The organism is Mangrovibrevibacter kandeliae, assembly GCF_024519155.1.
Classification (GTDB): domain Bacteria; phylum Pseudomonadota; class Alphaproteobacteria; order Rhizobiales; family Rhizobiaceae; genus Mangrovibrevibacter; species Mangrovibrevibacter kandeliae.
The window spans coordinates 1240992-1296845 of sequence record NZ_JANIFJ010000001.1 but is presented as its reverse complement, the minus strand read 5'-3'; the positions used below and the strand labels follow the sequence as shown (position 1 = coordinate 1296845).

The following is a 55854-nucleotide window of genomic DNA, read 5'->3' as shown; positions in this document are numbered from 1 at the left end:
GGATGGCGAAGCGCAGCTTCTCTTCCATCGCGATCGGCACGATCAGCGTCACGTCCATCGTCACGTTGTCGCCCGGCATCACCATCTCCGTGCCTTCCGGCAGCGTCACCACACCCGTCACGTCCGTCGTGCGGAAGTAGAACTGCGGACGGTAGTTGGTGAAGAACGGCGTGTGCCGGCCGCCCTCTTCCTTGGTCAGGATGTAGGCCTCGGCCTTGAACTTGGTGTGCGGCGTCACCGAACCCGGCTTGCACAGGATCTGGCCGCGCTCCACGCCCTCGCGGTCCACGCCGCGCAGGAGCGCGCCGATGTTGTCGCCCGCCTGGCCCTGGTCGAGCAGCTTGCGGAACATCTCGACGCCCGTCACCGTCGTCGACGTCGTCGGGCGGATGCCGACGATCTCGACCGTCTCGCCCACCTTCACGATGCCGCGCTCGACGCGACCCGTCACCACCGTGCCGCGGCCCGAGATCGAGAACACGTCCTCGATCGGCATCAGGAACGGCTGGTCGACCGGACGCTCCGGCGTCGGGATGTAGGCGTCGACCTCCTTCATCAGAGCCCGCACCGCGTCCTCGCCGATCTCCTTGTTGGAGTCCTCGAGCGCCGCCAGCGCCGAACCCTTCACGATCGGAATGTCGTCGCCCGGGAACTCGTAGCTCGACAAGAGCTCGCGAACCTCGAGCTCGACCAGCTCCAGAAGCTCCGCGTCGTCGACCTGGTCCACCTTGTTCAGGAACACCACGATCGCCGGAACGCCCACCTGGCGCGCCAGCAGGATGTGCTCGCGCGTCTGCGGCATCGGGCCGTCCGCCGCCGAGCACACCAGGATCGCGCCGTCCATCTGCGCCGCGCCCGTGATCATGTTCTTCACGTAGTCCGCATGCCCGGGGCAATCGACGTGCGCGTAGTGCCGCGCCTCCGTCTCGTACTCCACGTGCGCCGTCGAGATCGTGATGCCGCGCGCCTTCTCCTCCGGCGCCGCGTCGATCTGGTCATACGCCCGGAACTCGCCGAAGTACTTCGTGATCGCCGCCGTCAGCGACGTCTTCCCGTGGTCGACGTGCCCGATCGTGCCGATGTTCACATGCGGCTTCGTGCGCTCGAATTTACTCTTCGCCATTGACTGTCCCAATTCTGCGATGCCGACGGGCAGACCGATGCCAGCTCCGCCAAAGACGCGCCCGGATTAATGACCTTTATTCGGGAGTTCAAGTGCCGACGCGTGGAGCGGTCGAACGCGAAGCGAAACGCGATCGCGACCGTCCGGACGAGGCGCGGGGCCTTGGAGCGGGTAGCGGGAATCGAACCCGCATATTCAGCTTGGAAGGCTGCTGCTCTACCATTGAGCTATACCCGCCTTCCCATCGAGCTCGGACCGCAGTGGTGGAGGGAGTTGGATTTGAACCAACGTAGGCATAGCCAACGGATTTACAGTCCGTCCCCTTTAACCACTCGGGCATCCCTCCGGTCCTGCCGTCGGAGCTCGAGAGCACAAGGCGCAGTCGGCAGCACGGGCAATCGCAACTGCCCGTCCGCGACGGACGGCGTTATGCAGACCGCCGCCCGCTCTGTCAACACGGCTTTGCCCGCCGGACGTCCAGCGGCGCGGCCGGCGCCGGCGGGCCATCGCCGGACAGCCAGCTGCCACCGACGCGTTGTGCGCGCACGGCGCAGCCGCTAAGCAGGCGGCCATGAGCGACAACGATACCGGCGGCACCCCGAAAGACAGTCATTATGCACGCCTGCGGCGGGCGCACCGGGAGAAGACCCGCGGCGCACCGCCGGTGCGGCCGCGGCGGCCGAGCCATCCCGGGCGCCCGGCGCCGGCCGACCGCGTGCGGCTCTATGGCATCCATACGGTGCAGGCGGCGCTCGCCAATCCCGAGCGCAGGCTGCATCGCCTGCTGGCGACCCGCAACGCGGTCAACCGCCTCGAGCTGGCGGGCGAACCGCCCTGCCCGCTCGAGATCGTCGAGCCAAAGCTGCTCGACCAGGAGCTCGGCACCGACGCCGTCCACCAGGGCGTGATGCTGGAGGCCGACCCGCTGCCGGCCCGGCGTCTCGATTCGCTGGCCGAAGCGAATCTCCTGCTGGTGCTCGACCAGGTGACCGATCCCCACAATGTCGGCGCGATCCTGCGCTCGGCGGCGGCCTTCGACGTCGGCGCGCTGATCACCACGACACGTCACTCGCCCCAGGAATCGGGTGTCCTTGCGAAGTCTGCGTCTGGTGCGCTCGAGGTCGTGCCGCACATCGAGGTGGTCAACCTTGCCGACGCCCTCGGCGAGCTCGCGAGCCTCGGCTACCAGACGGTCGGCCTCGACTCGGAGGGGCCGCAGCCGCTCGAGGCGGCGCTCGCCGGCCGCAAGGTCGCGCTGATCCTCGGCTCGGAGGGCAAGGGCCTGCGGCAGAAGACGCGCGACACGGTGGCTTCTCTGGCCAGACTGGACGTTCCCGGCCGGATCAAGTCGCTGAACGTCTCGAATGCAGCCGCGGTCGCGCTTTACGCGGCGCGCTGGCACCTCGCCCGGTGACGCAAGGCACGCCGCTGTCTCGCGGCTGGTTCGACCGGCCCGCCGCTGCGGTCGCCCGCGATCTGGTCGGCGCGACGCTGCTCGTCGACGGCGTCGGGGGCACAATCGTCGAGACCGAAGCCTACGAAGAGGCGGACCCGGCCTCGCACAGCCACATGGGGCCGACGCGCCGCAATGGGTCGATGTTCGGACCGCCCGGCCACGCCTATGTCTACTTCTCCTATGGCGTCCACTGGTGCCTGAACGTCGTCTGCGAGCCGGCGGGCGTCGGCAGCGCCGTGCTCATCCGAGCCCTTGTGCCGGAGCACGGTGTCGCGGCGATGCAGGACCGTCGCGGCACGCGCGACGAGCGCAAGCTCTGCGCCGGGCCGGGCCGGCTGTGCCAGGCGCTGGGGCTGTCGAAGGCGCAGGATGGGCTCGCGCTCGACGCGCCGCCGTTCCGGCTGCTGCCCCGCAGCGAGCCGGTGACCGTCGTCTGCGCGCCGCGCATCGGCATCAGCCGCGGCGTCGACACGCCGTGGCGCTTCGCGGCGGCGGGGTCGCGCTTTCTCAGCCGGCCAATCGCCGCGGCGACCCCCTCATCGACACGGCGCTGAAGCTCTGCGTCGGGCACTGGAACCAAGCCCGGTCGCTGCGGTTCTTGCAGACCCCGACCAGAGGACGCCCATGCCGATCACCACGTTGAAGGACATGTACGTCGCGGAACTGCGACGTGCCCACCGGCTGGAACAGCTCCTGGCGGAGGCCCTGCCGCTGATGGAGCAGGCGGCATCCGAGCGCCGTCTCAAGCTGGCGTTCCGGAGCCACGCGGAAGAGACGGAGGAGCACGAGGAGCAGGTTGCAGCGATCCTCGACGACCTTCTCGACGAGGACGATGCAGGCGACGACGCCGCCAGCGACGACGATGCCACCTTGTCGGCGCTGGTCGCCGAATGGCGCGCGCTGACCGCGGGGATGCGGGCCGGCCCGTTGCGCGACGCGGTGCTGATCGCCGCGGCACAGCGAATCGAGCACTACGAGATCGCCATCTACGGAACCCTCGCCGCACACGCCACGACGTTCGAGAGGGAAGAGGAAGCCCAGATCCTGGAGGGAATCCTCGACGAAGAGCGCGACACCGATGATCTTCTCACCGATCTCGCCGAGGGCGTCGTCAACCCCGCCGCCATCGAGGCCGAACTGACCTGATCGCCGCTGCTCGGTCTGCCGGCGCCGGCCGTTCAGAAGGAGTAGTAGCGGTGATCGCGACGGCCGGCGTCGAGTTCACGCTGGCGCCGCTCGAGGTCGGCGAGCGAGACGGCCTGGTTCAGGTAGTTGCGCTCGAAGTCGACATGCTCGTTGCCGCCAAGCATGGCGCGAAGCGTTCTTGCGATCTTCATGGCGATAGTCCTTGGCTGCGTTTGATGCAACGCAACATAGCAGGCGGCGGGACGCTCACCCATGCGCCGAGGCGCATACAAGCCATTCGCTCAGTTCAAATCGGTTTAACCGGAGGTTAAGCGCCTCGGTCCGTTCGCACCTCGCCCGCGTCCGCCCCGCCCGGAGCAGGAGAGGCCACGGCGGAAACCGCATGGTCGCCAAGCTGCTTCTGGACGGCATCCAGAGCGGAAGCCAGCGTGTCGAACACCGTGTCGAGTTGCGCCTCGGAGATGATCAGAGGCGGACAGAAGGCGATGGCGTCGCCGATCGCGCGACCGATGACGCCGCGCGACTGCAGTTCGGCGAACACCGCGGCGCCGAGCGCGCCCGGCTTCTCCAGCGCGGTCTTCGACGTCTTGTCGGTGACGAGCTCGACCGCGCCCATCAGGCCGACGCCGCGGGCCTCGCCGACGAGCGGATGCTCGGCGAACCGGCGCAGGCGCGACTGCATCAGCGGCGCGAGGTCGCGCACACGCCCGACGAGGTCCCGCTCCTCGATGATCGCGAGGTTCTCCAGTGCGACGGCCGCACCGACGGGATGGCCTGCCGCCGTATAGCCGTGGCCGAACGTGCCGATCGCCCCGCTCTCCTCGGCGAGCGGCTGGTAGACCCGCTCGTTGATCAAGAGCGCCGACATCGGGATGTACGAGGAGGTCAGTTGCTTCGACAGCGTCATGATGTCCGGCCGAATGCCGAAGGTCTGGCTGCCGAACATGTTGCCGGTCCGCCCGAAGCCGGTGATCACCTCGTCGGCGACGAGGAGCACGTCGTGCCTGGCGAGGACCGCCTGGATCTTCTCCCAGTAGGTCGCGGGCGGCACGATCACGCCGCCGGCGCCCATCACCGGCTCGCCGATGAAGGCGGCGATGGTATCGGCGCCCTCACGCTCGATCAGCGCGTCCAGTTCGTCGGCGCAGCGCGTGGCGAAGTCTTCTTCGCTTTCGCCCGGCTGCCCTTCGCGCCAGTGATGCGGTGTCATGGTGTGCAGCACCCGCTCGATCGGCAGATCGAAGGAGCGATGGTTGTTGGGCAAACCGGTGAGGCTGGCGCTGGCCAGCGTCACGCCGTGATACCCCTTCACCCGGCTGATGATCTTCTTCTTCTGCGGCTGGCCGAGCGCATTGGCGCGGTACCACAGCATCTTGATGACGGTGTCGTTCGCCTCCGAGCCCGAATTGGTGAAGTAGGCCTTCGACATCGGCACCGGCGCCATGCCGACCAGCTTCTCGGCGAGCTCGATCACCGGCCCGTGCGACTTGTGGGTAAAGGTGTGGTAGTAGGGCAGCTTGCGCATCTGCCGAGCCGCCGCCTCGACGAGCCGCTCCTCGCCCCAGCCGAGCGCGACCGACCAGAGGCCGCTCATCGCCTCGATGTAGCGCTTGCCCTCGCCGTCCTCGACATAGACGCCCTCGCCGCGCTCGATCACCAGCGGGCCGTTCGCTTCGTGCAGCCGCGCATTGGTGTAGCTGTGGAGGTGATAGGCGACGTCGCGTGCCTCGGGCGAATTCGGCTGGCTGCTCATGGAATCATCCTCGACATCTCGGGCCGCCGGCGAAGCGGCGCGGCGACCGCAGGCTAGTTCATCGGGCGCGTGCGCGCGAGAGGCGCCCGAGGCCGGGGCGACTGTGCGCGATCGTCAGCAGTAGCGCTCGGGCCCGAGTGCCTGGGCATCGGAGTAGCGGTCGCCATGCGCGAAGCCCGGCGGCAGGATGGCGTCGATCGCGGCCAGATCCTCTGCGGTCAGCGCGATGTCGGCGGCCGACGCGTCGACGGCCAGATGCTCCGGCGAGCGCGTGCCGGGAATGCTGATGACATGCTCCCACTTCGCCAGCGTCCACGCGATGGCGAGCGCCGCCACGCTCCAGCCACGGCTGCGGGCGTAGTCGCGCAAACGCGCGACGAACGCTTCGTTGGCTGAATAGTTCGGTTCGACGAAGCGCGGATTGTTCTTGCGGAAGTCCTTGTCGGAGAAGGCTGAAGGATCAAGCGGCGTCTCGCCGAAGATGCCACGCCCGACCGGCGAGAACGCCACGAAGGCCGTGCCGAGACGGGCGCAGGCCTGAAGCATCCCGAGCTCCGGCAGGCGGGTCCACAGCGAGTACTCGCTCTGCACCGCCCGCACCGGATGCACCGCCGCGGCGCGCTCCAGCGAGGCCGGCGCGATCTCGGAGTAGCCGATGCCGCCGATCTTGCCCTCCTCGACGAAGCGCGACAGCGTGCCCGTCACCTCCTCGATCGGGATCGTCTGGTCGCGGCGGTGGATGTAGTATAGGTCGACGTGCTCGACGCCGAGGCGACGCAGAGAGCCTTCGAGACAGTCGCGCAGATACGCCTCGGAGTTGTCGAAGCTGCGCGTCGGCTGCGTCCGGATGCCACCCTTGGTGGCGATCGAGAAGCGGCCGGGATGGTCCTTGATGAAGGCGCCGATCACCTCCTCTGAGAGGCCGTTGCCGTAGATCAGCGCGGTGTCGAGATGCGTGACGCCGAGTTCGAGCGCGGCTGCAAGGGTGCGATGGCTCTCGGCGAGGTCGGTTCCTCCGTAGACGCCGGCAAAGCTCATGCAGCCGAGCCCGACCGCACCGACCTGAGGACCACCATGACCGAGTGTGCGCTGCTGCATCGCCTGTCTCCGAAGCTTGGAATTCTTCGGTCGGCTTAGCAGTGGCACGGACCGGTTTGCAAACGCGAAGCGGCCCGGTCCTGCCGGACCGGGCCGCCCTGTCGACGGATGCGGGACTGCGGAGTCAGATGCTCTGCTGCGGGTCGAGGGTCGTCGACCAGAGCTCGTTGTCGTCGGCATCCATCAGGCGCACGGTCATCTGCTCGCTCGCGCCGTCGACCTCGACGATGCCGAAGAACTGCAGCCCGGCAGAGGGCGGCAGGTTCTGCCCCTGCTCCTCGGTCGGCGCCTTGATGAAGCGGACCTCGGGGCCGAAGGTCATGTCGAGGCCGTTCGGGCCGAAGGTGCCGGCGTGGATCGGGCCGGAGACGAACTCCCAGAACGGCTCGAAGTCCTGGAACTGCGCCCGGTCCGGGCTGTAGTGGTGGGCCGCCGTGTAGTGCACGTCGGCGGTCAGCCAGACGGTGTTCTTCACGCCGGCCGACTTGATGAAGCGCAACAGGTCGGCGAATTCGAGTTCGCGGCCCTTGGCCGGGCCGTTGTCGCCGTTCGCCACGGCCTCGACACCCTTCGCATTGGCGAAGTCGTCCCAGACGATCAGCCCGAGCGGCATGTCGGCGGCGATCACCTTCCAGGTCGCGTTCGAGTTCACAAGCTCGCGCTTCAGCCAGGCGATCTGCTCCGGCCCCATCATCTGGGCGGCCGGCGACAGCGCGCTCGCCATGCCGTCATTGTTCGGGCCGCGATAGCTGCGCATGTCGAGGAAGAAGACGTCGACCAGCGGACCATAGGCGATCTTGCGGTAGACCCGGCCCGGCTCCTGCGGCGCGTAGCGGATCGAGGTCATCTCGTGATAGGCGCGCGCCGCGCGGGCGGCGAGGAGCTCGATGTCCTTGACGGTATAGCGGTCGTCGGCGCTGAGGTCCTTCGAGGAAGACCAATTGTTCAGGACCTCGTGGTCGTCCCACTGGTAGAAGACCGGGACGCTCGCATAGAGGTCGCGCACGTTCTTGTCGAGAAGGTTGTACTTCCACTGGCCGCGATACTCGTCGAGCGTCTCGGCGACCTTCGACTTCTCGGGGGTGACGATGTTCTTCCAGACCGTGCCGTCCTTGAGGTCGACGCTCTCCTTGAGCGGGCCGTCGGCATAGATCGTGTCGCCCGAGTGCAGGAAGAAGTCCGGCTGGTGCCTGGCCATGGTGCCGTAGGCCTTCATGCCGCCGCGGCTCTCGTCGATCCCCCAGCCCTGGCCGACGGTGTCGCCCGACCAGGTGAACTTGACCGAGCGGCGCGAGGCGGGCGCGGTCCGGAAGCGGCCGGTGATCGGCTCCGAGACGCCGTTGACGTCGGTGAGGTCGGTGGCGACGGCGCGCCAGAAGATGTCCTGGTCGGACGGCAGCCCCTCGAGCAGACGCTTCACCGCAAAGTCGGACTCCGGCATCGCCGTCAGCGGATGCAGCTTGCGGGCGTTCTTGAAGCTTTCGGTGGTCGCCCACTCGAAGTCGACGTGCGACGGCCGGTCGGCCCGCACCCAGGCCATGCCCGAAGAGGTGTCGACGTCGCCGGACTGGACGCCGTGCGTGAAGGACGGGCGCGACTGGGCGCGGCTGATCGACGGCATGGCGAGGCCACTGCCGGCCACCACGCCGGCGGCGCCGGCCGATGCGAGGAAGTGGCGGCGCGTGAACTTGAGGGTCTGACGCATGTGAGCTGTTCCCGGGTTTGGAGACGTTCCAGAACTCATCCCAGTCGTAGCGGCTCTCCTAGGCGTGCGAATTGCAGCCCGACGAAGTTCTTGCGACGCAGCAAACACCGTCCAGCGCTGGTGAATCGGGCCCAAGTCCCAGAACCGACGATGCCGAGACGTCCAGCGCGTGACACCCGCGCGCCGACCGATCCGCTCACGAGATGCGCACCTTCTGCATCTTCTGCCGCGCGCGTATGCATATCCGCGCAAATGCCTATGCCGTGTGTACGCGCATCTGGCGCGTGCTGATCGACGCAGCTTGCGGCTGCCGCTCGCATTCCGGCCCCATCCCGCCCCCTCTGCGGCAAACTGGCACGCTGCGTGCTTTGCACCAGCCAGCGGCGCCGGCGAGCGGGGCCGCAGAGGTAAGAGGAGAGCAGCATGAAACGGCGTGAATTCCTGCGGGGCTCGGCGCTCGCCGCCACCGGAGCGGTGGCGATGCCGGCCGTCGCACGGGCCCAGACCAGCTTCAGCTGGAAGATGACCAATGCCTACGGACCGGGATCGCCGTTCTACGTCGAGGGTCCGGGCAGTCCGACAGACTTCTGCAAGAAGGTCGCCGCGATGTCGGACGGCCGGCTGACGATCCAGCACTTCGCCGCCGGTGAACTGATTCCGGCTCTCGAAGGCTTCGACGCCGTGCAGGGCGGCGTCGTCGAGATGAACGCCGCGAACGCCTATTACTGGGCCGGCAAGATCCCGGCCGCGCAGTATTTCACGACCGTGCCCTTCGGCATGGACGTCGCGGGCACCAACGCCTGGATGTACAACGGCGGCGGCATCGAGCTGTGGCACGAGGTCTACGAGCCGCTCGGGCTCGTGGCCTTTCCGATGGGCAACACCGGTGTCCAGATGACCGGCTGGTTCCGCAAGGAGATCAAGTCGGTCGAGGACTTCAACGGCCTGAAGATGCGCATCCCCGGCCTTGCCGGAAAGGTCTACGCCAAGCTCGGTGTCAACGTGCAGCTGCTGCCCGGCGGCGAGATCTTCCCGGCGCTCGAGCGCGGCGTCATCGACGCGGCCGAGTTCGTCGGGCCGTACCAGGACCGCCGGCTCGGGCTGCAGAAGGCGGCGAAATACTACTACACGACCGGCTGGCACGAGCCGAACAACGTCACCGAGCTCCTCATCAACAAGGCCGCCTGGGACGGCCTGCCGGACGACCTGAAGGCGATCGTCAAGGCGGCGGCCATGGCCTGCAACGTCGAGAGCAACGCCTGGTGCGATGCGACCAACGCCGAGGCGATGAAGGACCTCGTCGACAATTTCGGCGTGATCGCCCAGCCGCTGCCGCAGGACGTCGTGGAGAAGCTGCGCGAGGTCACCAAGCAGACACTGGAGGAGCTTGCCGCAGCCGACCCGCAGACCAAGAAGGTCCACGAGGCCTACATGGCCTTCAAGGCGCAGTATGGCGCGTGGGCAGCGACGTCGAACGAGCCGCTCCTGCCGGTCCTCTACAAGTCGTGAGCCTGCTCTCTCGCATCGCGGACGGGGCTGATCGCCTCGTCCGCCGTATCTGCGAGGCGGTTGCCTGGCTCGGCCTCGCACTCGTCCTCCTGATCGCCTTCAACGTCTTCGCCCGCTACCTCTTCTCCTACGGCTCGGTGGCCCTGCAGGAGATGGAGTGGCACCTGATGGCGGTGCTTGCGCTGTTCGGCATGCCCTACGTCATCAACCGCGGCGAGGAGGTGCGGGTCGACGTCCTCTATGCCCATTTCCCGGCGCGCACGAAGCGGGTGGTGAACGCGGTCGGCGACCTCCTGCTCGCCGCCGTCGCGCTCTTCACGCTGTGGCTGTCGCTGAAGTTCGTGGCCCAGAGCTTCACGCTCGGCGAAGGTTCGGCCGATCCGGGCGGCCTGCCCGACCGCTGGATCCTCAAGGCGGCGATACCGACCGCCTTCGCCCTCCTCGCCATTCAGGCGGTCGCCCGCTTTATCCTCGACGTCGCCGGCCGGCCGCACCCCGTCGCACCCGCCCATCTCGAAAGCTGAGGCATGCCCGTCAACGAAATCCTCGCGCTGGCGATGATCGGCGCGTTCTTTCTCCTGTTGCTCGGCGGCCTGCCGGTGCCGATCTGCCTTGCCGTCTGCGGCTTCGTCTTCGGCTATGCCGGCTTCGGCAGCCTGCTCTTCGGCCTTCTGCCCGCGCGGGTCTTCGGCGTCGTCACCAACTACACCTTCCTGGCGCTGCCGCTGTTCATCTTCATGGGCATCATGCTCGAACGATCGAAGATGGCGGAGGATCTCCTCGACGTCATCGGCCTCGCGATGGGGGGCCTCAGGGGCGGCATGGCGCTCGCCATCATCCTGGTCGGCGTGCTGATGGGCGCAGCATCGGGGGTCGTCGGGGCGACCGTCGTCACCGTCGGTCTGATCTCGCTCAACCCTTTGATCCGGCGCGGCTACGACAAGGGCGTCGCGGCGGGCGTCATCTGCGCCTCGGGCACGCTCGGCCAGCTGATCCCGCCGAGCCTCGTGCTGATCCTCCTCGCCGACATCATGGGCCAGTCGGTCGGCACGCTGTTCGCGGCGGCGCTGATCCCGGGCCTGATGCTCTCCGGCCTCTTCGTCGTCTACATCATCGTCCTCGGCCTCGTGCTGCCGGACCGCATGCCGGCGATCCCGATCGAGGAGCGGCGGGCGCTCTCCGGCGGCGAGCTCGGCCGGCGGCTGCTGACCGTCGTGCTGCCGCCGCTCGCGCTGATCGTCCTGGTGCTCGGCTCGATCATCGGCGGCCTCGCTGCGCCGACGGAAGCCGCCGCCATGGGCGCCTTCGGCTCCATCCTGCTGGCCTTCTTCTCCGGGCGGCTCACCCCGCGCGTCATGAGCGAGGTGATCAAGGGCGCCTTCGTCACCAGCGCGATGGTGTTCTTCATCCTGATCTTCGCGCAGGTCTTCTCGCTCGCCTTCCGCGGCCTCGGCGGCGAGCGGCTGGTGCAGGACGCCTTCGCCTACGTGCCGGGCGGCATCGACGGCCAGCTCCTGTTCCTGATGGCGCTGCTCTTCGTGCTCGGCTTCTTCCTCGAATGGATCGAGATCTCCTACATCGCCCTGCCGCTGTTCCTGCCGGTGCTGCACCGGTCCGGGGTCGACCTCGCCTGGGTGTCGATCCTGGTGGCCGTCAACCTGCAGACCTCGTTCCTGACGCCGCCCTTCGGCTGGGCGCTGTTCTTCCTGAAGGGGGTGGCGCCGCCGGAGCTGAAGACCAGCGACATCTATCGCGGCGTCGTGCCCTTCATCGCAGTCCAGCTCTTCGGGCTGTTCCTGGTCTGGCTGTTTCCGGGTATGGCGCTGTGGTTGCCGAAAGCGATCGGGTGGTGAGCGATGCTGCATAGCGCGAAGGGTCTCAACGGCTGCGTGACGGCGCCGCATCTGGCGGCGGCGCTCGCCGGGCGTGACGTGCTCGCAGCCGGCGGCACGGCGATCGAGGCGATGGTCGCGGCGGCTGCGACGATCGCCGTCACCTATCCGCACATGAACGGCATCGGCGGCGACGGCTTCTGGCTGATCCACCGGCCGGGCGAGGCGCCGGTCGCGATCTCCGCCGCCGGCCGCGCCGCCGGTCTCGCGACACCCGCCTGGTACGCCGAGCGCGGCCACACCGAGACGATGCCGACCCGCGGCCCGCTCGCCGCACTCACCGTGCCGGCGACGATCTCCGGCTGGGCGAAGGCGCTCGACCTCGTGCCCGACGCCCGACGCCTCCCGCTGGCGACGCTGCTGCAGGCGGCGGTCGGCTATGCCCGCGACGGCATCGTCGTCACCGGCAACCAGGCCGACACGACCCGCGCCAAGCTCGACGGGCTGAAGGACGTGCCGGGCTTCGCCGAGGTCTTCCTGCCGCGCGGCGCACCACCGCAGGCCGGCGACGTGCTGCGCCAGCCGGCGCTCGCGCGGACGCTGGAGACGCTCGCGAGCGACGGCCTCGACGCCTTCTATCGCGGCGCCATCGCCGCGGCGCACGGCGCCTTTCTCGAAGCCGCCGGCTCGCCGTTGCGCAGCGCCGACTTCGAGCGCTTCGAGGCCGAGATCGTCGAGCCGCTGTCGGTCGAGCTGTCGGCCGGCACGCTCTACAACCTGCCGCCGCCGACGCAGGGCGTCTCCGCCCTGATGATCCTCGCGCTCTTCGACCGCCTGAAGGTCGCGAAGCCCGAGGGCTTCGATCACCTGCACGGGCTGATCGAGGCGACCAAGCAGGCGTTCATCCTGAGGAATGCCGGCCTCGGCGATCCCGACCGCATGGACCCGCCGGCAACGGCATGGCTGGCCCCGGACCGGCTGGACGCTCTTGCGGGCCGGATCGACCCGCGCACGGCCCTGCCCTGGCCGCATGTCGCGAAGCCCGGCGACACGATCTGGATGGGCGCGGCCGACCGCGAGGGCACCGTCGTGTCCTTCATCCAGAGCGTCTTCTGGGAGTTCGGCTCGGGGCTCACCTGCCCTCAGACCGGCGTGACCTTCCAGAACCGCGGCGCCGGCTTCTCGCTCCAGCCGGGGCCGAACGAGCTCGGGCCATACCGCCGGCCGTTCCACACGCTGAACCCGGCCCTCGCCCATCTCAAGGACGGCCGGGTGATGGCCTACGGCACGATGGGCGGCGAAGGCCAACCGCAGACGCAGGCCGCCGTGTTCAGCCGCTATGCCCTGTACGGCGAGGGTCTGCAGATGGCCGTCACGGCGCCGCGCTGGCTGCTCGGGCGCACCTGGGGCGAGGCGACGACGACGCTGAAGCTCGAGGATCGCTTTCCGCCGCCGCTGATCGAGGCGCTGCGCGCGGCCGGGCACGAGGTGGAGATCATCGCGCCCTTCTCGGACGCGGCCGGGCATGCGGGCGCGCTGGTGCGCCACCCCTCGGGCGTCCTCGAAGGCGCCAGCGACCCGCGCGCAGACGGCGGTGCGGTGGCATATTGAGCTGGCCAAATCGGCGGGTACTGGTGGGCGGTGAGAGGCTCGAACTCCCGACATCCTCGGTGTAAGCGAGGCGCTCTACCAACTGAGCTAACCGCCCCTCAGGGATCCCCGTCGCATAGAGCCTCGGCCTGAAAAGCGCAAGAAGCCGGGCGTGGAGAGCGCCCGCCCAGACAAGACACGAGCCCGTCGCCTCAGATCGGGCCGGGCTGCGGCGCATCGACCCCCTGTCGTTTGCGATCAACGACTTGGCTTGCCGCTCGGCCCGAAGCTCCTACCCTCCCTGCCAACGGCTTCGAGCCGGATTTGAGGAAGGGAGACCAGCGATGGCGAACGCCACCAAGCATCACCTCAGCCACGACAGCCGCGGCAAGGGCGACGGCAGCGGCGCGATGGCGGAACTGCCGGAAGGCCTGCTCGGCGAAAACCAGGTGCTGAGCAACCGCGACAAGGCCCTGCACAGCGACGAGCGCGGGCTGGATGGCAAGGCGGTGCAAAGCGAGCAGTATCACGACCACGCCGGCAACCGCCGCAACTTCGCGCCGGAGGCGGCGATGGAGGGCGACGACAATGTCAGCGGCCTGACCGCGCCAAAGACCAACGCGTCGGGCAAGGACAGCAGCCTGAAGAGCCAGCAGAGCTGATACGGCGCCGCCGCAGCGGCGGCGCCAGCGGCTCCCCGCGGGAGCACGCCAGAGGAAAGCGGCCGGCGTGTTGCGCGCCGGCTGTACCGCAGGCGATCTTACTTCGTGTTGACCGCGTCCTTCAGGCCCTTGCCGGGCGTGAACTTCGGCACGTTGCGGGCCGGAATGTCGACCTCGGCGCCGGTGGACGGGTTGCGCCCCTTGGACGCCGCGCGATGGCTGACGGCGAAGGTGCCGAAGCCGACGAGCCGGACGTCGTCACCCTTCGCCATGGCCTCGCTCAGCACCTCGAACACCGCATCGACGGCGCCATTGGCCTGCTGCTTGGAGAGGTCGGCCTTTTCGGCGACGGCGGAGATCAGCTCGTTCTTGTTCATTGACGTTCCCCTGAAAGACTCGGAAGTCGCGTGGACTGCGTTAACGATGGGCGACTCCGCATCATCATTCAAGCGTAGAAAGGCCCCGGTCCCCTGATTTGCAGGCCGTTCATGAAAAAAATGCCGCCCCGAAGGGCGGCATTCTACGCTTCTCTTTGCCGTTTCGCTCAGTGCGCCACGGCGGTGGCCCCATCCTCGACCGGGAGCGAGCCGGTCAGCGGCTCCTCGGCCTCCGACCATTCGATCGGCGTCGGCTCCTTCACGAGCGCGTGCCGGAGCACCTCGCCCATGCGCGAGACCGGCACGATCTCGAGGTTGTTCTTCACGTTGTCCGGGATGTCCGCCAGGTCCTTGGCGTTCTCCTCGGGGATCAGGACCTTCTTGATGCCGCCGCGCAACGCGGCGAGCAGCTTCTCCTTGAGGCCGCCGATCGGCAGCACCCGGCCGCGCAGCGTGATCTCGCCGGTCATCGCAACGTCCCGGCGCACCGGGATGCCGGCCATGACCGAGATGATCGCGGTGGCCATCGCGACGCCGGCAGACGGGCCGTCCTTCGGCGTCGCGCCTTCCGGCACGTGGACGTGGATGTCCCGCTTCTCGAACAGCGGCGGCTTGATGCCGTAGTCGATGGCGCGCGAGCGGACGTAGGACGCCGCAGCCGAGATCGACTCCTTCATCACGTCCTTCAGGTTGCCCGTGACGGTCATCTTGCCCTTGCCGGGCATCATCACGCCTTCGATCGTCAGCAGCTCGCCGCCGACCTCTGTCCAGGCGAGACCGGTGACCACGCCGACCTGATCGTCCGACTCCGCCTCGCCGTACCGGAACCGCGGCACCCCGAGGAGATCCGACAGGTTCGCCGCCGTGACCTCGACCGACTTCGTCTCGCCCTTCAGGATCTGCGTCACGGCCTTGCGGGCGAGCGTCATCAGCTCGCGCTCGAAGTTGCGCACGCCGGCCTCGCGGGTGTAGCGGCGCACGATCTCGCGCAGCGCATCCTCGCCGACCGAGAACTCCTCGGCCCGCAGGGCATGATCGCGGATCGCTTTCGGCAGGAGATGGCGCTTGGCGATCTCCACCTTCTCGTCCTCGGTGTAGCCCGCCAGCCGGATGATCTCCATGCGGTCCATCAGCGGCGCCGGGATGTTCAGCGTGTTGGCCGTGGTGACGAACATCACGCCCGACAGGTCGTACTCGACCTCGAGATAGTGGTCCATGAAGGTGGAGTTCTGCTCCGGATCGAGCACCTCGAGCAGAGCCGAGGACGGATCGCCGCGGAAGTCCATGCCCATCTTGTCGATCTCGTCGAGCAGGAAGAGCGGGTTGGCCTTCTTGGCCTTCTTCATCGACTGGATGACCTTGCCGGGCATCGAGCCGATATAGGTCCGGCGGTGACCGCGGATCTCGGCCTCGTCGCGCACGCCGCCGAGCGCCATGCGGACGTACTCACGCCCCGTGGCACGCGCGATCGACTTGGCGAGCGAGGTCTTGCCGACGCCCGGAGGGCCGACGAGGCAGAGGATCGGGCCCTTCAGCTTGGTCTGGCGGCTCTGCACTGCGAGATACTCGACGATGCGCTCCTTGACCTTGTCGAGCCCGTAGTGATCGGCATCGAGGATCTCCTCGGCCTTCTTCAGGTCGACGCGCACCTTGGAGCGCGAGCCCCAGGGCAGGCCGAGCAGCCAGTCGAGATAGTTGCGCACCACCGTCGCCTCGGCCGACATCGGGCTCATCTGGCGAAGCTTCTTCAGCTCGCCGTTGGCCTTCTCGCGCGCCTCCTTCGACAGCCGGGTCTTCTTGATGCGCTCCTCCAGCTCGGCAGCCTCGTCGCGGCCTTCCTCGCCGTCGCCGAGCTCCTTCTGGATCGCCTTCATCTGCTCGTTGAGGTAGTACTCGCGCTGCGTCTTCTCCATCTGGCGCTTGACGCGCGAGCGGATGCGCTTCTCAACCTGGAGGACGGAGATCTCGGCCTCCATGAAGCCGAGCGCCTTCTCCAGCCGGTCACGGACGCTGGTCAGGCCCAGCATCTCCTGCTTCTCGGGGATCTTGATCGCCAGATGCGAAGCGACAGTGTCGGCCAGCTTGGAATAATCGTCGATCTGCCCTGCGGCGCCAACGACTTCGGGCGAGATCTTCTTGTTGAGCTTGACGTAGTTCTCGAATTCGGAGACCATCGAGCGGGCCAGTGCCTCGATCTCGACCGGATCCTCCTCCTTCTCCTCGACGACGCTCGCAACCGCCTCGTGCCATTCGGTGCGGGCGGTGAAGCGGGTGATGCGCGCACGTGCCACGCCCTCGACGAGCACCTTCACGGTGCCGTCCGGCAGCTTCAGGAGCTGCAGCACGTTGGCGATGGTGCCGAGATCGTAGATGGCGCCTGGCGTCGGATCCTCGTCGCCGGCGTTCTTCTGGGTGGCCAGAAGGATCTGCTTGTCGGCGCCCATCACCTCCTCGAGCGCCTTGATCGATTTCTCGCGTCCGACGAAGAGCGGCACGATCATATGCGGGAACACGACGATGTCGCGCAGCGGCAACACCGGGTAGGACGCAGCCTCTCCGGGCGTCTGGTCAGGGGTCGTGTTGGGCATGGTGTTCTTCCTTTCCGCGGACCGGGCCGCATCGGCCACACACGCCGGGCCTTTTCGAAGCACCCGGCGGCGCGCCGTCTGATCCGTCCAATGTGTGCCTGATCGCGTGCTTATTCAAGCTGACGCGAAGCGAGAAACCGTTATTTTATAAGCAGTTCCGCTGATTGTTCGGGCGGTTGCGAAGCGCAAAAGACCCGCCCCGGCGGTCAGCCGGAGCGGGTCATGATGACGGGCTTCGCAGGCGAAACGGCAGCGTCAGGCGCTGACGTTCTCCTTCTCGTCCTTGCGCTCTGCGTAGATGTAGAGCGGGCGGGCGTTGCCGTTGATGACGTCCTCGGAGATCACGACCTCCTGCACGCCTTCCAGCGTCGGCAGGTCGAACATCGTGTCGAGCAGCATCGCCTCCATGATCGAGCGCAGGCCGCGAGCGCCGGTCTTGCGCTCGATCGCCTTCTTGGCGATCGCCTTCAGGGCGTCCTCGTGGAAGGTCAGCTCGACATTCTCCATCTCGAACAGCCGCTGATACTGCTTCACCAGCGCGTTCTTCGGCTGGACGAGGATCTGCATCAGCGCGGGCTCGTCGAGATCCTCCAGCGTCGCCAGCACAGGCAGACGGCCGACGAACTCCGGGATCAGGCCGAACTTGAGAAGATCCTCGGGCTCCACCTGGCGGAACAGCTCGCCGGTGCGGCGATCCTCCGGCGAGGAGACGTTCGCGGCAAAGCCGATCGAGGTCTTGCGGCCGCGGTCGGAGATGATCCGGTCGAGGCCGGCGAAGGCGCCGCCGCAGATGAACAGGATGTTCGCCGTGTCCACCTGCAGGAACTCCTGCTGCGGGTGCTTGCGGCCGCCTTGCGGCGGCACCGAGGCCACCGTGCCTTCCATGATCTTCAGGAGCGCCTGCTGCACGCCTTCGCCCGACACGTCGCGGGTGATCGACGGGTTGTCCGACTTCCGGGAGATCTTGTCGATCTCGTCGATGTAGACGATGCCGCGCTGCGCCCGCTCGACGTTGTAGTCGGCCGACTGAAGCAGCTTCAGGATGATGTTCTCGACGTCCTCGCCGACATAGCCGGCCTCGGTCAACGTCGTGGCATCGGCCATCGTGAACGGCACGTCGAGGATGCGGGCGAGCGTCTGGGCGAGAAGCGTCTTGCCGCAGCCGGTCGGCCCGATCAGCAGGATGTTCGACTTCGCCAGCTCGACGTCGTTGTTCTTCTGCGCATGCGCGAGGCGCTTGTAGTGGTTGTGCACCGCCACCGACAGCACCTTCTTGGCGAAGGACTGGCCGATGACATAGTCGTCGAGAACGCCGATGATCTCTTGCGGGGTCGGCACGCCTTCCCGCGACTTCACCATGGAAGACTTGTTTTCTTCCCTGATGATGTCCATGCACAATTCGACGCACTCGTCGCAGATGAAGACCGTCGGCCCGGCGATCAGCTTACGGACTTCGTGCTGGCTCTTTCCGCAGAAAGAGCAATAGAGCGTATTCTTCGAATCGCCGCCGCTCACTTTGCTCATTCGTTCTTCCTTCCGGTCGGGTTCTGGAGGATCTGCCGATCCCCCTGCCCTCGTCGCTATGTTATGCCACGCATCGTCCAAAGCAACCGCAATGACCCACCATCGAAGCGCCCGATTGTGACTGTTTTGCAGAGAACGAGGCTAGGACCGCAATCTTTCGCGACGCTTAAGCCGCCCACTGCAATCCTCTTGGCCGCCTCGGTCGACGGGATGCGATCTCAGCTTTCCAGTGCGGTCTCCAGGGCCTCGCGCGACGAGTAGACCTTGTCGATGAGGCCGAATTCCTTGGCCTCGTCCGAGGTCATGAAGTGGTCGCGGTCGAGCGTGCGCTCGATGGTTTCGTAGTCTTGGCCCGTGTGCTGGACGTAGACCTCGTTCAGCCGCCGCTTCAGCTTGATGATGTCCTGCGCGTGACGCTCGATGTCCGAAGCCTGGCCCGAGAAGCCGCCCGAAGGCTGATGCACCATGATGCGGGCGTTCGGGGTCGCAAAGCGCATGTCCTTGTGGCCGGCGCACAGCAGCAGCGAGCCCATCGAGGCGGCCTGTCCGATGCAGAGCGTCGACACCGCCGGCTTGATGAACTGCATGGTGTCGTAGATCGCCATGCCCGATGTCACCACGCCGCCCGGCGAGTTGATGTAGAGGGCGATTTCCTTCTTCGGGTTCTCGGCCTCCAGGAACAGGAGCTGCGCGCAGACCAGCGTCGCCATGCCGTCCTCGATCGGGCCGGTGATGAAGATCACCCGCTCCTTCAGCAGGCGCGAGAAGATGTCGTAGGCGCGCTCGCCGCGATTGGTCTGCTCGACCACCATCGGGACGAGGTTCATCGCGGTCTCAAGGGGATGCTTCATCGCTCTCGCTTTCGGTCTGGCCGCCGCCGGCACACGCAACGCGGCACTGCGACTCGGGAAGTGAACTCGACCCCGTAGATAGGTCCTCGCCCCGCGGGAGTGCAAGCCGCGGCCGGGTCGAAGGTGCAAGCGGTGCGACTACGGCCGTCCGGCAGGGTTAAGCGGCCGCTCCGCGGCGCCGCGCGGCACGCGCTCAGCCGCGGCCGTCGCCGTCCTCGCCGTCGTTGTCGGGCGGGATCGGGCTGCCGTCCGAGTTGACCGAGCCGTGACGCGATCGGTCGACGACGTGCGCCGGCGCGGGCGTCTCCGGCCGCGCCTCCAGCCGCGGCGCCACGCTTTCGGTGCGCGCCCGCGCATCGACGTGCAGCGGCGGCGCGCCGCCACCCTTGTTCTCGCCGAACCACACCGTCATGTGCGGGAACGGGATCTCGATGCCGCGCTCGTCGCAGAGCTTCTTGACGATCTCGTTGTAGGCGCGCCCGATGCCCCACTGCTTGCCCGGCAGCGTCTTGATCCGGCCGCGCACCGTGACCGCGGAATCACCAAGCTCGTTGACGCCGAACATCTCGAAGTCCCCGATGATCTCCGGCCCGTGCTCGCCGCTCTGCAGGAGGTCGAAGGCATCGCGCATCACCTGCTTGGCATCGTCGGTGTTCTCGCGATAGGCGACGCCGAGATCGGCGACGAACTGCGAGAAGTCCTTCGTCATGTTCGACACCGAATCGACAGACGAGAACGGGATCAGGTGGTACGTGCCGTCGAGCGCGCGCAAGCCGACGGAGCGGATCGTCAGGCGCTCGACGACGCCCGAGATGCTTGCCACCGTCACCACGTCGCCCTCGTTCATGGCGTTCTCGAGCTGGATGAAGGCGCCGGTGATGATGTCCTGAACCAGCTTCTGCGCGCCGAAGCCGACGGCGAGGCCGACGACGCCCGCACCGGCGAGCAGCGGGCCGATGTCGATGCCGAGCTGCGACAGGACCAGCATCACGACGATGACCGCGAGCGTGATGGTGAAGGCGTTGCGGAAGAGCGACAGGAGCGTGCGCTCGCGCGCCGTCGGCACCGTGCCGAAGTTCGGGTTCAGCCGGTACTCCACCCACGACGACACCATCAGGAAGACGGCGAAGCCGAGGATGGCGACAGTGCCGGCGCCGACGATGCCGCCCACGATCCGCTGACCGGCCTGCGCGGCCATCCAGCTCCTGAGGTTGAGCAGTTCCCAGGCGTCGAGGATCACCGCGAGCACGGCCACGACCACGAGCACGCGGATCACCGTCAGCGCATTGGGGATGAAGGAGTTCACCCGGCGCTCGAGCAGCGGCAGCCGCTCCTTCACCGTGTCCGGCACGGGCACGCCGCGCACGATCAGCCGCGACAGGATCGTGACGACGAGCCCGCCGACCGCCATGGCCAGCACCGACTTGCCGCTCGCCGCGAGCAGGAAGGGCAGCGTCGTCGTCGGGCTGGTGAGCCAGGCCGAGAACAGCGCCAGGACGTAGACGGCGGCCAGCAGCCACCAGACCTTGCCGAGCAGATAGTTGAAGCGTGTGGAGAAGGTCCGGCTGCCCGCGACGTAGCGTCGGCCGAGCCGCTCCTCCACGCGCCGGCGGTTCTTCAGGATCAGCGCCAGGATCGTCGCGAGCGACAGGAGCGCGACCAGGAATTTGACCGCGCCGGCCGCAGCCGCGCTGGAATTGTCCTGCACCACCGGCGCAAGGAAGAGGAAGGTGTAGCCGAGGACGGAGATCAGCCGCGACAGCCAGAAGTACCAGTAGCTTGCCTGCCGGTCGCTGAAGGGCGTCAGCCGCAGCTGCGGATAGCGCGGCGAGACGAAGGCGGCGAGCGCCACCTTGACGAGTTCGATGGCGAGGAACGCGTTGAGGAACAGCGCCTGCGTCAGCGATGGCCGGCCGCTGTTGACGACGGCCGCCACGACGTAGCCGCCCGCCCAGCCGAGGACGATCGACAGCGCGTCGACGAGGCCGGAGACGACGAGGAGAAAGAGCTTGCGGAACGGACCGCTCGTCACCGCGCGATGCGCCAGCCGATCGTAGATGCGGGTCTTGGCGTAGCGGGTGGAGCCGAGCACGACGAAGACGACGATCGCGACCAGCACGACCGGCAGGATCGCCTCCAGGATGCGCGGCAGGTTGATCCGCCCGGCGCCGGCGAGCGTGTCGACCGATTCGGTGAAGGTGCGCTCGACCTGCTGCCAGGTCATCAGGAGCCACCCGACCACCGCGCGGGAGTAGCCGGCGAGCTGACCCGGCACGGTCTGCATGAGGTTGTGGTTGGGTGTCGCCTGCGCCGGCGCAGGCGTGCCGGGCGCGTCCGCGGCGGGTGCCTTGTAGGCGGCCGCCTTCAGCGATTCGATCAGCTTGGCGCGGCTGTCGTCGTTCTCGAGAATCCCGATCAGATCGTCGAGCGAGGGCTCCTTGCCTGCCGCGGTGTCGGTCTCCTTCGTGCCGTCGGATGCGGCAGGCAAGGAAGGAAGGCCGGGCACCTGGGCAAGCGCCGGCGCATTGAACAGAAGGAGACACAGAAGAGCCAGAATGGCGCCCGTCGTGACCTGTCTCATGACGATGTGGTCCGTACTTCGGTTGTCTGGAAAACGAGGCGCCGCCGGCCGGCGATGGCCGCGGCGGACCCGGATCCAGCCGGCCTCGCCGCGGGCGGTGTCACCGCGCGATGGGGCGACAATGTGGCCTCGCCGGGACGGCATGCCCGGCGCCAGAAAAGCGAAGGCCGGCGCGAAGCCGGCCCTCTGTTGTCACGGGTCGCGCGCGATCAGGCCGCGCTGGCGGCCAGCGTCTCCGCATCGGCCTCGTCCTCGGCCATCAGCTCCTCCTTCGTGACGACCTTGTCGGTCACGTCGGCCTGGCCGAGGATGAAGTCCACGACCTTGTCCTCGTAGATCGGGGCGCGCAGCCCGGCGAGCGCGTCCGGGTTCTGGCGGAAGTAGTCGTAGATCTGCTGCTCCTGGCCGGGATAGCGGCGGACCTGCTCGAAGAGCGCGCGCTGCATCTCCTCGTCGGTGATCGTCACGCTGTTCTTCTCGCCGATCTCGGACAGCACGAGGCCCAGCCGGACCCGACGCTCGGCGAGGCGGCGATACTCGGCCCGCGCCTTCTCCTCGGTCGTGTCCTCGTCCTCGAAGCTCTTGCCGGCCTGCTCGAGCTCGCGGGTCACCTGAGTCCAGATGTTCTGGAACTCCGTCTCGACGAGCTTCTCCGGCAGGGTGAAGTCGTAGTCCTTGTCGAGGGCGTCGAGCAGCTGGCGCTTGACCTTCTGGCGGGTGGCCTGGCCGTACTGGCTCTCGATCTGCTCGCGCACGACGGTGCGCAGCCGGTCGACCGACTCGAGGCCGAGCTGCTTGGCGAGCTCGTCGTCGATCGTCAGCTCGTTCGGCTTGGCGACGGCCTTCACCGTCACGTCGAACACGGCCTCCTTGCCGGCCAGATGCGGCGCGCCGTAATCGTCCGGAAAGCTGACGGTGACGGTCCGCTCATCACCGGCCGAGGCGCCGATCAGCTGATCCTCGAAGCCCGGGATGAAGCTGTTGGAGCCGAGCACCAGATTGGAATCCGTCGCCGAACCGCCGTCGAAGGCCTCGCCGTCGATCTTGCCGACGAAGTCGATCGTCACCCGGTCGCCGCTTTCGGCGGCGCCGTCCTTCGGTTCGAAGCTGCGCGTGCTCTCGGCGATGCGGGTCACCTGCTCATCGACCTCGCCATCCTCGATCTCGACGATCGGACGCTCGATCTTGATGCCCGAGGTCTCCTTGACCTCGAAGGCGGGCAACGTCTCGTAGGACACGGTGAACTTGAAGTCGGTCTCGCCGCTGAGGACCTTCTCGGCCTCCGCCTCGTCCTCGGTCATCGCGATTTCGGGCTGCATCGCCGAGCGCTCGTTGCGCTCGGCGATCACCGAGCGCGGCGTCTGGTTGACGATGTCATTGACGATTTCGGCCATCATCGAGCGGCCATACATCTTCTTCAGATGCGCCATCGGCACCTTGCCCGGCCGGAAACCCTTCAGCCGCACCTGGTCCTTGGCCTGAACCAGACGCTCCTGAAGCCGTGCCGCGAGATCGGCGGCCGGAATCACGACCTCGATTTCGCGCTTCAGACCCTCGGACTTGGTCTCCGTAACCTGCATTATCCTACCTTTGGCGTTGCGATGCCTGCGCGCAGTCTCATGGGGCGGCATCGGCGAAACAGTTCTGGGAGCGGCCAACTGGTGCGGGTGGAGGGACTTGAACCCCCACGGCTTGCGCCACAGGAACCTAAATCCTGCGTGTCTACCAATTTCACCACACCCGCTTGGCGAACCCGAAAGAGCGGGGGCTCGCGAGGAGCGCGCCTCTATAACACCGGCATGACGGCTGCGAAAGGGCAAAGCATGCCCTGCTGAGAACGGTTTTGCGGCGTCCGCGTCGGTCGCTCAGTCCGGCATCGCAGCGTCGGACATGCCCGCGAGACGGAGTGGTCGAGACGCACTGGTTAAGAACCGGTGAACGTCGGCGACGTCGTCTCCGGCTCTGTCGCTTGAGGAATTTCCTGCTCGCACAGGCGCTGGTGGACTCCCGGCGGCAAGAATGTTGCGTTGCAGCATCCGCAGGGCAGCCATGCAGAACGCCGGGTACCGACCACGGACCGGTTGGCTTACCTTCCAGACATCGAAGCGGGGCCACTGGCACTCGAAACTTCAAACGATTAAATGAGCACGACATGAACCTCATCCGCTCCTACAGCAACTGGCGCCGCTACCGCGAGACCTGCAACGAGCTGGGTCGTCTGACGCAGCGCGAGCTGAGCGATCTCGGCATCAGCCGGACGGACATCCCGTCGGTCGCACGCCAGGCGCTGCGCTAACAAGTTCAAGAGTTTCGCAAGGGCCATCCTCCTCCCAAAGGCCCGAGCGGAAACGACCTGCGCCTCCTCCTCCCAGCGCAGGTCCTCTTCAGGCCCGCCGGTCCTCCCCCGGCGGGCACGAGATCAGAGAGTTTCGCGCCGGACCATCCTCCTCCCAAAGGTCCGCGCGGATACGGCCTGCGCATCCTCCTCCCAGCGCAGGTCACTCAAACGCCCGTCGGGTCCTCCCCCCGACGGGCGCGAGTTTCAGGACATTCGTGTAGGCCCGTCCTCCTCCCAAAGGGCCTCGCGGATCGGTCGGCGCATCCTCCTCCCAGCGCCGGCCACTTCTCAGAGCCCGCCGGTCCTCCCCCGGCGGGCTTTGTCGTCTCTGCACGTGAGGCGCCGATGGGCCGCGCGCTCGGACGGCGCGACTTTCGCCGGATGCCGGCCGGTGCTACATCGGCGCGCATGTCGATCGAACCCGTCCACGTCATCGGCGGCGGCCTTGCCGGCTCCGAGGCGTCCTGGCAGCTGGCCGAGGCCGGCGTGCCCGTCATCCTGCACGAGATGCGCCCGGTGCGCGGCACCGAGGCGCACAAGACCGACGGTCTTGCCGAACTCGTCTGTTCCAACTCCTTCCGCTCCGACGACGCCGAGAGCAATGCGGTCGGCGTCCTGCATGCCGAACTGCGGCTCGCCGGCTCGCTGATCATGGCCTGCGGCGACCGGCATCAGGTGCCCGCGGGCGGCGCTCTCGCCGTCGATCGGGAAGGCTTTTCGGCCGCCGTCTCAGCGGCCATCGAGGCACATCCGCTCATCGAGCTCAGGCGCGAGGAGCTGACCGAGATCGCCGCCGACTGGCCGAGCGTCATCGTCGCGACGGGCCCGCTGACGTCACCCGCGCTCGCCGACTGGGTGCGGGCGCAAACCGGCGCGGACGCCCTCGCCTTCTTCGACGCCATCGCGCCGATCGTCCATTTCGACTCGCTCGACATGGACAAGGCCTGGTTCCAGTCGCGCTACGACAAGGTCGGGCCCGGCGGCACCGGCAAAGACTACGTCAACTGCCCGCTCGACAAGACGCAGTACGAGGCCTTCGTCGCGGCACTCCTCGCCGGCGACAAGACCGAGTTCCGCGAATGGGAGGGCACGCCCTATTTCGACGGCTGCCTGCCGATCGAGGTGATGGCCGAGCGCGGCGTGGAGACGCTGCGGCACGGGCCGATGAAGCCGATGGGTCTGACCAACGCGCACCAGCCCGAGATCAAGCCCTACGCGGTGGTGCAGCTGCGCCAGGACAATGCGCTGGGCACGCTCTACAACATGGTCGGCTTCCAGACCAAGCTGCGCTACGGCGCGCAGGCCGAGATCTTCCGCATGATCCCGGGTCTCGAGAACGCCGAGTTCGCCCGGCTGGGCGGCCTGCACCGCAACAGCTACCTGAACTCGCCCGTGCTCCTCGATCCGGTGCTGCGGCTGAAGACGCGCCCGGCGCTGCGCTTCGCCGGTCAGGTGACCGGCTGCGAGGGCTATGTCGAGTCTGCCTCGGTCGGGCTGATGGCGGGCCGCTTCGCTGCGGCCGAGGCGCTCGGCCTGACGGCCGTGCCGCCACCCGCGACGACAGCGATGGGCGCGCTTCTCGGCCACATCACCGGCGGCCACATCACCGCCGAGGAGGAAGGCGGCAAGCGCTCCTTCCAGCCGATGAACGTCAATTTCGGCCTGTTTCCGCCGCTGGAGCCCGGGGCGATCCAGAAGCCCGAAGGCCAGAAGCGGTTTCGGGGCAAGGAAAAGACCGTCGCCAAGAAGCAGGCGCTGTCCCGGCGAGCGCTTGCCGACTTCGCCGCCTGGCTAGGGTCGAGCGCGCTCGCGGCCGCCGCCGAGTGACGGCTCCTGCGCCACGGGCCATTCCGCGCGACGCAGGAGCAGGCCGAGGCTGCCCTCGGTGACGCGGCCGCTCGCCTCCTCCACGAGAAGCCGCGTCACGCGCAGACGCACGTGCCGGCCGCCGGCACTGACGAGGTCGAGAAGCGGCGCCGCCGGCTGCGGTGTGCGGCCGGAGTCGTAGAGCGTCCTCGGCAGTGTCGCGACCGCCGGTTGCCAGACGAGACGGTCTTCAACCCCGGCGAACCGCACCACCAGAGCGTCGCCGTCGATGCGCAGCGTCGGGCCTGTGCCGGACGCATCGTTCGTTGCGACCGCGGCACCGAGCGGAAGATCCGGGGCCAGCATGTCGTAACCGGAGACGTCGAAGGGCGCATCGACATCGACCTGCAGCCGGCGGACGCTCGGTGTAGGGGCAGCGCTGTCGGGGTCGATCCCGAGCGCCACGAGAACGCCCGCCGCGTTGTCGGGCGCGGTTCGGATTTCCCGCTCGAGCGCCTCGCGCCGGGCTTGTGGCGCCAGCGGGACCACGCGCCGGAGCTGGCCGAGGCCGGCCAGCACCCACAGGCGCGAGTTCAGCTCCTGCCGCTGCACGGCTGACAGGGATGCCGGCTCGACGAACGCCGCGTCACCATTCGACCGCGGCGTCAGCAACGCCGCGATTCGCGCGGCCTGGCTGCGGCCGGAGACGTCGACGGCGCCCCACGGGCCGAACGCACCGAGCGCGAAGACGAGCAACGGCAGGGCGTAGATCAGACGCACGTCGCCCCGCCAGCGTGGCAAAGCCTGCGCCGCGATGACCAGCGCGGTCGCCAGGAGGCCGGCGCCGATGACGTAGCGCGGGACCGTCACTCCTTCGGCTGCAATGCGCAGCCAGAGCGCGTCGCCGAGCAGCAGGGCCGGCACGATCAGGATGGCGACCCAGAACCGGGCGAAGGCCTGCCGCGGGCCGGCGGAGGCCCGCAGGAACGGATCGATCGCGATGCGCACCAGCATCACGAGGCAGAGATAGAGGCTGACGATCCAGCCGATTTCGCCCTTCGGCAGCTCCGAGCCAACCAGCACCTTCACGGCATAGGCGTGGATCACCAGTGCCAGCAGGCAGACGAGCGGCATCGCCACCCAGTCGACCAGCGTGCGCAGCCCCGGCGAGACCGGATCGTCCGGTCCGGAGGCGGCCAGCCGGTCGAAGCGGTGCGGCAACCGGGACAGCGCAAACAGCGGCGCGATCAGCGTCAGAGCCGTGGCCCAGACGTGCGCGTCGATCCGCCCGGGCAGATCGATCTCGAGCAGGAAGCGCGCCAGCGCAAGGACCGCCGACATGCCGCCGGCGAACAGCAGTGCCGACAGAACCGACAGACAGAGGCCCGCGCCCCAGATTACCGCGAACTGCCAGAAGTCGCGGGGCGTGCCGCGGCGCGCGAAGGGTGCAACGGGGATCAGCGCGAAGGCGGCAGGCAGCAGCACCAGCCTCGACAGGCCGAGATGGTCGGCGAACCCGATCGCAGCCCCGGCGACGAGCCCCGCGACGGCCGACAGCACCGTCGCGCGCCGGCTCGCCACCTGTCGGGACTCGGCCACGAGGCGCGCGATGGTCGCCGCGATGGCGGCACCGAAAAGGGTCGTGAGCAGCCGGTAGACGACGTCGCCGTCGAGATCGATCTCCTCGACCAGCAGATTGGCGAGGAGGCAGACGCCGAAGATGCAGGCAACGGCGACCGGAAAGCGGCCCGTCGCCGAGATCGCCGCAGCGCGGGCGGCATCGACGGTTCGGCGCACGCGGCTGCGGCGGCCCGTCGAGGTGGCGAGATCGCCGCCGCTCATCGCCGCATCCGCTGCCAGTAGAGAAACGAGCGCCGCAGGGGCCCCACCGAAGCGATCGTATCGAGGCCGCTGCCGCGCCGCTCCAGGCGGTCCAGATAGAGCGGCGTCAGCTGCGCCGGCAGGAACGCCGGGCGGATCGAGCGCGGCAGGTTCGGCCACTGGCGCTCGAAGCGGCGCTGATGCTCGCGCGCGAAGGCGACCGCGGCAGCGACGACGCGCGCCGTGGGCTCCGCCGCCCCGTCGCGCAGCTCCTCGGGCGAGCAGCCGGCCGCGGCCATGAGATCGGCCGGCAAGACGGTCTGTCCCCGCCGCCGGTGGATCGGCAGCAGCCGCAGTGCGCCCGCTGCGGCCTGTGACACACCGGCATGGCCGGCGGCATCGGCGGCGCCCGGCGCCGCGTCGCGATCGAGGATCATCGCCGCCAGCATGATCAACGCCGACGCCGTGTCGCCGGCATAGCCTTCAAATGCGGCGCGGGAAGGCATTGGATCGTCGTAAAGGTCGAAGATGCGGGCCTCGATCATCCGGTCGAAGGCATCGAACGGCAGATCATGCGCGCGGATCGCGGCAAGGAGGCTTTCAGCGACCGGGTGCCCCTGCCCGCCCGCCGCCGGATCCCCGGCCGCGGTGCGCAGGAGGTCGCGCCACCACTGCAGACGGATCTCGCCCGGCATCGGCTGGCTCACCCGCTCGCGGACCGAGGCGATCTCGATGTTGAACGCATAGAGCGCGAGCAAGGCCGGACGGCGCTCCGGCGGCGCGAACGGGACCGACACGAAGCGGTCCGGGTCCTGGTCGCGCACGAGGGCCTCGTTCGAAGAGCCTCTGCTGCTCGGCGTCATCGCCGCGATCCGGAACGCAAGCGCGATCCCGCCCTCAATCCACCGCGACGAGCGCGGCGGCGACGGGTCGGCCTTCCGACAGCATCACGTTGAAGGTGCGCACGGCCGCACCGGTCGACATCGGATCGACCGAAATGCCCGCCTGCCGAAACCGGTCGGCGAGTGCGTGCGGCACCCGCCGGATGTCCTGTCCCGTGCCGAAGAGGAGGAAGCGCACGCCCTCGGCCTCTTCGAACACCTTGAGAAGGCGTTCGCCGGAGAACGGCGCCTGCTCGGTCCCGTCCCAGCCATAGATCCCGGACGGTAGGCAGAGGATCGAGCCGCGGTGCGACATCTGCGCGAAGCGGAAGCCGCCGTTGCCATAGGCATCGATCGGCGCCCGGCCGGGAAAGTGCGCCTCGCGGATCTCGATGCCCTGCGCCACGTCAGGCCTTGCCGGGCGTCGCAGCGTTGGCGGGCGGCGTCGCCTGCTCGTCCGGCACCGTGCCGACCGGCCGCAGCTTGAAGAAGATCAGGATCGGCGCGGCGACGAAGATCGACGAGAAGGTGCCGATGCCGACGCCGAACAGCATCGCCGCGACGAAGGAGCGGATGACCTCACCGCCGAACACGAACAGCGCGAACAGCGCGAGCAGCGTCGTCATCGACGTCATCACCGTGCGCGACAAGGTTTCGTTGTCGGAGGTGTCGAGCAACTGGCCGAGCGGCATCTTCTTGTACTTGCGCAGGTTCTCGCGCACGCGGTCGTAGACGACGACGGTGTCGTTCAGGGAGTAGCCGACGATCGTCAACAGCGCCGCGATGCTCGACAGGTTGAACTCGAGCTGCGTCAGCACGAGGAAGCCGAGCGTCAGCAGGATGTCGTTGACGGTCGCGATGATCGCACCGAGCGCGAACTGCCACTCGAAGCGCAGCCAGACATAGACGAGGATCGCGCCGAGCGAGGCCAGGACGCCGAGAATGGCGGCCCAGGCCAGCTCGCCGGAGACGGTCGGGCCGACGACCTCCGTCCGGCGCACATCGTAGTCGGCCGAGAGCGCCTGCGTCGCCTTGTCGATCGTCGCCTGCGCCGTGCCGCCTTCGTCGGACTGCGCGCCGATCCGGATCAGCGCCTCGCGCGAGGTGCCGAACTCCTGCACCTGCGCATCGCCGATCCCGACGACGGAGAGCTTATCGCGGATGCCGCCGACATCGGCGGTCTCGGCCTTCGCCTGCACCTCGATCAGCGTTCCGCCGGTGAAATCGATGCCGAAGTTCAGACCGACACCGAACAGCGCGCCGACCGACAGGATGCAGAGGACGACCGAGGCGGCGAAGACCTGCAGGCGGATCTTCATGAACGGGATCCACAACCCGTGCGGGATCAGCGTCATGATATGGCGCGGCAGTTCCTTCGGCCGCCGGCGGCGGACCCATTCGGCCATCAGCCAGCGGGTCAGGGTGAAGGCGGTGAAGACCGTCGTCACGATGCCGACCGCGAGCGTTACCGCAAAGCCGCGGACCGGTCCGGAGCCGAGGAAGAACAGGATCACGGCCGCGATCAGGGTCGTGATGTTGGCGTCGATGATGGTGGCGAGCGCCCGCTCGAAGCCGTTGGCGATCGCCTGGATGACCGTGCGCCCGTTGCGTCGCTCCTCGCGAATGCGTTCGTAGATCAGGACGTTCGAATCGACCGCCATGCCGACGGTCAGGACGATGCCGGCGATGCCGGGCAGCGTCAGCGTCGCGCCGATCATCGACAGGATCGCCAGGAGCAGGATCACGTTGGCCGCAAGCGCAATGTTGGCGATGACGCCGAGGAAGCCGTAGGCGAGCACCATGAAGACGACGACGAGCGCCGCGCCGATGATGCCGGCGATCTCGCCGGCCGCGATCGAGTCGGCGCCGAGGCCGGGGCCGACGGTGCGCTCCTCGATGATGTTCAGCGTCGCCGGCAGAGCGCCGGCCCGCAGCAGCACCGCAAGGTCGTTGGCGCTCTGCACGGTGAAGCTGCCGGAGATCTGCGCCTGGCCGCCGAGGATCGCCTCGCGGATGTTCGGCGCCGACAGCACCTTGTCGTCGAGCACGATGGCGAAGGGCTTGCCGACATTCTGCTGGGTCACCGCACCGAAGCGCTGGGCGCCCCGTGTGTCGAAGCGGATGTTGACGACCGGCTCGTTGGTGCGGCTGTCGAAGCCCGGCTGCGCATCGGTGAGGTTCTCGCCCGACACCATCACCTGCCGCTGCACCAGCACCGGGCGCGGCGGCGTGTCGTTGCTGTAGAGCAGCTCATCGCCCGCCGGCGCCCGGCCGCCGCGGGCCACGTCCTCGGCCGAGGCCGTGACATCGACGAGGCGGAAGGTCAGCTTGGCGGTCTGGTTGAGCAGCGACTTCAGCCGCTGCGGGTCTCCGAGCCCGGGCACCTGGACCATGATGCGGTCCGTGCCCTGGCGCTGGATCACCGGCTCGGTCGTGCCGAGCTCGTCGACGCGCCGGCGCACGACTTCGATGGACTGCGCAACGGCGGTGGACAGGCGATAGGTGATGCCGTCGTCGGTGAGCGACAGGCGGAAGGCGCCGGGCTCGCTTTCGTCGAGGGCGACCTCGGTGACCGAGCCGCCGGCGAGGAGGCCGGTCGAGACGGGATGCACGAGATCCTGCAACGCCGTGCGCGCCTTGTCGGCGTCGGCGGCATCGCGCAGCTGAACCGTGACCGTGCTGCCGCTCTCGCCGAGGCCGCTATAGCCGATGCGCGCATTGCGCAGCGTCTGGCGCACGTCGTCGCGCAGCGTCTGCAGCCGGTCGGCGACGAGCGAGGCGCGATCGACCTCCAGCAGGATGTAGGAGCCGCCCTGCAGATCGAGACCGAGGGTGATCTGCTGCTTGGGCACCCAGGACGGCAACCCGGCGAGCTGCTCCTTGGTGAACAGGTTCGGCAGCGCCAGAAGGACGCCGGCCAGGACCGTCAGCCAGATCAGGATGGTCTTCCAGCGCGCGAAATACAGCATCGGGTTCCCCGTGAGGGTCAGCGGGCGCGCAGCGGCTCTACGGCCCGGGCCCGGTCGTATGGATGTCCGCCCTCGGGCGGCAGCAAGGGGGAGCGCCGCAGCCTCCCCACGCGACGCGGCGGGGCTACTTGGCGTTGGCGGCGGCCGGCTCGCCCTTCACGCGGACCTCGGTGACCATCGACAGGAGCACGCGCACCTTGGTCTGCTCGGAGATCTGGACTTCCAGCTCGCCGTTATCGAGCACCTTCGTGACCTTGCCGAGGATGCCGCCGCCGGTCACGATGGTGTCACCGCGACGCACGTTCTTCAGCATGTCCTCGCGCTGCTTGGCCTGAGAGCGCTGCGGGCGGATGATCAGGAAGTACATGATCACGAAGACCAGCACGAAGGGCACGATGCTGATCAGCATGTCGCTTCCGCCCCCCAAGGCGCCGGGGGTCTGGGCGAATGCCTCCGTGACGAACATCGAGTACTCCTTGATGGGATGATCCGGGCTCTCAACGCGGCCCTTTACGTGACGGCCGCAATATACGATCCGTCGACCCCAATGCAACAAGGGCCGGGCTCACCGGCACGGCGAGAGACTGGGCGATGGACCTTCACGAGAGCGCGGACACGGCTCATCTGGCCGAAACACTGGAGCGGATCGCAGCGAGCCTCGAGCGGCTGGCGCCTCCCCCGGCGACGGCGCCGGATCTCGAGGCTGCCGACTGCTTCACCTTCGATCCACCCGCCCAGCTCGTTCCGGTGCGGCGCGTCAGCCGCGTGCCGATCGAGCTCTTGAAGGGCATCGACGGCTCGCGCGACCGCCTGATCGACAACACCGCGCGCTTCCAGCGGGGACTGCCGGCCAACAATGCGCTGCTTTGGGGCGCCCGCGGGATGGGGAAATCCTCGCTGGTCAAGGCGGCGCATGCGGCGGTCAATGCCGAACGGGCGAGCGGCAGCGCGGCCCTCAAGCTCGTCGAGATCCACCGGGAGGACATCGCGCACCTGCCGGCGCTGATGGCGCTGCTGCGCGACGCGCCCTTCCCGTTCCTGCTGTTCTGCGACGATCTGTCCTTCGACGGCGACGACGCCTCCTACAAGTCGCTGAAGGCCGCACTGGAAGGCGGCGTCGAGGGGCGTCCCGGCAATATCCTCTTCTATGCCACCTCGAACCGGCGGCATCTCCTGCCGCGCGACATGATCGAGAACGAGCGCTCGACGGCGATCAATCCGGCCGAGGCGGTGGAAGAAAAGGTTTCGCTTTCGGATCGCTTCGGGCTGTGGCTCGGCTTCCACCGCTGCGGGCAGGACGAGTACCTGCAGATGATCGCGGCCTACATCGAGGCCTTCGGCCTCGCCACCACGCTCGAGGCGGCTCGCGCCGAAGCCCTCGAATGGTCGACGACACGTGGCAGCCGCTCCGGGCGCGTCGCCTGGCAGTTCATCCAGGATCTCGCCGGCCGGCTCGGTCAGCGGCTCGACCTCGACGCGGCCTGACCGGCTGCGGCGGGACGCGCCGCAGCCAATCCTGCTCCGGTCTCAGCGCAGGAAGGTCATCGGGTCGACGGGCGCCGAGTTCTTGCGGACCTCGAAGTGGAGCATCGGCACGTCGGTCTCGCCGGTCATGCCGGCGGTCGCGATCTCCTGGCCGCGCGTCACCGTGTCGCCGCGCTTGACGTTCAGCGCGTCGGCATAGCCGTAGACCGTGACGAGGCCGTTGTCGTGCTTGACGAGGACGGTGTTGCCGAACTCCTTCAGCCCGTCGCCGGCATAGATCACCACGCCGTTCTCGGCAGCCTTCACCGGCGTGCCGCGCGGCACGGAGATGTTGAGGCCGTCATTGCGCCGGGTGCCGACCTTGTCGCCGAAGCCCTTCACGACCCGGCCCTGCACCGGCCAGCGGAACTGGCTGATGCCCGTGGCCGCCGGGGCGACCGCCGCCGATTCGGTTTTGATCTCGTTGGCTACCGGCGTCTCGGCCCTCGGCTCGGACACCTTCGCCGGCGCCTCGGGCTTGGCTTCCGCCGCGCGCGGCGGCTCGTAGGACTTCGGCTGTGCCGGCTTTGGCTCGGCGGCCTTGGCCACCGGCGCGACCCGGGCGGCGGGCGCCGGAGCAGCGGACGCGTCCGAGCGGGCGTCGGCCGGCTCGAGCGAGGCGACGCGCGTCGGCGCCGCCTTGGCGTCCGAGGGCAGGAACAGCATCTGGCCGACGCGGATGTGGTCGCCCGAGACGTTGTTCAGACGGCGCAGCTCGTCGACCGGTGCGCCGGTGCGGCGGGAGATCGAGGCCAGCGTGTCGCCCGACTCGACCGTCACGGTGCGGCCGGCGCCAGCGCCAGCGCCAGCCTGCGGTGCCGCCGGGCGGCTCTCGGCAGCCGCCGTCTGGCGCGGCGCCGGCGCGGAGGACCCGGGAACCTTGAGGTAGCCTTCGCCCGGTGCCGGCACGACGGCAGCCTGACGGGTGCGGGGGTCATGATCGGGCGCTGAAACCGGTGCCCCCTTGCCGTAGGTGTAGGCCGGGATCACCAGCTCCTGGCCGGCGCGAGCCTCTTCGGCCGAGCGCATGTTGTTGGCCTCGAGGATCGCCTTTGCCGGCACGCCGTAGCGCTTAGACAGGCTGTAGACGGTCTCGCCGCCGCGCAGGGTGACGCGGTTGCCGGACTGGTTCCAGCCGGCCGACGTCGCGGGCTTGGAGAGGCTCGCAGTCGCGGTCGGCGCCGGCAAGGCCGGCGGCTGCGGCGGCTGATAGGCGGGTGCGGCGCCCGGTGCATTCGGCGGCGCAAGCGTGGCGCGCTGCACCGGGGCGTTGGCCGAGGGCTGTGCCAGAGCGTAGCCAGGCGCGGTGTCGGCGGGCATGGCCCGCGGGTAGTTCGGCGCTGCGGAGGCCGTCTGGATGCCGGCGCCCGGGTTGGTTCCGCGATAGGTTGGCATGTTCAGGCCGCCACCCCGGTTTATAGAACCGGTGTTCACCTGATCCACACCGCTCGCCGACTGCGGCACCGCCCCGGTGTAGAACCCGTCGTCGAAGCGAACGACGTCGCTCGAGCAGCCGGCGGCAAAGCCGGCGAGCGCCAGGATGGCTGCAGATCGGGCCATCCGAATCCGAAAAACGTTCAGCACACCCACACGCATCGTCGTCCCCAAAGCCACGGAATGAAGCTTGGAGTCATTGAAGCGCGTTAATGTTACTCGACGGTTAAGTCGTGAGGCGAGAAGCCACTTTTCGTCAGGAAGCGGGTCGGGGCGTGTCGCCACGACAGCGCGCCGCGGTCAGAGCGTCGCGGCGATCCCGGAGGCCAGCGGCTGGTAGCGCACCGTCCGCAGGTCCTCCCGCTCGAAGCGGCTGCCGACCTTCTGCAGCCGAACGAGCTGCTGTTCGCCGTCGCCCGGCCCGACCGCGCAGATCAGATAGGCCTGCGAGGCCAGCTGCTCCAGGAAGGCGCGCGGCACCTCCGAGAAGGCGGCATGGACGATGATGCGGTCATAGGGCGCGCCGGTGATGTACCCGCTGCGCCCGTCGTCCTGCTCCAGCACGACGTTCAGGAGATCGAGCCCCCGCAGGCGCTCGTCGGCCCTGCGCAGGAGCCGCTTGTAGCGGTCGAGCGAGAAGACCCGCGCCGCGAGCTTGGCCAGCAGCGCCGTGACATAGCCGCTGCCGGTGCCGATCTCGAGGACCCGCGCATGGTCCTCGACCTTCAGCGCATGCACGAGGCCGACCGCGAAGCGGGCGCCATACATCGTCTCGCCGCAGTCGATCGGCAGTGCGCCGTCGGCATAGGCATTCGGCACCTCGCCCGGCACGAACAGGCGGCGGGGCACCTGTTCGATCGCCGCGAGGAGGCGCGGCTCGGTGATCCGCTCGGAGCGAAGACGCAGGATGAAGGCGGCGAGATCCTCGCGATCCCGGGAGTGCGGCATCAATCGAACTGCGTCTCCAGATCGGCGCGGAGCGCGTGATCGGTAAGGTCCATGGTCAGCGGCGTCACCGAGATGCGGCCGGCGATCAATGCAGCGATGTCGGAGCGTTCGACCTCGGCCCCGACCTGCCGCCCGAACTTCAGCCAGTAGTAGGGCAGCCCGCGCCCGTCCCGGCGCTCCTCGATGCCGATGTTGTAGTCGAGCTTGCCCTGCCGGGTCAGCGCGATGCCGGCGACCTCGTCGGCCGGAACGGCCGGGAAGTTGACGTTGAACAGCGTCGTCGGAGGCACGTCGAGCGAAAGCAGCTTCTCGATCACGGCCGGCGCATGCCTCTCGGCGGCCTCCCACAGCAGCTCGCGGTCCCGATCCGGCGTGAACGCTTGGCTGAGGGCGATCGAGCGCAGGCCGAGCATGGCACCTTCCATCGCGCCCGCGACCGTGCCCGAATAGGAGACGTCGTCACAGATGTTCTGCCCGGCATTGACGCCGGAGAGCACGAGGTCCGGCGGCGCCGGCATCAGCCGCTTGGCCGCCATGATGACGCAGTCGGTCGGCGTGCCGGTCAGCGCGAACTTCTGCTCGCCGATCGTGCGCAGGCGCAGCGGCATCGAGAGCGTCAGCGAATGCGACAGGCCGCTCTGGTCGGTTTCGGGTGCCACCACCCAGACGTCGTGCGACAGGCTGCGGGCGACGCGCTCCAGGACGGCCAGGCCTTCCGCGTGGATGCCGTCGTCGTTGGTTAGGAGAATCCGCATCAGGCGGGCGCTCCGATCGTCGAAAGGCCCCGCATGTACGGCCGCAGCGCCTCCGGCACGGTGATGCTGCCATCGGCGTTCTGGTAGTTCTCCATCACCGCGATCAGCGCGCGGCCGAGCGCAACGCCTGAGCCGTTCAGCGTGTGGACGAACCGCATCGCCTTGTCGCCGCCGCGATAGCGCGCCGCCATCCGCCGCGCCTGGAAGTCGCCGCAGACCGAGCAGCTGGAGATCTCGCGGAAGGCATCCTGCCCCGGCAGCCAGACCTCGATGTCGTAGGTCTTGCGGGCCCCGAAGCCCATGTCGCCGGTGCAAAGCGTCACGGTGCGGAAATGCAGGCCGAGTCGCTTCAGCACCGTCTCGGCGCAAGCCGTCATGCGCTCGTGCTCCTCGATCGCCGTCTCGGCCGCGGTGATCGAGACGAGCTCGACCTTGTAGAACTGGTGCTGGCGCAGCATGCCTCGCGTGTCGCGACCGGCCGAGCCGGCTTCGGACCGGAAGCACGGTGTCAGTGCGGTCAGGCGCAGCGGCAGTTCCGCTTCGTCGAGCACGCGCTCGCGCACCAGATTGGTCAGCGGCACCTCTGCCGTCGGGATCAGCCAGCGGCCTTCGGTCGTGTGGAACAGGTCCTCCGAGAATTTCGGCAGCTGCCCCGTGCCGAACAGCGCCTCGTCGCGCACCAGCAGCGGCGCGGCGACCTCCTCGTAGCCGTGCTCGCCGGTGTGCAGGTCGAGCATGAACTGGCCGAGCGCGCGCTCGAGGCGCGCGAGCTGGCCCTTCAGGATGGTGAAGCGCGCGCCCGAAATCTTGGCCGCCTGCTCGAACTCCATCAGGCCGAGCGCCTCGCCGAGTTCGTAGTGCTCCTTCGGCTCGAATGCGAAAACCGGACGCTCGTCGTGCCGGCGGACCTCGACGTTGCCGGTCTCGTCGGCGCCGACCGGGACGTCCTCGAGGGGCAGGTTCGGGATGCGGGCCAGCGCGTCCTCGAGCGCCTGCTCGATGCGACGCTCGGTCTCCTCACCGTCCTGGATCGCTTCCTTGATCTCGCCGACTTCGCGGATCAGCGCCTCGGCGCGTCCGGCGTCGCCGGTCCCCTTCGCCTTGCCGATCTCCTTGGACGCCTCGTTGCGGCGACTCTGCAGCTCCTGCAGGCGGGTCAGATGCTCGCGGCGCTGCTCGTCGAGCCGGACGAGCTCGGCCGCAGCCGGCTTGGCGCCGCGCGATGCGAGAGCCGCATCCAGAGCTTCAGGATGTTCGCGTATCCACTTGATGTCCAGCATCGTTTCCCCTGCGCCGGACAGGATGCGCGCGACATATCGGCCGAGGGAACGCCAGCCCGCTACGCTTCGCTTTCGCCCGGCTCTTCGGCCTTCTTCTTCTTCTCGATCATGCGCCCCACGATGATGGAAATCTCGTAGAGAAGGATGGTCGGCACCGCAAGACCGATCTGCGACATCGGATCGGGGGGCGTCAGCACCGCGGCCGCGATGAAGGAGAGGACGACGGCATATTTGCGCTTCGACTTCAGTCCGTCGCTCGTCAGCAGGCCGACACGCACCAGCAGCGAGGTGATCACCGGAAGCTGGAACACGAGACCGAAGGAGAAGATCAGCGTCATGATCAGCCCGAGATACTCGGAGACCTTCGGCAGGAGCTGGATCGCCGCCTGCCCGTCCCCGCCCGACTGCTGCATCGACAGGAAGAACCACATCACCATCGGGGTGAAGAAGTAGTAGACGAGCGCTGCGCCGCAGAGGAACAGGATCGGCGTCGCGACTAGGAACGGGGTGAACGCCTGCCGCTCGTTGCGATAGAGGCCGGGCGCGACGAAGGCATAGATCTGGCTGGCGATCAGCGGAAAGGCGAGGAAGAAGCCGCCGAACGCCGCGATCTTCACCTGCGTGAAGAAGAACTCCTGCGGCGCGGTGTAGATCAGCTCCACCTGCCGCCCGGTGATGCCGGCCCAGGCGGTGGCCCGCTGGTACGGCACGACGAGGAAGTTGAAGATCGGCTTGGCGAAATAGAAGCAGAACAGGAAGGCGAGGAAGAAGCCGCCGATGCTCCAGATGAGCCGCCGGCGCAGCTCGATCAGATGCTCGATGAGCGGCGCGGACGACGCCTCGATGTCGATCTCGGGCTTGTTCAAGCGGCATCTCCCCGCTTCGGCGCATCGGCCTGCGCAAGCGCCGCGTCACCCTCGCCCGCAGGACGGGCGGCACCCGTCGCCGCCGCGGCTTCCGCCATGGCCGGCTGGGGCACCGGCTCGGCCGGCTTGGCCGGCTCGTCGGCGCTCGGCACCCGCGGCTCCGGCGCCTTGGTGGCGGCCGACAGCGAGGCCCGGATCTCGTCGCCCACCGCCCGCATCGGATTGAGCGCCTTGCGCATCTCGCTGCGCGGATCGAGCGACTTCAGGTCGCGCACGGTGTCGCGCACATCATCGAGTTCCGCCTCACGCAGCGCCTCGTCGAACTGCTTGCGAAAATCCCCGGCCATGCGCCGCAGCTGGCTCGTGGTCTTGCCGAAGGTGCGCAGCATGCGCGGCAGATCCTTCGGCCCGACCACGACGATCAGGACCACGGCGATGACCAGAAGCTCCGACCACCCGATGTCAAACATGAAGAACGCCCAGCCGGAGACGAAACGCGGTTGCGCCGCGTAGGGCGCACCCGCCGATCATTGCGAGATGCCGCTCAGCTATGCGTCTTTTCGACGTTGATGTCGTGCGCCACAGTGTCGCCCTCGCGACGCTCCACCGAGCGGCGTTCGGCCGTCGTCGCCGGCGTGGCGTCCTCGTCCGACATGCCCTTCTTGAAGTTCTTGATGCCCTTGGCGACGTCGCCCATCAGTTCGGGGATCTTGCCGCGCCCGAACAGGAGCAGCACGACCGCCAGAACGATCAGCCAGTGCCAGATGCTGAAGCTACCCATCGTCGATCTCCCTGCGCCGCCTCCTGGCGGTCTCATCTCAAGCTAAGCGTCGGTCCGGCGACTTTCAAACACGATAATCCGTTGCGGATCAACGCTCGTCCTTCACCGTCGGACATTTGGGGCCATGCCCTTAGGCTGTGCGAAGCCGCCAGAACGTCTGGCTCGCACGCCCGCGCGCCGCGGCGGCGCAAGGCCGTGCGCCGTCGCCGGCCCTCCGGTTAACTCTTGCAGGTGATCGTGGCGCCCAAGCGGCCGACCGGTATCGGCCGACGGGACCGGCTCGCAGCCGGCGCTCAGACGAGGTCGGCGATCAGCGCGTGGAACTCGGCGCGCAGCGCCGGCTCGTCGGCCGGCTCGCCGCCGTCAGCAATGATTTGCTCCGCCGCCTCGGCCCTGCGCAGCGCCGCACCGGCGAGCGGCGGCGCGGCATGGGCGACCTTCTTCATCTCGTCCATGTCGCCGTTGCAGTGGAGGGCGAGGTCGCAGCCGGCCTGGAGCGCGGCACGGCTGAGATCGCCGATGTCGCCGCGCAGCGCCTTCATCGACATATCGTCTGACATCAGCAGCCCGTCGAAGCCGATCGCACCGCGGATCACGGTGTCGATCACGACGGGCGACAGCGTTGCCGGCCGCTCCGGGTCGATGGCGCGATAGAGGAGATGGGCGGTCATCGCGGCAGGGAGCGAGCGCAGCTCGACGAAGGGGCGGAAGTCGGAGGCCTCCAACTCGCCGAAGCTCGCCTCGACCACCGGCATCTCCAGGTGGCTGTCGGCATTGCCGCGGCCATGGCCGGGGATGTGCTTCATCACCGGCAACAGGCCGCCGGCCCGCAGCCCGTCGGCGGCCGCCCGACCAAGGGTCGCGGCGATCGCAGGATCCGGCGAATAGGCGCGGCTGCCGATCACCGAATGCGCCCCCGGCGCCGGCACGTCGAGACAGGGCAGGCAGTCGGCGTTGAAGCCGTATCCCGCCAGGTCGCGCGCGATCAGCCGTCCCTGCAGCCAGGCGGCGCGTCGTGCGGCCGGAGCATCCGTCTCGTGCAGCCGGCCGAGGTCGGCGGCGGGCGGGTAATTCGGTGCGAGCGGCGGCCGCAGCCGCTGGACGCGCCCACCCTCCTGATCGACGAAGACCGGGGTCGTCGGCCGGCCCCCGGCCTCTTTCAGCTCGGCGACGAGATCGGCCACCTGCTGGGCGCTGCCGATGTTGCGGCCGAAGAGGATGAAGCCCCAGGGCCTCTCCGCGGCGAAGAAATCGCGCTCCTCCGCCGTCAGCCGATGGCCGAAGCAGCCCGCGATGAAGGCCTTGCTGTCGCTCATGGTGGTCCAGGTCCGGGATGATGCGCCGGACGACTGCCGGCTTGAAGGGTCGTGAAGGCGCGGAGAGCGACCGGGCGAGGCGCCCGGCACGGGGCCGAGCGGAAGGAGCAGCGCCGCGCTCAGCGCGCGACGAAGCAGCTGCCGCCGGCCGACTTCAGGCGCGTGCACAGGTCGATCGCATCGTCCTTGGATCCCGCGGCGACACGCACCCGGTAATAGGTGCCCTTCCCCGGGATGTCGGCCGCCTGGATCGAGACGGCTCGTCCGCCGATGGCCTGCGCGTAGCGGCCGCCGAGCCGCTGGCGCGACTCCTCGGCGAGCGCCTGCGTCGGCTGCGACGAGATCTGGACGTAGTACCCGCCAACGCTCGGCGCCGGTGCCGTCGGCGCCTCTGCCGAGGCGACCCGCATCGGCTCGGCAGCAGGCGCCCGCTGCAGCGACTCGACCGGTTGAGCGCCCGGTCGCGTCCCCGGCAGCGGCACGGCGCGTGACGGCGCCGGGTGCGCGGTGGGTGCCGTCGTCTCGGCGGCCGCACGGACCGCCTCGGCGACCGGTGCCTGCGCGGAATTCGTCGAAGGCGCCGCCGACTCGATCACAGTCTCGCCGGCAGCAGCGGTCGGTGCCGTGACAGAGGCCGTGGCGGCCGAATCCGTCTGTGACACGGACGCTTCCGCTTCCGGAGCGGCCGCCGTCGCCGGCCTCGGTCGCTCGACCGGATCCGATACCGGCAGCAGCGCCGGCGCCGTTGTCGCGCCGCCGGCGATCCCGGCCATCAGTGTCGGCTTTGCCGCCCCGTCCGCCGCGCCCGGGCCGGGGGCGGCATCCGCGGTCTTGCTCTCGGTGGGCGCCGGAGCCGACGAGAGCGTTCCGTCCGGCCGCACCGTGAAGGTCTGCACCTGGCGCGGCTGAAGCACCGGCACCGGCGCCGCACTGGCCGGCGTGGCGTCGGCGACCTGCGTCGGGGCCTCGTTGTCGGCCTCGGACGCACCGAAGGTCACGCCGGGGACCTCGGTCTCGACGCCCGGCAAGGCGTAAGACGGCTCGTCCTCCGCTTCCATCGCAACGTCGATCGGCTCTTCGGTCGCGCTGACGAGCGCCTTCTGCTCCGGCGGCGTCACCGGCGCGCCTGCGACACGCTCGTAGACGGCCTTGTTCTGATTCGGGATCGAGGTGCCACCCGGGTTCTCCGGGACGACCTTGAAGGGCTCGGCATCGGCCTTGATCAGCAACGGTTCGCCGGTGCTGGCCAGCCCCAGATCTTCATGCAGGCCGCTCCAGGCGAGCGCACCGACGACGGCGATGCCGGCGACACCGGCAGCGAGCGCCAATGCGGGCGCTGCGCGGCGCCGCCGCGCCCGCACAGCCCGATCCGGCGCCTGTTCGTCCGGGAGGGTCTCATGCGCGCCCGCGTCGTCGACCGAGACGTAGAAGGCCGGGTCCTGCGACCAGCTCTCGTCGCTCACGTAGCTCGTCGCGACGGCCGCCGGCCCCGCCCGTCCGCCCAGCATCTGCAGCTCGCTGGCAATCAATTCGTCGAAATCGTCGAGCACCACCGGCGCAGGCTTCGACGGCTCAGGCTCGCGCACCGGCTCGGGTGCATAGGATGCACTCTGGACGACCACGTTGCGATGCGGCGTCGCCGGCGCGCTGAGGCCGAGGATCGCGCTCTCGAGCTCGTCCTCGAGCGAAGGCGCCGGCTCTGCGACGCGCGGTGCCTTGGCCTGCTCGAGACGCTCGGTCCAAGCGGGGTCCTTCGAGGCCCGCGGCGCCACCCAGCGCGCATAGGATTCAAGACGCGCGGCGTCCTGCGCCGTCACCGGCTCCGGCGCGGCAGGGCGTGCCGCGGCGACAGGAGCGGACGGTGCCGGTGCGGGCACGGGCGCCGGCACGGCCGGCGCAGCGTCCCACTGCACATCATCGAGCGAGAGCCCGTCGAGATCGTCGGTCAGAGCGTCGGCCAAGGCCGCGTCGAAATGGTCGTCGACCAGACCGGATGCATCCGGCCCTGCCCCGCGCTGCCGAGCGCCTTCTTCGGCCCGGGCGCGATCGGAGTCGCGAGCGACGGGTGCGACAGGCTCGTCGAAGGCGCTCCAGTCCTCTTCGGTGAAGGCGCTCCAGTCTTCCTCAGCCAGTGCGGCCGCGAGGTCGTCATGGAGTTCGCCGAGAACCGGTGGCGCCGCTTCGTCGCGCGTCGTCGCGGCGCGCGCTTCGATGGCGTCCGCCCAGATCGGCTGCTCGATCAGGCGGGCGAGATCGGCGAACGGATCCTCGTCGAGGCCGACGGCGTGCGTATCGGCGCCCGCACCGCGGGCAAAGCCCTTGATGTCCCCCATCGACCTCTAATGCCCTCGCTCGTTTCGCGCAGACTGGTGTTCACCGGATCGTGTCCACGCTATGCGACGAAGTTGACCAAAGCATGGTCCGTCAGCGCATCTCGTCCGGGGCGTGCGCACCGATCAGGGCAAGACCGGAGGCGACGACCTGCGCCACCGCCTCGACCAAACCCAATCGAGCCTGGGTGATTATCCGATCGTCAGCGTTAACAAAGCGTAAGTCCGGGAGATCCTTGCCGCGGTTGTACTGGCCGTGGAACGCCGAGGCGAGGTCGTAGAGGTAGAAGGCCAGCCGGTGCGGCTCCTTGGCTTCGGCCGCCGACTGGATCAGCCGCGGGAACTCAGCGAGCTTGCGGATCAGCGCGAGCTCGCCCTCGTCCGTCAGTCCGGCGAGCGCCTCGGCGGACATCGCCTCCGAAGCCAGCGGCATGACGCCGGCCTCCGCCGCCTGCCGCCGCACCGACTTCGCGCGTGCGTGGGCGTACTGGACGTAGAAGACCGGGTTGTCCTTCGACTGCTCGGTCACCTTCTGGAAGTCGAAGTCGAGCGGCGCATCGCTCTTGCGGAACAGCATCATGAAGCGGACGGGGTCGCGCCCCACCTCCTCAACCACCTCGGCGAGCGTGACGAAATCGCCGGAGCGCTTCGACATGCGGACCGGCTCGCCGTTGCGGAACAGCTTGACCAGCTGGCACAGGACCACGTCGGCATCGGCCCTGCCGCTCGAGACGGCGCGCGCCACGGCCTGCAGCCGCTTGACGTAGCCGCCGTGGTCGGCGCCGAGGACGTAGATCATCTCGTCGAAGCCGCGCGCGAACTTGTCGGCGTAATAGGCGACGTCCGCCGCGAAATAGGTGTAGGCACCGCTCGACTTCACCAGCGGCCGATCGACGTCGTCGCCGACCTCGGTCGAACGGAACAGCGTCTGCTCGCGGTCCTCCCAGTCCTCCGGCAGCTGCCCCTTCGGCGGCGGCAGCGTCCCCTGGTAGACGTAGCCTCCCGCCCGCAGCGCCTCCACCGCTTCGGCAATCCTGCCGCCGCCCGCGCCGTGCAGGCTGCGCTCGGAGAAGAACACGTCGTGGTGGATGCCGAGCAGCGCGAGATCGTCGCGGATCATCGCCATCATCGCCTCGATCGCGGCGTCGCGCACGATCGGCAGCCACTCGGCCTCGCTCATCTCGCGCAGCGCCGACCCGTAGGACTCGGCAAGGCTATGGCCGACCGGCTTGAGGTAGTCACCGGGATAGAGGCCCGCCGGGATCTCGCCGATGGCGTCGCCGAGCGCCTCGCGGTAACGCAGGAAAGCCGAGCGCGCGAGCACGTTGACCTGCTCGCCGGCGTCGTTGACGTAGTACTCTTTCACCACCGCATGGCCGGCGAAGCCGAGCAGGTTGGCGATCGAATCGCCCACCACCGCACCGCGACAGTGGCCGACATGCATCGGCCCCGTCGGATTGGCCGAAATATATTCGACATTGATCTTGCGGCCCGTCGGAGCGCCCCGACCGTAGCCGTCGCCGGCCACCAGCAGCGCTGCAAGGTGCTCGGTCCAGTAGCCGGGCCGCAGGCGCAGATTGATGAAACCGGGCCCTGCGACCTCGACCGTCTCGACGTCGGCATCGCGCTCCAACATCGCGCCGATCCGCGTGGCAAGTTCGCGCGGCTTCATCGCGAGCGGCTTGGCGAGCACCATCGCGGCATTGGTCGCAAGGTCGCCGTGGCTGGCATCGCGCGGTGGCTCGACGGTCACGCGGCCGAGATCGGGAACGGCGAGACCATCCCGTTCGAGAACGGCTTCCACCGCAGTCCTGATGCGTTGCTCGAAGTCGGTGAAGATGTTCATGGCGCGTCCCGTTGGCCCCGCGTCGTCGCGAGCAAAGCCGACGACGGCGTCGTCCTGGGCGGATCGCGCGGGATCTGGATGCGGCGCGCCTAACGCAAATCCGGGGTGGCGTCAAACAGCCGGCGATGCTCGCCGACCGCATAGGTGTCGGTCATCCCGGCGAGGTAGTCGGCGACCCGGCGGGCAAGCTTATCCGGCGGCAGGCCTGCCGTGTCGCGGCTCCAGTCGCCGCGCATCTCCTCGGGGGCAGACATGTAGCGATCGTAGAGGTCGGAGACGATCGCCTCGGCGCTCCGCATCACCCGCATCACGCTCTCATGCCGATAGACCCGGGCGAACAGGAAGCGGCGGGTCTCCTCCTGCGCGTCCCGCATCGCAGGCGAGAAGCGGACGAGCGTCCGGCCGGTATCGCGCACCGCATCCGCGTCGGCGGGATCGAGCGCCCGTAACCCGGCAATCGTCGTGGCGATGACGTCCTCGACCATCCGGGTGATGTGGCGGCGCATGATCTCGTGGACGCGCCGCGAGCGGTCGAGCGTCGGATAGGCCCGGTCGACCTCGGCGAGGATGTCGCCTGCAAGCGCGAGATCGCGCAGGTCCTCGACCTCGATCAGCCCGGCGCGCAGCCCGTCGTCGATGTCGTGCGTGTTGTAGGCGATATCGTCGGAAATCGCCGCAGCCTGCGCCTCGAGGCTGGCATGGCGGGCAAGATCCAGCGGGAAGAGCGCGTCGAAGTCGAGGATGGGCCGCGGCACGCTCGCTTCGACGGCATGCGGCCCGGCGAGCGGGCCGTTGTGCTTGACGAGCCCCTCCAGCGTCTCCCAGCTGAGGTTCAGCCCGTCGAACTCGGCATAGCGACGCTCGAGCGTCGTGACGACGCGCAGCGACTGCGCATTGTGGTCGAAGCCGCCGAGTGGCTCCAGCTTGCGGTTCAACGCTCGCTCGCCAGCATGACCGAAGGGCGTATGGCCGAAATCGTGGACGAGCGCGACGCCTTCGGTCAGGTCCTCGTCAAGCCGAAAGGCGCGCGCGAAGGCGCGGGCGATCTGCGACACCTCGATCGTATGGGTCAGCCGGGTGCGGAAGTGGTCGCCGTCATCGGCGATGAAGACCTGCGTCTTGTGCTTCAGCCGGCGGAACGCCGCCGAGTGGACGATGCGGTCACGGTCGCGCTGATAAGGCGTGCGGGTCCGGCTCTCCGGCTCGGCGAACAGCCGGCCGCGCGAGCCGGTGGGCGGCACCGCGTAAGGCGCGCGCTGGCCGAGACCCATGCCGATGCCGCTCAGCCCCTCGTCCATCGCCCGCTGCGGCTCCTTGCGGATTGACCCGTCCAAGCCGCGTGCATACTTAAGCCGAGCCGGCCCGACAAGGCGCGCAGGCCATCCGGCCGCATCGCGTCACGCACACTCACCGGGCGCGGCGGGAGTTCCAGCATGAGCCAGGCCAGCACCCCCTCCGTCACCGTTTCCGACTCGGCCGCCAGGCGGATCGCCTCCATCCTGTCGAAGGCCGAGGATGCGAAGGCGCTGCGCATTTCCGTCGAGGGTGGCGGCTGTTCGGGCTTCTCCTACAAGTACGACCTCGCCGGCGAAGGCGAGAGCGACGACCTCGTCATCGAGCAGGCCGGCGCGCGCGTGCTGATCGACCAGATGTCCCTCGCCTACATGGAGGGCGCGGTCGTCGACTATGTCGACGATCTGATGGGGCAGTCCTTCCAGATCCGCAATCCGAACGCGGTCGCGTCCTGCGGCTGCGGCACCAGCTTCTCCGTCTGAGCTTGACGCTGCCGACCCTGCCCGGCGCCGACAGGCTCTCGCCCTATCGGCGCCGCCGGGCTCGACCGCTCGGCCTGCGGACGGTGCGCGAGCATCAGCTGAAGCTCTACGCGCTCGAAGCGGAGGGCCAGACCGTTGAGCGGAGCGTCCTCCATGCCGCCCTCGCCGTCTGCGACGATGCTCTCGCGGCCCCGCCGCCCCTCGGCCTCGTTTCGCACGGCCTCGGGTTCCTGATCCTTCACGCCGGCGAGGATGCGACCTGGCTCTTGGTCCAGCGCTGGGTCGATGGCGGCATCCTCTGCCGCTGGCTCTTCCGCGCCGCGACGCCCTCCCCCTCGACCTTCGAGCCGCTCTCGGGCAGTGAACTCGGCTTCTGCGTCTGGGAAGGCGCGATCATCGACTGGGAGCGGCGCGCCTTCGTGGAGACGCTGATGACGCCGGACCCGGACCCCGCCGCCTATCTCTCTCGCCAGCTTGCCGGATACGTCTGATGCTGATCGCCACCTGGAACATCAACGGCGTCAAGGCGCGCCTCGACAACCTCCTGCAATGGCTGGACGACCGGTCGCCGGACATCCTGTGCCTCCAGGAGATCAAGAGCGTCGACGAGCAGTTTCCGGCCGAGGCGATCACCGCGCGCGGCTATCATGTCGAAACGCACGGGCAGAAGGGCTTCAACGGCGTCGCGCTCGTCTCGAAGACCGCGCCGGACACCGTGATGCGCGGCCTTCCCGGCAATGATGACGATCCGCAGGCCCGCTTCATCGAGGGGCTGTGGACGATCGGCGGGAGGCGTTTGCGCGTCGCCTCGATCTATCTTCCGAACGGCAACCCGCTCGGCACGGAGAAGTTCGACTACAAGCTGCGCTGGCTGGCGCATCTGGAGGCGCATGCGGCCCGGCGACTGGCGGAGGAAGAGGACCTCATCCTCGCCGGCGACTACAACATCATCCCGGAGCCGGAGGACGTGCGTTATCCCGAAGCCTGGACCGGCGATGCCCTGTTCCAGCCGGAGAGCCGGGCGGCGTGGCGCCGGTTGCTCGGTCTCGGCTTCACCGACGCCGTCCGCGCCGCGACGGCGGACGAGCGGATCTACAGCTTCTGGGATTACCAGGCCGGCGCCTGGCAGAAGAACAACGGCATCCGCATCGATCACCTCCTGCTGTCGCCGGAAGCCGCCGCGCGGCTTGCCTCCGTCGGGATCGACAAGGACGTGCGCAGCTGGGAAAAGCCGTCGGACCACGTGCCGGTCATGGTCCAGCTCGGCTGAGCGATGCCTTCGGAGCGCTCGGCGACACGAGGGCTCGGCCTCCCGTCCACCGGCGATGGGCGTCAGTTCTTCTGGACCACCTGTTGCTGCGGCTCGTCCGGCTTCATCTGCTCGTCGGCATAGGCCAGCGCCGTGCGCCGATCGACCTCGCTCGCCAGCGCGAAGGCCTCCTCCTGCAGCGGCCGGATCCAGACCGACTCGCCGGGCGTCGCATGGCGCAGCGCGATGGTCAGGAGCGCAAGGCCACGCACCGGCTCGGCCTGCAACGCGATCTTTTCGCCGTCGAACAGCAGGTAGCCGAGGAGCGCCTGCGCTCCGACATGGCCCTTCTCGGCGGCGAGCTTCAGCCAGCGCGCCGCCTGACGCGGGTTCGCCTTGCCACCTTCGCCGTTCAGGAGCATGCGGCCGAGCTCGAACTGCGCCTGCGAGTCGCCGAAGAAGGTGGCCGCGTGGAAGTAGAGCTGGCGCGCCTGCGTCAGGTCGATGCGCACCGGGCTTCCCGGGATACCCTTGCGCAGGTAGTCGCCGAGCGCCACGACGGCGCTCGAGACGTACGCCGCGTTCGGCGAGCCGGAGGTATCATCCTCCTCCTCGCGCACGATCGATTCGAAGATCTTGAAGGCCTCGAAATCATCCTCGGTGACGCCGTCGCCATCCGCGTACATGCGTCCGAGCTTCCAGCGCGCGCCCGGATGGCCTTTTTCCGCGGCGTAGCGGAGCGACTCGATCGCCTTGTCCTTGTCGCCGCGCTGATAGGCCTTGAAGCCGCGCATGAACCATTCGATCGGGCTGGCCGCGCTGTCGGCCGAGGAGATCGTCGCGGGATCGAGGGCCCGCGACGGCTCAACCGCGAAGAACGCGGCCGCGATCACCATCGCGCAGAGCGCCGTGTCAAGCAGACGCATGACGGCCTGCCCTCCAGCTGTCGCCGGCCACCCCCTGGCCCGCATCGCTGCCGGCACGATCGGCGCGGTTCCGCCGATCCCGCTTGCGCAGGACATGGTCGAGCGGAGGACGGCGCCGCTGCGCGCCTCCGCCATGGTCCTCACTCGTCATCGTTCCCCTCGCGCACGTCTGTGCGACTGCCTTCAGCTGCCACCGCGCCATCGAACCAAGCCCCTTGTTCGGTGGGCACCTTTTATGGCGGCAGCTGGGCATTCCCCGTTACGAGGGACTATAGCTCATTGGGGTGTAGAGGACTGTTACCGCAATCACACAACTTCGCCGCAGGCTGAAGACGACGCCATGCGCCCCCTCCGCCGGCAGCCGGGGAACGACGTCACGGCCCGCCTGCGCACCGATGGTCCACGGCCGTCCCACGGCCGGACATAAGGCCGTCAGGCGACACGGCCGTCGAGCCGATTCAGACGGATACGCCCGCGCGGCCAGCCACGCGGGCGTTCAAGTGTGATCGCTGGTGGAGCGAAACCCGCCGTTCAGCGGCCGCGGGCCATCCGCTCGATCTCCTCGCGCACCAGGCGCTCGACGATGTGCGGCAGGTTGTCGTCGAGCCACTCCTGCAGCATCGGCCGGAGCATCTCGCGCGCCATCGGCTCGAGCGAGCGCATCTGACCCTCGCGGATCGCGAGCGCCAGCTGATCGAAGGATGCGGCCACCTGCTGGCCCGCCTGCTCCGACAGCAGCGCCGAAGCTTGCGCCAGGAGACCGGGGCCATGCACCGGCGCCTCGCCCGACGCGACCGCGCTGTCCTCACCCGCCTCGGCGGATGCGAACACGTTCGCCTCGTCCTCATCCTCGTCCGGAGCTGCAGGCTCGGTGACCTGCGGCAGCTCATCGGGATGGGCGGGCTGTGCCAGCTTCTCGGCATCGAACCCGCTGGCGGCCTGCTGCGGCCGCGAAAGCGAAGAGGACGTGTCGACGTCACGCCCCGCCGGAACGGACCCACGCAGGCCGGCGTCGGGCGCCGGTTCGGCCGCCGGAACCTCCTGACGCCGTGCGCCGGCTCCGGCGAGACTGAGGCTGCCCGCCGACACCGCTCGCTCCGATGGCATCAGGGATCGCTCGCCGCGGCCCGCATCCTGCGCCTCGCCCGAGCGCACGAAGCCGGTGGCACGGGTGGCCGGTGCGCGCTCCATCCGGCCCTGCCCCGCGGCGAGACGCGCGCCGATGGCCTCCTCGACCTCGACCGGGGCCTGCCAGACCTCGGCCGACATGCGGGCCTGCGGCGCGGCCTGCACATTGGCCGCCTCGGCGCCGCGCGGCGCCCCGTCATTGGCGTTGCGTGCAGCCGGATCGGCCTGCCGCGCCGGCGCAGCCCGGCGCGAGACGTCGTCCGCCTGCGGCGCACGAGCCTGCGGCTGCGTCACGGCCGGACCGGTCGCGGCGGGAAGACGATCCTCGCCGCTCTCGATGATCCGCCGGATCGAGGCCAGGATCTCGTCCATCGAAGGCTCTCTCGCCGCGCTGGCACTACTCATGTTCAGCTCCGCCCTGTCCGCATGCATGGCGTGCTGCGCACGCCCGAATCGCACGAGGACAGTAGCGCGGATGAGGCGGTGAAAGAATCCCCTCACGGGTCGTCTTTAACGAAATATACACAGTTGTCGGCAATTGCGGCCATCAGCCACGCGGATGATCCGGCTCCCGCATCAAGCTGACGTGACGGCGGCGAAGCAATGCGCGCCGCCTCCGTCAGGCCCTCAAGATGTTCTGCGAGATCAGCGGCCGTCCGGTGTACGAAGCCCGTACCACTTGTCTTTGACGGCTTCGTAATGTTCTTTCGGCTCGTAGGGTTCGACACCAAGCGCCAGACGCTCGGGCGACAGCCGACCGACAGCCGACAGCAACGCATAGCTTGCGACGACTTCGTCGCGCTGGGCGCCGACGAGAAGGATCCGCGCCGAGATCACGTCGGCCTGCGCATTCAGGACGTCCAGCGTCGTGCGCTGGCCGACGTTGCGCTCCTCGGTGACGCCGTTGAGTGCGAGCCCCGCCGCCTGAACCTGCGCCTGATAGCCGGAGATGTTGGCGCGGGCCGCCTGCAGCTGGGCCCAAGCCGTCGCGACAGCCGTGCGCACCTGATCGCGCGCGCTGTCGACCTCGATACGCCGCTGGCCGAGCACCTCCTTCGACTGGCGCACCTGCGACGTGACGCGGCCACCTTGGTAGATGGGAATCGTCAGCTGCGCGCCGATCGTACCCGACACCTCGTTCTGGGTGAGCACGTTGACCCCGGGCAGGCTCGCCGGCCCCGGCGACTGCGTGCCGTACTGGTCCCGCACCTCGCCGGACAGGCTGAGCTGCGGCAACAGCGCGCCTTCGTTCGCCTTCACCTGGAACGCTGCGGCGTCAACCGCCTGCAGCGTCGCCTGGATCGCCGGATGCTCCTTCTGCGCGATCGCGAGCGCGCTCTGGATGCTCTTCGGCAGGGCCTGGGACGGCGACTTGCCGGGCGCGAGATCGCGCGCCGGATCCCCCACCACCTGCAGATAGGTGGCCTCGCTGGTCGCAACGGTGGCGAGCGCCGAATTCAGGAGAGCGGTCGCCAGCGCCTGCTCCGACTGCGCCTGCGCGACGTCGGTGCGGGTGCCTTCGCCGACGTCGAAGCGCGCGCCGGCAGCCCGCACCTGCTCCTGCAGGAAGGCGAGGTTCTGTCGGCGCAGCGAGGCGATCTGCCGGTCGCGCAGGACGTCCATGTATGCCGCGGCTGCGTCGTACAGGGTGTTCTGGACGGTGTTTGCGAGATTCTGCTGCGAGGCGCGCACCTGCGCCTCGGCCGCCCGGACGTTGTTGGGGGTCTGGAAGCCGTCGAACAGCGTCTGGTTGATGGTGACACCGAAGCCGACCGACTTCGTCAGGGAGTTATCGGACGGAATGCTGTCGCCCGAGGTGGTGCGCGACTTGGAGATGCTCGTCGAGCCATTCGCGCTGACGAAGGGCCGCAGCCCGGATTTGGCCTGGGGCACTCCCTCGTCGGTGGCGCGCAGTTGCGCCCTCGCGGCGTTCACGTCGGGATTGTTGGTATAGGCCTTGGCCAACGCGCCGGAGAGCGTCTCGGCGTGCACCACACCGCCGCCAAACAGAGCCGTTCCGGCGGCGAGCGCCACCACGATCAAGCCTTTGCTTCGCAACGTATCTACTCCGCAGTCTCGGCCGCCAAACATCGGCCACGGCCTCCGGCACCAGGGCGCCGTTCGGCATCGAGCCTCTTCAATAGTGACTCTGATCGACCCGAACGAGGGACGATGTCGAAAATCGGAGAGTTTTGCCGGGAACTGTGGCGAACAGAGAACAGCCCCTCGCGGCACCCGTCTCGGACGTGCCCAACCCGCTGCTACGCCATGCGTTTCAGATGATCACACAGCCTGGACACGGCGCCGCGGCCTCGGCGGCCTCGGCACGCGACACGATCGGCCGGCGGAGCACCATGCAGCAAGGCGCGGACGAGCCGCGATGGATCAGAACACGAAGTCCGGTTGCGACTCGAAGCCCGGAAGGCCGCGAATGCTGCAGTTGAAGGCGAACCGGTCCGAGACCGTCTCGCCTTCCTTGCGGAACAGCCGGGCGCTGGCGGCATTGCCGGTCCCGACGACCGCGACGAGGCGGCCGCCGCTGCGCAGCTGGTCGAAGAAGCAGGACGGCACGGCGTCCACGGCGCCCTCGAACAGGATCACGTCATAGGGCGCCTCGGAGGCGTAGCCGGCCTCGAGCGGGCTCTGAACCACGACGCAGTTGAGATAGTCGAGGCGGGCGAGCGTCTCGGTCGCCGCGGTCGACAGTTGCGCGTCGGATTCCAGCGCCACCACCGACCCCGCCAGCTGCGACAGGATGGCGGACGAGTATCCGCTGCCGCTGCCGACGTCGAGAACGACATCGCCCGGACCGATCTGCGCGAGCTGGATGAGCTTGGCGAACGGCGACGGCTCCATCAGGTAGCGCCCGCCGCCGAGGGCGACGTCGCCGTCGATATAGGCGAGCGGGCGGCGCGCATCGGGCACGAAGTCTTCGCGCGGCACGCTGAGAAAGGCGCGCAGGATCGCGTGATCGGTCACGTCGGTCGTGCGGATCTGGTTGTCGACCATCTTCGTCCGGGCGGCGGCGTAGTCCATGGCGAAATCCGAGAGCTCGAGGCGCGAGGCGATGTCGCACGTCCCTTAGTCGTCGCCCGCGCGGCGCGCAAGGCGCCGCCGGCCGGCGCGACACCGAAGCAACGTCGTCACCAACGTCGCCCGCAGGTTTAGCTCTTCCGACCCTGCGCACCCGCCCCGGCGACCGGGCTCGCCGCTTCCGCTGCCAACCGCTCGCAATGACGGCACACCCTCTTGCGAAAGATCCTGTGCCTCAGTAGGTAGAGCGCCGTCGGGGCCTCGTGGCGGAGTGGTTACGCAGAGGACTGCAAAGCCGCCGAGCCCTCAGCAGAATCAGCTACCATTCTGAAAAGCTCGTCGAAACCGTCCGAAATACGGGCGTCTTCGGCCACTGATTTTCTTGCCGAATTTGGCTTTTTCAGAATGAGGCGCGCATGCTCCGGACTGCTCTTCTGCTTCTCCTCCTGAGCGCACCCGCCCTCGCCGATCCGCTGCCAATCTGCGAAGGCGGTCACCGTGCTGAGCGCAAGCTGACCTGCATAGTGGACGGGGATACCGGCTGGCAGCAGGGCGTGAAGTGGCGGCTGCTTGGCTCGACCGGCGGTGTCGATGCACCAGAGCTGTCCAAGCCCGAATGCCCCGCCGAGAAGCGCAAGGCCATCGCCGCACGCGACCGCCTGCGCGAGCTCATGGGCGCCGGCTACACCTTCATCCAGAGCGGCAACCCCGACCGCTATGGCCGGATGCTGGCCCGTATCCAGTTCGCCGACGGTCGTGATGCCGGCGACGTGCTGATGAGCGAAGGGCTCGCGCAGCCTTGGCCGAACAAGGGCAACGTCTGGTGCGGGCGCTGATCATTCCCGCTTGATCCGCCGCCGACCGTTGCCGTGCGGTCCAAGCGGCACCCCTGGCGATGGCGGCCGGTGGCCTGCGGCTTCCTGAGCCTCGAGCAGCGCCATCGAGAGGAAGTGCCGCAGCATGTAAAGCTCGCCGACAGCTGCGATCTCAGCGAGCGCGGCAAGTTCTTCTGCGATATAGTCGGCGATGCGGCGCGTGACGATGTCCATGATCCCCTCCAGCGCCGAGTTGGCGCGAACGGAAGGCTGAACCATGTCTGGCTACGATCGACACCCCGACTATGGCGGGCCGCCGCCGACGCGGCGTGAGATCGTCCTGACGATCGTCGCCTGCATGGCCATCGGCCTCGGTTGGCTGTGGCTGACGCATTGACGGACGAGTGGAAGCCTCGCCTCCACTGGCGCATCACCTGGGCAGACGATCCGAAGAAGCAGGACTACACGGCGCGGGCTGACAAGCAGTCCCGCGAGACCATCGCCCGCATCTACCACATGATCAGCGCGCCCGATCCCGACCGGTGGTTCTGGGCTTGCTATGACCCCACGGCGAGCGGCACCGTCAGGGGCACGGCGAGAGATGCGGCGAAGATCGTGGAAGACCTGCATTTCGGACGGCAGACGACAGCCGGCGCCTAAACGCACAAAGGCCCGCCGCACCCGTGAAGGCGCGGCGGGCCGGTGGGGCGGGCGTGGGGGAACGCGGTGTTACGTTGGCCGACGCATCAGGAGATCCAGCCGATCCTGCACGAGCTGCACCTGGTCGGAGATCCGTTCGACCTCGCGGCCGATGTCGCGCACCACGTCCATGTCCTCGTCGGCAAGGTGGACCTTCGCCGAGATCAGCAGCGGGTGCTCCGGCAGATCCCTCGCATCATAGGCGACCGGCCCCGGTGGGCTCGTCCTGCGCATGAAGAAGTTGGCGAGAAAGCCGAGGATCGGCGTCACGAACGCCGTGCCTATGGCTGTGAGCGCGACCGGGTTGTTGAGGAGGTCGATCAACCATTCCGGCATGCCGCATCTCGCTTCCGCTTGATGTCGATGGTCGACCGGATCACCCCGGCGGCCTCGAGGAGAACCCAGAAGGCATAGCCGAGGGCGATCAGGGTCAGGCCCAGTTTGGCGAAGATGACGAAGTGCAGAAGCTGGTAGGCCAGCCCGAAGACGCCCGCCGTCCATCGCAGCCGCGGGGAGCGCTGCCACTTGCCGTTGATGATGGTGCCGGCCGCCCGGCCGCAGCCGATGAGGATCGCGGCCCCGCCCCATACGAGCAGCCAGTCCCGAAGCGGGAAGCCGCTGTAGTAGGAGGCCGCCATGCCGCCGAGGAACAGGATGGCGAAGCCTCGCAAGATCACCCAGGAGGCGATCACGAGTTCGACGATGCGCCAGCCGTCGCCGTAGAGGTACTGCTCCCACAGCGAGATCAGCGACGACGAGAGCGTGTGGTGCGTGACCTTCAAGGCGTCCCGCACGCCGACAGGGATGGCGGTCACGCCGACGCCTCAGCGTTCTTCGGGGCGCTGTAGGTCTTGATCGCGCCCATCACCGTCGTGAACAGCCAGGTGCCGATGACGCCGACGGCGGCCATCGCTTCGGGCTCCTTCAGCGCTTCCGGGACGATGTCGAACTTGTAGGCGAGCAGCAGCGCGGCGGCGAAGACCCCGCCGCCCTGTGTCGATCCCTTCAGCGAGCCGAGCACCTTGTTGTAGACCGAGATCGGATCCGCGACGGCTGGGACCGGCAGCGCGATCGGCTCCGGCAGCTTCTGCACGACTGCCGGAACGGCATCCTGCACGGCAGCCTTGACGGTCTCGGTGACGGCCGCGACGACATCCGATGCGATCGGAGCCGGCGCAGGAACGGGGACAGCATCCATCGTCGGGCTCCATGCGGTGTCGCGGATCTTGGACCACTTGGCGAAGGCCGCCGCGAGCTTGGTGTGATAGGCGTTCTTGGCGTACTGCGGGCCGTTGTAGCCCCGCGCGAAGGCTGCCCAGTTGTGCGCCCGCAACTCGTCGTCGAGATGTGCCGCGATGATGAAGCTGACCATCGCGTCGAGGTGCGTCTCGGCGTCCTCCATGAACGCCAGCACCATCGCCTGTGGCGCGTCATAGCCGACCATGGCGTGGTTCTCGCCGAGGATCTGGCCGAGCCCCCATGACGCGGACTTCAGCGCCGCCGTCTCGTCGATCTTCATCGCCTCGACCAGGCGCGGAT

The 55854-nt window shown here is 68.4% G+C and carries 50 protein-coding genes, 4 tRNA genes and 1 pseudogene (2 of these 55 running past the window's edge); 16 read left to right on the top strand and 39 right to left on the bottom strand.

The features are described from left to right. From tuf to NPA30_RS06290, 3 genes are all read right to left on the bottom strand, one after another. Window positions 1-1123 carry the 5' portion of an elongation factor Tu gene (gene tuf / locus NPA30_RS06300; protein WP_256801495.1) on the bottom strand. It extends 53 nt beyond the left edge of the window, so only the first 1123 of its 1176 coding nucleotides appear in the window; the start codon lies at window positions 1121-1123; its stop codon lies off the left edge, out of view. 163 nt (window positions 1124-1286) lie between these two features. After that, window positions 1287-1360, bottom strand: a tRNA-Gly gene (locus tag NPA30_RS06295). Window positions 1361-1384: 24 nt separating this feature from the next. Further along, window positions 1385-1469, bottom strand: a tRNA-Tyr gene (locus tag NPA30_RS06290). A 225-nt stretch (window positions 1470-1694) separates the two neighbouring features. On the opposite strand from NPA30_RS06290, the gene NPA30_RS06285 reads away from it, so the two are divergent. From NPA30_RS06285 to NPA30_RS06275, 3 genes are all read left to right on the top strand, one after another. Beyond that, window positions 1695-2537: a TrmH family RNA methyltransferase gene (locus tag NPA30_RS06285; RefSeq protein ID WP_256801494.1), complete on the top strand. Its 843-nt coding sequence runs from the start codon at window positions 1695-1697 to the stop codon at window positions 2535-2537. Then, on the top strand, window positions 2534-3133 hold the full coding sequence (locus NPA30_RS06280; RefSeq protein WP_256801493.1) for a DNA-3-methyladenine glycosylase: 600 nt from the start codon (window positions 2534-2536) through the stop codon (window positions 3131-3133). Before NPA30_RS06285 ends, NPA30_RS06280 begins: the two co-directional genes overlap by 4 nt. Before the next feature lie 70 nt (window positions 3134-3203). Then, complete coding sequence (locus tag NPA30_RS06275) at window positions 3204-3725, top strand: YciE/YciF ferroxidase family protein (RefSeq protein WP_256801492.1); 522 nt, start codon at window positions 3204-3206, stop codon at window positions 3723-3725. Between the two features lie 32 nt (window positions 3726-3757). Here the strand turns inward: NPA30_RS06275 and NPA30_RS06270 are convergent, their stop codons facing one another. The 4 genes and pseudogenes from NPA30_RS06270 to NPA30_RS06255 form a co-directional block, all read right to left on the bottom strand. Further along, the gene (locus tag NPA30_RS06270; RefSeq protein WP_256801491.1) at window positions 3758-3916 is read right to left on the bottom strand and encodes a DUF3563 family protein; all 159 of its coding nucleotides are present in this window, start codon (window positions 3914-3916) and stop codon (window positions 3758-3760) included. A 197-nt stretch (window positions 3917-4113) separates the two neighbouring features. Next, window positions 4114-5478 (bottom strand): annotated as a pseudogene (locus tag NPA30_RS06265) (aspartate aminotransferase family protein); the annotation flags it as partial. A 114-nt stretch (window positions 5479-5592) separates the two neighbouring features. Further along, window positions 5593-6576 carry an aldo/keto reductase gene (locus NPA30_RS06260; protein WP_256801490.1) on the bottom strand — a complete coding sequence of 328 codons (984 nt, stop codon included), beginning with the start codon at window positions 6574-6576 and terminating at the stop codon, window positions 5593-5595. A 124-nt stretch (window positions 6577-6700) separates the two neighbouring features. Next, window positions 6701-8281 carry an alkaline phosphatase D family protein gene (locus NPA30_RS06255; protein ID WP_256801489.1) on the bottom strand — a complete coding sequence of 527 codons (1581 nt, stop codon included), beginning with the start codon at window positions 8279-8281 and terminating at the stop codon, window positions 6701-6703. 423 nt (window positions 8282-8704) lie between these two features. Between NPA30_RS06255 and NPA30_RS06250 the strand changes: the two genes are divergently transcribed. From NPA30_RS06250 to NPA30_RS06235, 4 genes are read left to right on the top strand one after another with little or no spacing between them, the layout of a single operon-like run. Beyond that, on the top strand, window positions 8705-9790 hold the full coding sequence (locus NPA30_RS06250; protein ID WP_256801488.1) for a TRAP transporter substrate-binding protein: 1086 nt from the start codon (window positions 8705-8707) through the stop codon (window positions 9788-9790). Further along, complete coding sequence (locus NPA30_RS06245) at window positions 9787-10314, top strand: TRAP transporter small permease subunit (RefSeq protein WP_256801487.1); 528 nt, start codon at window positions 9787-9789, stop codon at window positions 10312-10314. The genes NPA30_RS06250 and NPA30_RS06245 overlap by 4 nt, the downstream gene beginning before the upstream one ends. Before the next feature lie 3 nt (window positions 10315-10317). Further along, complete coding sequence (locus NPA30_RS06240) at window positions 10318-11643, top strand: TRAP transporter large permease (protein WP_256801486.1); 1326 nt, start codon at window positions 10318-10320, stop codon at window positions 11641-11643. A 3-nt stretch (window positions 11644-11646) separates the two neighbouring features. Beyond that, window positions 11647-13233: a gamma-glutamyltransferase family protein gene (locus tag NPA30_RS06235; RefSeq protein WP_256801485.1), complete on the top strand. Its 1587-nt coding sequence runs from the start codon at window positions 11647-11649 to the stop codon at window positions 13231-13233. Between the two features lie 21 nt (window positions 13234-13254). Here the strand turns inward: NPA30_RS06235 and NPA30_RS06230 are convergent. Then, window positions 13255-13330 (bottom strand) — tRNA-Val (locus NPA30_RS06230). Between the two features lie 226 nt (window positions 13331-13556). Between NPA30_RS06230 and NPA30_RS06225 the strand changes: the two genes are divergently transcribed. Next, a complete protein-coding gene (locus tag NPA30_RS06225; protein ID WP_256801484.1) occupies window positions 13557-13874 on the top strand; it encodes a hypothetical protein in 318 nt (105 codons plus the stop codon). A gap of 98 nt (window positions 13875-13972) precedes the next feature. Here the strand turns inward: NPA30_RS06225 and NPA30_RS19675 are convergent, their stop codons facing one another. The 7 genes from NPA30_RS19675 to NPA30_RS06190 form a co-directional block, all read right to left on the bottom strand. Continuing rightward, window positions 13973-14491: an HU family DNA-binding protein gene (locus NPA30_RS19675; protein WP_456238251.1), complete on the bottom strand. Its 519-nt coding sequence runs from the start codon at window positions 14489-14491 to the stop codon at window positions 13973-13975. Beyond that, the gene (gene lon / locus NPA30_RS06215) at window positions 14419-16839 is read right to left on the bottom strand and encodes an endopeptidase La (RefSeq protein WP_256801483.1); all 2421 of its coding nucleotides are present in this window, start codon (window positions 16837-16839) and stop codon (window positions 14419-14421) included. Before lon ends, NPA30_RS19675 begins: the two co-directional genes overlap by 73 nt. A gap of 255 nt (window positions 16840-17094) precedes the next feature. Then, window positions 17095-18363 (bottom strand): ATP-dependent Clp protease ATP-binding subunit ClpX, encoded by a 1269-nt coding sequence (clpX, locus tag NPA30_RS06210; RefSeq protein WP_256801482.1) that lies wholly within the window; start codon window positions 18361-18363, stop codon window positions 17095-17097. 218 nt (window positions 18364-18581) lie between these two features. Beyond that, complete coding sequence (locus NPA30_RS06205) at window positions 18582-19214, bottom strand: ATP-dependent Clp protease proteolytic subunit (protein WP_256801481.1); 633 nt, start codon at window positions 19212-19214, stop codon at window positions 18582-18584. A gap of 193 nt (window positions 19215-19407) precedes the next feature. Then, window positions 19408-21795 (bottom strand): mechanosensitive ion channel domain-containing protein, encoded by a 2388-nt coding sequence (locus NPA30_RS06200; RefSeq protein ID WP_256801480.1) that lies wholly within the window; start codon window positions 21793-21795, stop codon window positions 19408-19410. Between the two features lie 209 nt (window positions 21796-22004). Next, a complete protein-coding gene (tig, locus tag NPA30_RS06195; RefSeq protein ID WP_256801479.1) occupies window positions 22005-23375 on the bottom strand; it encodes a trigger factor in 1371 nt (456 codons plus the stop codon). 79 nt (window positions 23376-23454) lie between these two features. Continuing rightward, a tRNA-Leu gene (locus tag NPA30_RS06190) sits at window positions 23455-23539 on the bottom strand. 408 nt (window positions 23540-23947) lie between these two features. Here NPA30_RS06190 and NPA30_RS06185 point away from each other — a divergent pair. Together NPA30_RS06185 and trmFO are read left to right on the top strand one after the other, a co-directional pair. Continuing rightward, a complete protein-coding gene (locus NPA30_RS06185; RefSeq protein ID WP_256801478.1) occupies window positions 23948-24091 on the top strand; it encodes a DUF1127 domain-containing protein in 144 nt (47 codons plus the stop codon). Between the two features lie 450 nt (window positions 24092-24541). After that, window positions 24542-25960, top strand: coding sequence for a methylenetetrahydrofolate--tRNA-(uracil(54)-C(5))-methyltransferase (FADH(2)-oxidizing) TrmFO (gene trmFO, locus NPA30_RS06180; RefSeq protein WP_256801477.1), 1419 nt, complete (start codon window positions 24542-24544; stop codon window positions 25958-25960). Here trmFO and NPA30_RS06175 read toward each other — a convergent pair. The 5 genes from NPA30_RS06175 to yajC form a co-directional block, all read right to left on the bottom strand. Continuing rightward, window positions 25925-27781 (bottom strand): DUF4153 domain-containing protein, encoded by a 1857-nt coding sequence (locus tag NPA30_RS06175; RefSeq protein ID WP_256801476.1) that lies wholly within the window; start codon window positions 27779-27781, stop codon window positions 25925-25927. The two genes, trmFO and NPA30_RS06175, sit on opposite strands and share 36 nt — an antisense overlap. After that, window positions 27778-28623: a phytoene/squalene synthase family protein gene (locus NPA30_RS06170; protein ID WP_256801475.1), complete on the bottom strand. Its 846-nt coding sequence runs from the start codon at window positions 28621-28623 to the stop codon at window positions 27778-27780. The genes NPA30_RS06175 and NPA30_RS06170 overlap by 4 nt, the downstream gene beginning before the upstream one ends. A gap of 34 nt (window positions 28624-28657) precedes the next feature. Beyond that, on the bottom strand, window positions 28658-29047 hold the full coding sequence (locus tag NPA30_RS06165; protein WP_256801474.1) for an Mth938-like domain-containing protein: 390 nt from the start codon (window positions 29045-29047) through the stop codon (window positions 28658-28660). Window position 29048: 1 nt separating this feature from the next. Then, a complete protein-coding gene (gene secDF, locus NPA30_RS06160; RefSeq protein ID WP_256801473.1) occupies window positions 29049-31610 on the bottom strand; it encodes a protein translocase subunit SecDF in 2562 nt (853 codons plus the stop codon). 124 nt (window positions 31611-31734) lie between these two features. Continuing rightward, complete coding sequence (gene yajC / locus NPA30_RS06155; RefSeq protein ID WP_256801472.1) at window positions 31735-32076, bottom strand: preprotein translocase subunit YajC; 342 nt, start codon at window positions 32074-32076, stop codon at window positions 31735-31737. Between the two features lie 125 nt (window positions 32077-32201). On the opposite strand from yajC, the gene NPA30_RS06150 reads away from it, so the two are divergent. Beyond that, window positions 32202-33095, top strand: a complete 894-nt coding sequence (locus tag NPA30_RS06150; protein ID WP_256801471.1) for an ATP-binding protein — start codon at window positions 32202-32204, stop codon at window positions 33093-33095. A gap of 42 nt (window positions 33096-33137) precedes the next feature. Here NPA30_RS06150 and NPA30_RS06145 read toward each other — a convergent pair whose 3' ends face one another. From NPA30_RS06145 to NPA30_RS06095, 11 genes are all read right to left on the bottom strand, one after another. After that, window positions 33138-34694, bottom strand: coding sequence for a peptidoglycan DD-metalloendopeptidase family protein (locus NPA30_RS06145; protein WP_256801470.1), 1557 nt, complete (start codon window positions 34692-34694; stop codon window positions 33138-33140). 174 nt (window positions 34695-34868) lie between these two features. Then, window positions 34869-35516 carry a protein-L-isoaspartate(D-aspartate) O-methyltransferase gene (locus tag NPA30_RS06140; RefSeq protein WP_256801469.1) on the bottom strand — a complete coding sequence of 216 codons (648 nt, stop codon included), beginning with the start codon at window positions 35514-35516 and terminating at the stop codon, window positions 34869-34871. Then, a complete protein-coding gene (surE, locus tag NPA30_RS06135) occupies window positions 35516-36271 on the bottom strand; it encodes a 5'/3'-nucleotidase SurE (RefSeq protein WP_256801468.1) in 756 nt (251 codons plus the stop codon). The genes NPA30_RS06140 and surE overlap by 1 nt, the downstream gene beginning before the upstream one ends. Continuing rightward, window positions 36271-37551 (bottom strand): serine--tRNA ligase, encoded by a 1281-nt coding sequence (gene serS / locus NPA30_RS06130; RefSeq protein ID WP_256801467.1) that lies wholly within the window; start codon window positions 37549-37551, stop codon window positions 36271-36273. The genes surE and serS overlap by 1 nt, the downstream gene beginning before the upstream one ends. Before the next feature lie 59 nt (window positions 37552-37610). Next, the gene (tatC, locus tag NPA30_RS06125) at window positions 37611-38417 is read right to left on the bottom strand and encodes a twin-arginine translocase subunit TatC (RefSeq protein WP_256801466.1); all 807 of its coding nucleotides are present in this window, start codon (window positions 38415-38417) and stop codon (window positions 37611-37613) included. Beyond that, window positions 38414-38887 carry a Sec-independent protein translocase protein TatB gene (gene tatB / locus NPA30_RS06120; RefSeq protein WP_256801465.1) on the bottom strand — a complete coding sequence of 158 codons (474 nt, stop codon included), beginning with the start codon at window positions 38885-38887 and terminating at the stop codon, window positions 38414-38416. The genes tatC and tatB overlap by 4 nt, the downstream gene beginning before the upstream one ends. A 74-nt stretch (window positions 38888-38961) precedes the next feature. Continuing rightward, window positions 38962-39198: a twin-arginine translocase TatA/TatE family subunit gene (locus NPA30_RS06115; protein ID WP_256801464.1), complete on the bottom strand. Its 237-nt coding sequence runs from the start codon at window positions 39196-39198 to the stop codon at window positions 38962-38964. 293 nt (window positions 39199-39491) lie between these two features. Continuing rightward, window positions 39492-40514, bottom strand: coding sequence for a beta-N-acetylhexosaminidase (gene nagZ, locus NPA30_RS06110; RefSeq protein ID WP_256801463.1), 1023 nt, complete (start codon window positions 40512-40514; stop codon window positions 39492-39494). Window positions 40515-40633: 119 nt separating this feature from the next. Then, on the bottom strand, window positions 40634-42847 hold the full coding sequence (locus NPA30_RS06105; protein ID WP_256801462.1) for an SPOR domain-containing protein: 2214 nt from the start codon (window positions 42845-42847) through the stop codon (window positions 40634-40636). A gap of 91 nt (window positions 42848-42938) precedes the next feature. Further along, the gene (argS, locus tag NPA30_RS06100; RefSeq protein WP_256801461.1) at window positions 42939-44690 is read right to left on the bottom strand and encodes an arginine--tRNA ligase; all 1752 of its coding nucleotides are present in this window, start codon (window positions 44688-44690) and stop codon (window positions 42939-42941) included. 89 nt (window positions 44691-44779) lie between these two features. Beyond that, window positions 44780-45988, bottom strand: coding sequence for a deoxyguanosinetriphosphate triphosphohydrolase (locus NPA30_RS06095; protein ID WP_256801460.1), 1209 nt, complete (start codon window positions 45986-45988; stop codon window positions 44780-44782). A gap of 135 nt (window positions 45989-46123) precedes the next feature. Between NPA30_RS06095 and erpA the strand changes: the two genes are divergently transcribed. From erpA to xth, 3 genes are read left to right on the top strand one after another with little or no spacing between them, the layout of a single operon-like run. Next, window positions 46124-46465: an iron-sulfur cluster insertion protein ErpA gene (erpA, locus tag NPA30_RS06090; RefSeq protein WP_256801459.1), complete on the top strand. Its 342-nt coding sequence runs from the start codon at window positions 46124-46126 to the stop codon at window positions 46463-46465. 2 nt (window positions 46466-46467) lie between these two features. Continuing rightward, entirely contained in the window at window positions 46468-46956 is a 489-nt protein-coding gene (locus NPA30_RS06085; RefSeq protein WP_256801458.1) for a hypothetical protein, read from the top strand. Continuing rightward, on the top strand, window positions 46956-47735 hold the full coding sequence (gene xth, locus NPA30_RS06080) for an exodeoxyribonuclease III (RefSeq protein WP_256801457.1): 780 nt from the start codon (window positions 46956-46958) through the stop codon (window positions 47733-47735). Before NPA30_RS06085 ends, xth begins: the two co-directional genes overlap by 1 nt. 62 nt (window positions 47736-47797) lie before the next feature. On the opposite strand, the gene NPA30_RS06075 is transcribed toward xth, so the two are convergent. The 4 genes from NPA30_RS06075 to NPA30_RS06060 form a co-directional block, all read right to left on the bottom strand. Then, window positions 47798-48685 (bottom strand): tetratricopeptide repeat protein, encoded by an 888-nt coding sequence (locus NPA30_RS06075; protein WP_372338759.1) that lies wholly within the window; start codon window positions 48683-48685, stop codon window positions 47798-47800. Between the two features lie 486 nt (window positions 48686-49171). After that, on the bottom strand, window positions 49172-50173 hold the full coding sequence (locus NPA30_RS06070; RefSeq protein ID WP_256801455.1) for a DUF2497 domain-containing protein: 1002 nt from the start codon (window positions 50171-50173) through the stop codon (window positions 49172-49174). A 240-nt stretch (window positions 50174-50413) separates the two neighbouring features. Then, entirely contained in the window at window positions 50414-51859 is a 1446-nt protein-coding gene (locus NPA30_RS06065; RefSeq protein ID WP_256801578.1) for a TolC family outer membrane protein, read from the bottom strand. A gap of 294 nt (window positions 51860-52153) precedes the next feature. Next, a complete protein-coding gene (locus NPA30_RS06060) occupies window positions 52154-52804 on the bottom strand; it encodes a protein-L-isoaspartate O-methyltransferase family protein (RefSeq protein ID WP_256801454.1) in 651 nt (216 codons plus the stop codon). 413 nt (window positions 52805-53217) lie between these two features. Between NPA30_RS06060 and NPA30_RS06055 the strand changes: the two genes are divergently transcribed. Then, complete coding sequence (locus NPA30_RS06055; protein ID WP_256801453.1) at window positions 53218-53637, top strand: thermonuclease family protein; 420 nt, start codon at window positions 53218-53220, stop codon at window positions 53635-53637. Here NPA30_RS06055 and NPA30_RS06050 read toward each other — a convergent pair whose 3' ends face one another. After that, window positions 53638-53850 (bottom strand): hypothetical protein, encoded by a 213-nt coding sequence (locus NPA30_RS06050; RefSeq protein WP_256801452.1) that lies wholly within the window; start codon window positions 53848-53850, stop codon window positions 53638-53640. 147 nt (window positions 53851-53997) lie between these two features. On the opposite strand from NPA30_RS06050, the gene NPA30_RS06045 reads away from it, so the two are divergent. Further along, the gene (locus NPA30_RS06045) at window positions 53998-54276 is read left to right on the top strand and encodes a hypothetical protein (protein ID WP_256801451.1); all 279 of its coding nucleotides are present in this window, start codon (window positions 53998-54000) and stop codon (window positions 54274-54276) included. A 69-nt stretch (window positions 54277-54345) separates the two neighbouring features. Here the strand turns inward: NPA30_RS06045 and NPA30_RS06040 are convergent, their stop codons facing one another. The 3 genes in view from NPA30_RS06040 to NPA30_RS06030 are tightly spaced (each overlapping or abutting the next) and all read right to left on the bottom strand, a layout consistent with a single transcriptional unit that may run on beyond the window. Continuing rightward, window positions 54346-54651, bottom strand: coding sequence for a hypothetical protein (locus tag NPA30_RS06040; protein ID WP_256801450.1), 306 nt, complete (start codon window positions 54649-54651; stop codon window positions 54346-54348). Then, entirely contained in the window at window positions 54636-55130 is a 495-nt protein-coding gene (locus NPA30_RS06035; protein WP_256801449.1) for a hypothetical protein, read from the bottom strand. The genes NPA30_RS06040 and NPA30_RS06035 overlap by 16 nt, the downstream gene beginning before the upstream one ends. Beyond that, window positions 55127-55854 carry the 3' portion of an N-acetylmuramidase family protein gene (locus NPA30_RS06030; protein WP_256801448.1) on the bottom strand. It continues 277 nt past the right edge of the window, so the window shows 728 of its 1005 coding nt (coding positions 278-1005); its start codon lies beyond the right edge, outside the window; its stop codon occupies window positions 55127-55129. The genes NPA30_RS06035 and NPA30_RS06030 overlap by 4 nt, the downstream gene beginning before the upstream one ends.

What these genes read in the sequence shown, in the direction of transcription:
- trmFO (WP_256801477.1), top strand. Translation starts at nt 24,542, where the DNA reads ATGTCGATCGAACCCGTCCACGTCATCGGCGGCGGCCTTGCCGGCTCC.
- NPA30_RS06150 (WP_256801471.1), top strand. Translation starts at nt 32,202, where the DNA reads ATGGACCTTCACGAGAGCGCGGACACGGCTCATCTGGCCGAAACACTG.
- NPA30_RS19675 (WP_456238251.1), bottom strand. Translation starts at nt 14,491, where the DNA reads ATGGTCGGAGGCCGAGGAGCCGCTGACCGGCTCGCTCCCGGTCGAGGA.
- NPA30_RS06205 (WP_256801481.1), bottom strand. Translation starts at nt 19,214, where the DNA reads ATGAAGCATCCCCTTGAGACCGCGATGAACCTCGTCCCGATGGTGGTC.
- NPA30_RS06235 (WP_256801485.1), top strand. Translation starts at nt 11,647, where the DNA reads ATGCTGCATAGCGCGAAGGGTCTCAACGGCTGCGTGACGGCGCCGCAT.
- NPA30_RS06095 (WP_256801460.1), bottom strand. Translation starts at nt 45,988, where the DNA reads ATGGACGAGGGGCTGAGCGGCATCGGCATGGGTCTCGGCCAGCGCGCG.
- argS (WP_256801461.1), bottom strand. Translation starts at nt 44,690, where the DNA reads ATGAACATCTTCACCGACTTCGAGCAACGCATCAGGACTGCGGTGGAA.
- NPA30_RS06065 (WP_256801578.1), bottom strand. Translation starts at nt 51,859, where the DNA reads ATGTTTGGCGGCCGAGACTGCGGAGTAGATACGTTGCGAAGCAAAGGC.
- NPA30_RS06285 (WP_256801494.1), top strand. Translation starts at nt 1,695, where the DNA reads ATGAGCGACAACGATACCGGCGGCACCCCGAAAGACAGTCATTATGCA.
- NPA30_RS06275 (WP_256801492.1), top strand. Translation starts at nt 3,204, where the DNA reads ATGCCGATCACCACGTTGAAGGACATGTACGTCGCGGAACTGCGACGT.
- NPA30_RS06055 (WP_256801453.1), top strand. Translation starts at nt 53,218, where the DNA reads ATGCTCCGGACTGCTCTTCTGCTTCTCCTCCTGAGCGCACCCGCCCTC.
- NPA30_RS06115 (WP_256801464.1), bottom strand. Translation starts at nt 39,198, where the DNA reads ATGGGTAGCTTCAGCATCTGGCACTGGCTGATCGTTCTGGCGGTCGTG.
- NPA30_RS06185 (WP_256801478.1), top strand. Translation starts at nt 23,948, where the DNA reads ATGAACCTCATCCGCTCCTACAGCAACTGGCGCCGCTACCGCGAGACC.
- NPA30_RS06060 (WP_256801454.1), bottom strand. Translation starts at nt 52,804, where the DNA reads ATGGACTACGCCGCCGCCCGGACGAAGATGGTCGACAACCAGATCCGC.
- NPA30_RS06240 (WP_256801486.1), top strand. Translation starts at nt 10,318, where the DNA reads ATGCCCGTCAACGAAATCCTCGCGCTGGCGATGATCGGCGCGTTCTTT.
- tatB (WP_256801465.1), bottom strand. Translation starts at nt 38,887, where the DNA reads ATGTTTGACATCGGGTGGTCGGAGCTTCTGGTCATCGCCGTGGTCCTG.
- NPA30_RS06070 (WP_256801455.1), bottom strand. Translation starts at nt 50,173, where the DNA reads ATGAGTAGTGCCAGCGCGGCGAGAGAGCCTTCGATGGACGAGATCCTG.
- NPA30_RS06050 (WP_256801452.1), bottom strand. Translation starts at nt 53,850, where the DNA reads ATGGACATCGTCACGCGCCGCATCGCCGACTATATCGCAGAAGAACTT.
- NPA30_RS06250 (WP_256801488.1), top strand. Translation starts at nt 8,705, where the DNA reads ATGAAACGGCGTGAATTCCTGCGGGGCTCGGCGCTCGCCGCCACCGGA.
- NPA30_RS06170 (WP_256801475.1), bottom strand. Translation starts at nt 28,623, where the DNA reads ATGACGCCGAGCAGCAGAGGCTCTTCGAACGAGGCCCTCGTGCGCGAC.
- serS (WP_256801467.1), bottom strand. Translation starts at nt 37,551, where the DNA reads ATGCTGGACATCAAGTGGATACGCGAACATCCTGAAGCTCTGGATGCG.
- NPA30_RS06145 (WP_256801470.1), bottom strand. Translation starts at nt 34,694, where the DNA reads ATGGCCCGATCTGCAGCCATCCTGGCGCTCGCCGGCTTTGCCGCCGGC.
- erpA (WP_256801459.1), top strand. Translation starts at nt 46,124, where the DNA reads ATGAGCCAGGCCAGCACCCCCTCCGTCACCGTTTCCGACTCGGCCGCC.
- NPA30_RS06140 (WP_256801469.1), bottom strand. Translation starts at nt 35,516, where the DNA reads ATGCCGCACTCCCGGGATCGCGAGGATCTCGCCGCCTTCATCCTGCGT.
- secDF (WP_256801473.1), bottom strand. Translation starts at nt 31,610, where the DNA reads ATGCTGTATTTCGCGCGCTGGAAGACCATCCTGATCTGGCTGACGGTC.
- NPA30_RS06105 (WP_256801462.1), bottom strand. Translation starts at nt 42,847, where the DNA reads ATGGGGGACATCAAGGGCTTTGCCCGCGGTGCGGGCGCCGATACGCAC.
- NPA30_RS06255 (WP_256801489.1), bottom strand. Translation starts at nt 8,281, where the DNA reads ATGCGTCAGACCCTCAAGTTCACGCGCCGCCACTTCCTCGCATCGGCC.
- yajC (WP_256801472.1), bottom strand. Translation starts at nt 32,076, where the DNA reads ATGTTCGTCACGGAGGCATTCGCCCAGACCCCCGGCGCCTTGGGGGGC.
- NPA30_RS06225 (WP_256801484.1), top strand. Translation starts at nt 13,557, where the DNA reads ATGGCGAACGCCACCAAGCATCACCTCAGCCACGACAGCCGCGGCAAG.
- NPA30_RS06260 (WP_256801490.1), bottom strand. Translation starts at nt 6,576, where the DNA reads ATGCAGCAGCGCACACTCGGTCATGGTGGTCCTCAGGTCGGTGCGGTC.
- NPA30_RS06040 (WP_256801450.1), bottom strand. Translation starts at nt 54,651, where the DNA reads ATGCCGGAATGGTTGATCGACCTCCTCAACAACCCGGTCGCGCTCACA.
- NPA30_RS06075 (WP_372338759.1), bottom strand. Translation starts at nt 48,685, where the DNA reads ATGCGGGCCAGGGGGTGGCCGGCGACAGCTGGAGGGCAGGCCGTCATG.
- NPA30_RS06270 (WP_256801491.1), bottom strand. Translation starts at nt 3,916, where the DNA reads ATGAAGATCGCAAGAACGCTTCGCGCCATGCTTGGCGGCAACGAGCAT.
- surE (WP_256801468.1), bottom strand. Translation starts at nt 36,271, where the DNA reads ATGCGGATTCTCCTAACCAACGACGACGGCATCCACGCGGAAGGCCTG.
- clpX (WP_256801482.1), bottom strand. Translation starts at nt 18,363, where the DNA reads ATGAGCAAAGTGAGCGGCGGCGATTCGAAGAATACGCTCTATTGCTCT.
- NPA30_RS06200 (WP_256801480.1), bottom strand. Translation starts at nt 21,795, where the DNA reads ATGAGACAGGTCACGACGGGCGCCATTCTGGCTCTTCTGTGTCTCCTT.
- lon (WP_256801483.1), bottom strand. Translation starts at nt 16,839, where the DNA reads ATGCCCAACACGACCCCTGACCAGACGCCCGGAGAGGCTGCGTCCTAC.
- tig (WP_256801479.1), bottom strand. Translation starts at nt 23,375, where the DNA reads ATGCAGGTTACGGAGACCAAGTCCGAGGGTCTGAAGCGCGAAATCGAG.
- NPA30_RS06175 (WP_256801476.1), bottom strand. Translation starts at nt 27,781, where the DNA reads ATGAGCGGCGGCGATCTCGCCACCTCGACGGGCCGCCGCAGCCGCGTG.
- xth (WP_256801457.1), top strand. Translation starts at nt 46,956, where the DNA reads ATGCTGATCGCCACCTGGAACATCAACGGCGTCAAGGCGCGCCTCGAC.
- nagZ (WP_256801463.1), bottom strand. Translation starts at nt 40,514, where the DNA reads ATGAGCGACAGCAAGGCCTTCATCGCGGGCTGCTTCGGCCATCGGCTG.